A 56,189-nucleotide genomic window follows, 5' to 3' on the forward strand; every position below is an offset into this window, starting at 1 on the left:
ATCACTGCGGTGCTGAATGCGTTCGAGATCGACGCGCCGAACATGCCGATCAACGATCTCGACGGGCTGATGCACGCGCCGCTCGCCGCGCTGCGCGACATCCTGCTGCTCAGGCGCCAGCCGTATCTCGCGTCGGTGCTGCCGATGTACACCTTCTTCGCGCTGCTCGTGCCGCTCGCGCTGCCCATCGCGCGCAGCCGAGGATGGTGGCTGCTCGTCGCCGCGAGCGCCGCGACGTGGCTCGGCGCGCGCGAGATCGCCGCCTATCTGCCGACCGTCGACGGCGTGCCATGGGACTTCAATCCGTTCGCGTGGCAATTCCTGTTCGTGCTCGGCATCGTCGCGCGCTGCCAGCCGATCTATCCGGTGCTCGCGAAACGGCCGGTCGGCTGGTTCGCGACCGCGGCCGCGCTCGCCGTCGTCGCGGCCGGCGCGTACTACCGGCTGCGCATCGAGCCGTTCCCGACCGATCCGTCGATCAAGCAGAATCTCGGCGCGCTGCGGCTCGCGAACTTCATCGCGATCGCGTGGCTCGCCGCGAAGCTCATCCATCTCGGCTGGATGCACCGGATCGCGCGGGCCATGCCGTGGATCGGCACGATCGGCCGGCAGGGCCTGCTGTGCTTCGTCGCCGGGACAGGCATCTCGCTGCTCGTCGATTCGCTGCTGTACACGGCGACGGACGGCTATCTGGACGTGCGGCTCGGCCTCGTCGCCGACGCGGCCGCGGTCGGCCTGCTGTACGTCGTCGCGAAGCTCTACGCGCCGCTCGTCGCGCGGGCGTCCGACTTCGTCCGGCAAGCGCGGCTGCTGCGGCCGCAGCGGCCTTTCCGATTGCCGCTGCGCCGCCCGAAACGCTGAAAATCCGCGTACGGCTGTCATTCGCTGCTGCTAGCATATCCGCGCTCATATCCATTACGCCGTCATGCGCCGATTCGCCCTGCCTCTCGTCGCGCTGCTCGCCGCCGCGCTCACCGTCGCCGCGCGCGCGGCCCCCGCCAGCAGCATCGTCACCCGCACGTTCCGCTCGACCGCGCTGCACCGCGACTGGTCGTACACCGTCTATCTGCCCGCCGGCTACAACCCGGAAGGCGCGCGCTACCCCGTGCTGTACCTGCTGCACGGCAACGCCGGCAACGCGAACGACTGGATCACGCAGGGCCGCCTGCAGCTCACCGCCGACGCGATGATCGAGCGCCGCGACATTCCGCCCGTCGTGATCGTGATGCCGCAAGGCGGCACCGACTGGTACGTCGATCGCAAGGAAAAGATGCAGAGCGCGTTTCTCGACGATCTGATTCCCGATGTCGAAACGCATTACGCGGTGTCGAACCAGCGCGCGGGGCGGGCGATCGGCGGCGTGTCGATGGGCGGCTACGGCGCGCTGCGCTTCGCGTTCCTCGAGCCGGAGCGCTTCTGCGGCGCGATGCTGCTGAGCCCCGCGATCTACGCGAACGAGCCGCCCGCGGGTTCCGCCGCGCGCTATGTCGGCGTGTTCGGCGACCGGCAGTTCGACCCGAAGGTCTGGCACGAGCTCAACTATCCGGCGCTGTGGCGCAGCTACTTCGCGCAGCCGCTGCGGCTGCGGATGTTCATCGCCGCGGGCGACGACGACCTGTCGATCCAGGCAGAATCGAGCGCCCTCTACACGAGCCTGCGGCGCGCGCAGAATCCCGCGGCGCTGCGGATCGTCGACGGCGCGCACACGTGGGACGTGTGGCGCCGCCTGATCGGCCCCGCGCTCAAGTACACGCTCGAGTGCGTGAAATGAACTCGCGTGCGACGCGGCACGCGGCAAGGTCCCACGCCGCGCAGCCGACGCTCTTGAAGAACACGGGCAAGCCCGACGCGGGCCCGTCCGATGCGGTCGACGCGGACGCCGAAGCGCGCGTTGCCGCCGGCGCGCGCAGCGCGTCGGCGAGCGAGCGCACGCGCGCCCAGTCGACGCCCGCGACGATCAGGTCGCCCGCCTCATGGCGCGCGCCCGCCGGATCGTCGACATAGAGCGCGCTGCCCGCGATCGTCCGCGCGCCGACCTCGGCCGCTTCCGGCGTGAACGCACCGACGCCGACGACGAGCCGCCCGGCCCGCGCCTCCTCGTCATACACGGGCGTCGCGCTCGTCGTCGACGTGATGATCGCGTCGAGCGCATCGGGCAGCGCGTCGCCGCCGAGCGGCTCGAGCGTCGGCAACACCGTCCGCAGACGTTCGCAGAACGCCGCCGCCTGCGCGGCCGTGCGCGCCTTCACGCGCACGCGCACGCCGGGAAACAGCGCGGCGAGCGCGTCGACATGATGCGCCGCCTGCGTGCCGGTGCCGATCAGCAACACGTCGCGCGGCGCGGCGGCGAGAAACGTGCGCATCGCGAGCAGCGTGACCGCGGCGGTCCTGCGACCGGTGACGGTCGGGCCGTCGAGCGCGAAGAGCGGCGCCCCCGTCGTCGGATCGACGACGCTCACCTGCCCCTGGATCGTCGGTAAGCCGCTGCCGCGGTTGCGCGGGCATACGGTCACGAGCTTGTGAATCGCCAGATCGGGGGCCGACGCGGGCATCGACAGCATCACGCCGCCCTCGTTGAGCGGCACGACGAGCCGCGCCGGGCTCGCGATGCGGCCCGCGGCCGCGTCGAGCGCCGCCGTGCGCAACGCGTCGGTGAGCTCGGCGAAAGGCGTGACGCGCGCCGTCTGCGCCGCGTCTAAAACCGCTGTCGTCATCGTTGAGGTCCTCTTGGTCTAACGGGGGCGGCCCCGGGTTCGGGGCGACGGCGCGTCCGGGTCGCGCGGCGGATGCGTTCCCGCTGCGCTTCGTCCGCGCATTCGTGTTGCCGGCGGCGCAGGGCTGCGCGTCGTCAGTCGGTTCGACGCCGGCTCGGCGGTCCGGTCATTCGCCGGTTCCTCGGCCCGCGATCTCTACGCCTCGCGCGACATCGAGACTCGGCGACTCGGCGACTCGGCGACTCGGCGACTCGGCGACTCGGCGACTCGGCGACTCGGCGACATCAGTATCGACGATCGACGCCGATTCGCAAGCGTTCAGTCGCCGCCGCAACCGCCCGACGCCGCGACAACGTCACGCCCCGTCATCGGGCATGTCAAGCCCCAGCGCATCGATCACTTCCCGCGCGTTGCGGAACGCCTCGACAGCCGCCGGCGCGCCCGCGTACAGCGCGCTGTGCAACAGCACCTCGCGAATCTCGACGAGGGTCGCGCCGTTGTTCAGCGCGCCTCGAACATGCCCCTTGAGCTCGTGGCCACGGCCGAGCGCCGCGAGCATCGCGCACGTGCAGAGGCTGCGCGTCTTCAGGTCGATGCCGCCGCGCTGCCACGTGCTGCCCCACGCGTGCTCGTTCAGCCAGTCCTGCAACGGCCGCGAAAAGCCGTCCAGATTGCTCATCGCGCGCTCGACGAACGCGTCGCCCATCACCTGCGCCCGGCGCGCCTTGCCTTGTTCGCGGTCTCGTTCGCTCATGCCGCTCTCCTGTCCTGAAATTGAAAAAAGATCGTCGTGGATTCCGGATCGGCCCAGATGCTACACGGCTTCGATCCCCGCGCCGGCGCTTCGCGCCCGAGGTTTTCCCCCAATTGCCGCGCGAGCCGCCGTGCGCGGCGACGGGTACGCCGTCAAGCGCGCGTGCGGCAATTTCCGGATCGTCAATGAATCACATCACGAATATCCAATAGGCAAACCGGCAGCCGTCCACTAGACTTTTTCGACGCCTCGGGCTGGCGGCGCGGGCGTTCGCGGCCGCAAGCCCCGGCGACGGCCGCGCCCCCAGCCGCGAACGCGCCGCCTGTCCGCCGTCGGCGCGCTTCGGCATCGCCTTCGCGCGCACCGCGCGGTCACACGATATCGAAGTCAAAAATCAGGAGATCCGATCATGGATGATGCGCGCCGCGTGAGCTCGTTCAGTCACGAAGGATTGACTTTCGACGTCGTCGATACGGGCCCGGTCGACGGCGAGATCATCGTGCTGCTGCACGGCTGGCCGCAAACCGCGAAGTGCTGGGCACGCGTCGCGGCCCTGCTGAACGCCGACGGCTATCGGACCATCGCGCCGAACCAGCGCGGCTACTCGCCGCTCGCCCGCCCGCGCCGCGTCGCCGCTTACCGCATGCCGCATCTCGTCGGCGATGTCGTCGCGCTGATCGAGCGGCTCGGCGGCGGCCCGGTGCACGTCGTCGGGCACGACTGGGGCGCGGCCGTCGCGTGGGCGCTCGCGGGCCGGCATCCCGCCGCGGTGCGCACGCTGACGACGGTGTCGGTGCCGCACTCGGGCGCGTTCATGCGCTCGATGCTCAGCAGCGACCAGTTGTTCCGCTCGTACTACATGGGCCTCTTTCAGTTGCCGAAGCTGCCGGAGCTGTTCGTCACGCGCTGCCGCGGGCTGTTCGGGAAAATGCTGGCGGGCACGGGCATGACGCGCGACGACGTGAATGCCGTCTACGCCGACATCGTCGACGCGGGCGCGCTGACGACCTCGCTCAACTGGTATCGCGCGATCGCGCTGACGCCGCCCGGCTATCTCACTCGCAAGGTACCCGTGCCCGTTCTGCACGTCTGGGGCGCGCGGGATGCGGCGCTGTCGCGGCGCGGCGCCGAGCTCGCTCGCGAATTCGCGAGCGGGCCGTACCGGCTCGAAGTGCTGCCGCACGCGACGCACTGGATTCCCGAGCACGACGCCGAGCAACTCGCCGCGCTCGTGCGCGAATCGATCGCGGTGAAGCCGGACGCGGCGGCGCCTCCCCTCGCCGCCGCGGCAACGGCCTGATCGGCGCTTATCGGCGCGCCGCGCGCCGCGCGTCGGCCCGCCGCATCGCGCTCAGTCGGCGAGCTCGATGCCCGCGCGCTCCATCGCGCGCGTCGACTGGATCACGACGAGCGTATCGCCCGCCTCGATCCGGCATGGCGGATCTTCGTAGAACGACAGGATCTTGCCGCCGCGATCGAGCCCGACGACGAGCGCGCCCGCCACCGCATTCGACATGCAGCCGATCTCGTGCGCGGCGGCCGGCCGCTCGACGAGCGTCGCGCGGCCGCGCGTGGACAGCATGTCGTTGACGAACGGCACGATGTAGCGGCTCTCGACCGCGTCGGCGAGCAACAGCGCGCCGATCTTCGTCGACGACACGATCACGTCGGCGCCCGCCTGACGCAATTGCCGCTGATACAGGTTCTCCTGAATCCGCACGACGATCTTCGTATCCGGCGCGATGCTGCGCACCGACAGCGTAAGCAGGATCGCGGTCGGATCGTCGGTGACCGAAATGATGACCGCCTTCGCGCTGCGCACCTGCGCCTGCTGCAGCAGATCCTCGTGCGCGGGATCGCCGCAAAGGCCCGTCACGCCGAGCGCGGCTGCCGCCTCGAGCGCCTGCTCCTGCGAATCGATGACGATCAGCGTCGCGGGATCGACGCCGCTTTCGAGCAGCTCGCGCACGGCGATCGAGCCGCTCAGCCCGTAGCCGCAAATCACGATGTGATCGCGCAGGTTCTTTTGCAGGCGCTTCATGCGGTACTCCTCGATGACTCGTTGAATCACGAATTGATAAGCGGTGCCGAGAAAGATGAACCAGATGCCGATGCGGATCGGCACGATGAAGAATGCGTCGATGAGGCGTGCGCGCGCGGTGACGGGAACGATGTCGCCATAGCCGACCGTCGCGACCGTCACCATCGTGAAATAGACGAGATCGGCGATGCTCATCGGCGCGCTCTTCGTCGAATCGCGCAGGCCGTCGCGATCGAGATACAGCACGAGGAACGCGAGCGCGCACAGGCCGACGACGAGCGCGAGGCGCAACGTCAGCGTGCGCAGCGGCGACGCGGCAGGCCGCGTGAACAGCGTGCGCGAGCGCGGCGCCTTCCACTGCGTGCGTGTCCTGCGCAGGCGAAATCGCAGCGACTTGCGGTATTCGGATGGCAACGCCAATGATTTTCTCCAGAAGCCAAGCGTCGCGATTTTACGCCGCGAGACCGCTCCGCGCGCGGCGCAAGCCGCTGCCGCGTCGAGCGCGCCGCGCGCCGGCGCGGCACGGCGGCGATCGGCAGCGATCGACGACATTCGATGTTCGCCGCATCGATGATAGGGCCGCTACCGTTGCAGTTGCAGTTGTCGCTGCAATTGCCGCCATCGCCGCCACAACCATCGCCGCCCCGACCGGCCGTCGGCGCTACAGCATGCTCGCCGGCCGCCGCATCGTCCCGTCGACGAAGCGCGCCGCGCGAAACGCGGACAGATCGAGCGACGTCGTGCCGGTGTCGACCCACTCGGCGAGCAGGCGGCCGACGATCGGCCCCATCGCGAAGCCGTGCCCGCAGAACCCGGTCGCGATCGCAAGCCCGTCCGGCGCGCGCGGCGCATCGATCACCGGAATGCCGTCGGGCAGCACGTCGATCAGGCCGGCCCACGCCTCGACGATCTGCGCGTCTCGCAGCGCCGGGAAGGTCGCCTTCAGCTTCGCGAGCGCGCGCGGCGCATGGGCGGGATTCGGCTGCGGATTCGGATCGCGCGGCTCGATCGCCGGCGCGCCGCCCGCGGCGCGCGTCTTCAGATCGCGCCACGCCGCGCCGTTCAGATGAAAGCGGAATTTCTCGCGCTGCGCCCACAGCTCGGGCAAGAACAGGCTCAGCCCGCGCAGGTGGCCGAGCGTGACGTCGACATCGACCTGCATGTCGTCCGCGAGATTGATCGCGCCGTTCGCGCGCTGCCGGATGCCGAGGCCGTGCCCCCAGATCGTCGACGCGGACACGGCGGGCAGCGCGTTCGTGCGCATGCAGGTGCCGCGCACCGCCTGCTGCGGCAGCCGGATGCCGACACCGTCGAGCAGACGCAAGCTCGTCGCGCCGGCCGCGCAGATCACACGCCGCGCCTTCACGCTGCCGCGCTCGGTGACGACGCCCGTCACCGCGCCGGCCGACATGTCGATCGCGGTCACGCCGCAGCCTTCAACGAAACGCGCGCCGGCTTCGGCCGCGCGCGCGGCGAACGCCGCGGCGACGCGGCGCGGCTCGGCCTGGCCGTCGCTCGCCGTGTAGAGGCCGCCGAGCGCGGGCGCGGCGAGGCCGCTCACGTGCGCATCGATCTCGGCGCGCGCGAGCATGCGCGTATCGAGCCCGTGCGTGCGCGCGACATCCGTCCATTGCCGGAACGACGCCCACTCGTCATCGTTGCCGGCGATATAGAGACAGCCGCCCTGCCGCCACTCCAGATCGGCGCCGAGCTCGCGCTCGAGCCCCTCCCACAAGCGCATGCCGGCCATCATCAGCGGCACCTCCGCGGCTTCGCGGCCCTGCTGACGCACGAAGCCCCATGCGCGCGTCGACTGTTGTCCCGCTATGCGCGATTTGTCGAACACGACCGCCTTTATCCCGCGCAACCCGAGATAATAGGCGGCGGCGCACCCCATGATGCCCGCGCCGGCGATGACGACGTCGGCTTGCGCGGGAAACGGCTCGCCTGCGTGCGTGAGTGTCTTGTACAACGGATAGGTGGTAGTCATGTCGGAAGTTTCGACGAAAACGCCATCGGCGAAAACCCGTCACAGTAACGTGGCGAAACACCTTTCACAGAAAAACGCACACTGGTGCGCAGGACGAACTTTGTTTTGCGGTAAAGTTATCTTTCTACGCGTGGCCGGTCGGCTCGCTTCATCCGACGGCATCCAGTGATGCCGTACCGTGCGCCATCAGGCGCTCCGTCCTGAATCATTCGATCCGATCCGTTCCCGCAGTATGGCTAACGAAGCAATCACCACGGATTCCCTTGCGGTCGCCGAGCGCGTGCGCGAGCTGATGACCCGCCACGGCATCGGCAAGCGTCAGCAGACGACCGAGCTTTGTCGAATTCTCGACCTGAGCTTCTCGCAAGGGCATCGCAAGCTGCGCGGCAGCAGTCCCTGGACGCTCGCGCAAATCAAGAAAGTCGCCGAAGCGTACGGCGAACCTGCCGCGCAGCTGTTCGGCGCGCAGGCGCTCGACCCCGGCATGGTCGGCGCATGCGCGCGCGACGCGGTGCTGTATGCGGGCATCGCCGAGATTCCGTGCACCGCATGGATCGGCGGGCTCCTCGACGCCGGCGCGCGCCCCGAGTTCGTCGCGTACGAACAGCAGGGCCGCTGGCGCGTGCTGCGCCATACCGGCGTGCTCTACCAGAACGCGTACGACGTTCACAAGATCGAGATCTACCCGCGCCGCGCGGAAAGCGACAGGCTGCTCGTCGCGGTCATCGACGCCGACAGCGTGAGCGCCGACGAAGTCTGCCGCTATCTCGACGAGCAGGGGTTCGTGACGGCGCGCTTCGCCAGCGTCGACGCGTTCGTCGAGGCGCTGCAGGGCCAGGCATTCGACGCGGTCGTCACCGAGTGGATGTTCGACGGCCGCAACGCCGCCGACGCGATCCAGGCCGTGCGCGCGTCAGACAATCCGGGCGCGCCGATCTTCGTGCTGACGGGCGACCTGCTGACGGGCCGCGCGAGCGAAGCGGAAATCAGCGAAGTGATCCGCGTCTACGACGTTGTCTGCTACGAGAAACCCGCCCGCATGGCGATCCTGAGCGCCGATCTCGCGAAGCGTCTGTCGCACGCGTGACGGCGAAAGCGCGCGGCCCGCGCGCCGCGGCCCGCAGCTCTCGCGCATGCCGCGGCGGCCGCCGCGGCACCGAATTTTGAGATTGCGCCCCCCTGTCGAAATCGCGACCTTCGTTCGACATCACCACGCCCGTTGTCGACGCATCTCACGCCGCGCCCCGCGGGCGAGCGCGTATGCGGCCCACTTTCTCTTTCCACGTCGCCCGACGTTCGCCCCGCCTGCGACATGCCGCGTCGATCCGCGCGCCTCGCGCGTCGCCGCACGTGTCGGCGTCGCGGCCCGGAGAGCGTGCGCCTGCGTACAATAGCCGGCGATCCTTGTCCATCGAACGCACCGCCAGGACCCGACATGGCCCGCATCATTCCCGACGACTGGAAGAACCTTGCCGCCACGGGCGCGGCCGAGCGCGAACGCGAAACGCTCGCGACGCTGGAGCGGACGCTGCCCGACGCGTACACGGTCTATCACGGCGTGCACTGGACGCGCGCGGACCAGAATTTCTCGGTATTCGGCGAAGCCAGCTTCGTGATCGTGAGCCCGGCCGGGCGCGTGCTCGTGATCGAACAGAAGGCGGGCTTCCTGCGCGAGACGCCGAAGGGGCTCGTCAAGGTCTATCTGCAAACCGAGCGCAACGTATCGATCCAGCTCGCGCGCACGCTCGAGAACCTGCATCGCCGGCTCACCACCGTGCTCGGCGCGGGCGCGTACGGCGTCGAGGAGCTGCTGTACTGCCCGGACTACACGGTGAAGAATCCGGCGATCGCGGGCGTCGCGCCCGCGCGGATCGTCGACGCGACGTGCAGGCACGCGCTCGCCGCGCGCATCGTCGAAACGCTGCCCGCCGACGAGCCGCCCTTTGCGAGCGCGGCGAAGATCCATCATTTCCTCGCGGACGAGCTGTCGCTGACGCCTGACACGAGCGCGCTCGTCGGCCAGGCGGACACGCTCGTCACGCGGCTCGCGGGCGGCCTCGCGGCCTGGGCGCGCCGGCTTGCATTCGCGCCGTTCCGGCTGCGCGTGATCGCGACCGCGGGCTCCGGCAAGACGCAGCTCGCCGTGCAGGCGATGCGCGACGCGCTCTCGGCCGGCAAACGCGTGCTGTACGTGTGCTTCAACCGGCCGCTCGCCGATCACGTCGCGCGGATCGCGCCCGAAGGCGCGAAGATCGCGAACTACCATCAGCTCTGCGACTGGATCGCGCGCGACGGCGGCCACGCCCCCGACTTCGGCGCGCGCGACGCGTTCGCGCAGCTCGAGGCGCGCTTCGCGCAAACACCGATCGCCGAGCGCTGGCGGTTCGACACGCTGATCGTCGACGAAGGCCAGGACTTTCAGCCGTCGTGGGCGGACGCGCTCGAGCGGCTCGTCGCGCCCAACGGCGCATGGTGGTGGCTGGAAGATCCGCTGCAGAACCTCTACATGCGCGAGCGCGTCCCGCTTGCCGGCTGGGTGACGCTCAAGGAGACGACCAACTACCGCAGCCCGCGCGACATCCTCGACTACGTGCGCGAGGTCGTTGGCAGCGTCGAGCCGCTCGCGGCCGAGCTCGTGTCGGGCAGCCCGTTCGGCGGATCGGACATCTCGATTTCCGCGTACGACGACGCGCAAGCGGAATCGGCCGCGCAAGCCTGCATCGACGCGACGAAGCGCGCGGTCACGCACGCGCTCGCGCTCGGCTTTCGCAAGCAGGACATCACGGTGCTCTCGTTCAGGGGGCGCGAGGGCTCGGCGCTCACGGCGCTCGACCAGCTCGGGCCGCACCGCGTGAAGAGCTTCACCGGCAAATACGATCTGTTCGGGAACCCGGAATACCGGGAAGGCGACGTGCTGCTCGACTCGATCTATCGCTTCAAGGGGCAGGCGGCGCCGTGCGTGATCCTGACCGAGGTCGACTTCGACACGTTCGACGAGCGGGCGGCGCGCAAGCTGTTCGTCGGCGCGACGCGCGCGACGATGAAGCTGATCGTCGTCGCGTCGCGGCGCGCGGCGCGGCGGATCGTACCTTCCGCTTGAGGGAGCGGCCGCGGCGAACGTCGGCGAAGCGCAACGCGCAAACGGCGCGAGCGTGGCGCGCCGGCCGGGAATCGCGCGCGCCCGGCGTCCGCGCGCGCCGCACGACGGCCGGCTGCGGCCCGCCCGTCAGGCGACGACGCGGAACGCGCCGACCGTGCGGCGCAGCCCGTCCGCCTGCTCCTCGAGCGACGCGGCGGCCGCCGCCGCCTGCTCGACGAGCGCCGCGTTCTGCTGCGACACCTGATCCATTTGCGACACGGCGCGGTTGACCTGCTCGATGCCGTCGCGCTGCTCGTTCGACGCGGCCGATATCTCGGTCATGATGCCCGTCACGCGAGCGATCGCGCGCTGGATCTCCTGCATCGTGTCGCCCGCCGAGCCGACGAGCCGCGAGCCCGTCGCGACCCGCTCGACCGATTCGCCGATCAGCGCCTTGATCTCCTTGGCCGCCGACGCGGAGCGCTGCGCGAGCGTGCGCACCTCGCCCGCGACGACCGCGAAGCCGCGGCCCTGCTCGCCCGCGCGCGCCGCCTCGACGGCCGCGTTCAGCGCGAGAATGTTGGTCTGGAACGCGATCCCTTCGATCGTGCCGATGATGTCGGCCACCTTCTGCGAGCTCTGGTCGATCTCGGCCATCGTGCCCACCACCTCGCCGACGACGGTCGCGCCCTTCGTCGCGATGTCGGTCGCGCTATCGGCGCAGTTCTGCGCTTCGCGCGCGTTGTCCGCGTTCTGCTTCACCGTCGCGGTCAATTGCTCCATGCTCGCCGCCGTCTGCTGCAGCGCGGCCGCCTGCTCCTCCGTGCGCTGCGACAGATCGGTGTTGCCGGCCGCGATCTGGCGGGTCGCGGTCGCGATCGATTCGGAGCCGTCCGTCACCTTGCGCACGGTTTCCGACAGGCTGCGCTGCATCGTCGTGAGGCCCGCGACGAGCTCGGCCATCTCGTCGTGCGACGTCCAGCGCAGTTCGCCCGTCAGATCGCCTTCCGCCAGGCGGCGCAGGTGCCCGAGGATGCGCACGAGCGGCTGGGTGATCGCGAAGTGCAGGCCGATCGCGCAGCCGAGGCACGCGGCGAGGCCGAACACGATCAGCCCGCCGAGCACGAGCCGCAGCCATCCGTACATCTGCTCCGCGGCGTCGTACGCGGCCTTGCCATACGCGGCGCGCGCATCGTCGAGCGCGGCCGTCGCCTTCGTCCACGCAACGGACAGCGGCGGCGCGACCGTCATCATCAGGCGATCGGCTTCGTCGTGCCGGCCGGCCTTCAGCGCTTCGATCATCGGCTTGAGCGCCTCTTCGGCGAGCGCGCGGCGCGCGGCGTTCGCCTGCTCGGCGAGCGTCTTTTCGTCGTCGCCGCGCGGCAGCGCGTCGTAGTCGCGCCAGCCGCGGTCCGATGCGGCCAGATACTGCTCCGCCTTCGCGATGGTGTTCGCGGCGTCGGGCACCTCCGGATGCAGGATCACGCGGTCGAGCGTCGTGCGCGTGATCGCGAGATTCAGGCTCGCCGACGCCAGCGCCGTCTTCGCCGCGAGTTGCCGCGTGTACGCGTCGTCGAGCGCGGCGTTCGAGTTCTGCATGCTGAAGAAGCCGATCACGCCCGTGATCGTCAACAGCGCGGCGACGAGTCCGAGCGTCGAGAAAATCCGGGTGCGAATCGAAAAGCGGGAGAAAAAAGCATTCATGACCAGAAGAGTCGCAAGTGGTAGCCGCCGTTTAGGGGACAGTCGCCGGTATTACGGCCCGACTTCCGAAAACTTGAGACGCCTCAAGCGGTGCGACGACATGCCGCGGCCCGGCGGCCAAATGCGACCGAACCCGGCCATCGCCCGCCGGTAATCAACGGAAACCCTTTTGACGAAGCAGAGATTGACTAGTCAAACGATTGTTTCTACATTCCGTCTGCCCCCGAACGACAACACGAGCCCCCATGCCCACCGACTCCTCCGCGCCGCCCGCCCACGCCGATGCCGGCCGACCGGCCGCGTCCGTGCGGCTCACGATCGCCGCGCTGCTGCTCGTGCTGCTGCTGTCCGCGCTCGACCAGACGATCGTGTCGACCGCGCTGCCGACGATCGTCGGCGACTTGGGCGGGCTCGAGAAGCTGTCCTGGGTCGTCACCGCGTACCTGCTGGCGTCGACCGTCGTGCTGCCGCTGTACGGCAAGCTCGGCGACCTGTACGGGCGCAAGATCGTGCTGCAGGCGGCGATCGTGTTGTTCGTCGCCGGTTCGGCGCTGTGCGGGCTCGCGCAGAACATGACGCAGTTGATCGTGCTGCGCGCGCTGCAGGGGCTCGGCGGCGGCGGGCTGATGGTCGTCACGATGGCGGCGATCGCCGATCTGATCCCGCCCGACGAGCGCGGCCGCTATCAGGGGATGTTCGGCGGCGTGTACGGGATCGCGACGGTGATCGGCCCGCTGCTCGGCGGGTTCCTCGTCCAGCATCTGTCGTGGCGCTGGATCTTCTACATCAACCTGCCGCTCGGCGCGCTCGCGTTCGCGGTGATCGGCGCGGCGTTCAAGCCGCACACCGCGCACGTGCGACACCGGATCGACTATGCGGGCGCCGCGTTCCTCGCCACGGCGCTCACCTGCGTCGTGCTGTTCACGAGCCAGGGCGGCACGATCCTGCCGTGGTCGTCGCCGCAGCTGTGGTTCACGCTCGCGCTCGGCCTCGTCGCGACAGCCGGATTCGTCTACGAGGAACGCCTCGCCGCCGAACCGATCATGCCGCTTGAGCTGTTCCGCCACCGCACCTTCGTGCTGTGCTGCCTGATCGGCTTCGTCGTCGGGCTCGCGCTGTTCGGCTCGGTCACGTTCCTGCCGCTCTATCTGCAGGTCGTCAAGGGCTCGACGCCGTCGGAAGCCGGCATGCAGGTGCTGCCGATGATGGGCGGCTTGCTCGCGACGTCGATCGGCAGCGGCCGCCTGATCACGAAGCTCGGCAAGTATCGCCTCTTCCCGATCGCGGGCACCTTCGTCGCCGGCGCGGCGATGCTGCTCCTCGCGACGCTGTCGCTCGACACGCCGCTGCGCGCGATGTACCTGTACATGGCGCTCCTCGGCGGCGGGCTCGGCATGGTGATGCCCGTCATCGTGCTCGCGGTGCAAAACACCGTCGAATTCCGGCATCTGGGCGTCGCGACGTCCGGCGCGACCCTCTTTCGCTCGATCGGCGGCTCGCTCGGTGTCGCCGCGTTCGGCGCGCTGTTCTCGAACGGGCTGCACGCGCGGCTCGCCGCAGCGCTGCCGCCCGATACGGAACTGCCGCCGTCGCTCGGGCCATCGGCCGTGCGCCAGTTGCCGGACGCGGTGCGCAACGCGTATCTGCATGCGTTCGCAAGCTCGCTGCACACGGTGTATCTGTGCGCGGCGGCGGTGATCGCGATCGCCTTCGCGCTCGCGTGGTTCGTCGAAGACGCGCCGCTCAGGAAACGCGCGTAACCGGCGTCAACGCGCGGGGCCGCCGCGCGCGCGTGGCGCCCCGGGCGGTCACTTCGCACCCCGCTTGCACGGCTGCGGGAAGAACTTCAGCTCGGCGCCGACGCGCAGCGCATACACGATGTTGTCGTCGTCGAGGAACGCGACGCGCGCGCCCTGCGGCACGTCGCACGGCGACTTCTCGTACATTTCGAGCAGATAGACCGACTCCTCGGTCGTCGACGTCATGAAGCGGTCGTAATCGCCGAGCATCCGTTTCGCGAAGAACGTGACGACGCCGGCAAAAATGAAGAAGCTGACGAAGCGGAAGATTCCGGTGATCACCGGATACTCGCCGTCGCCCTGTTTCACCAGCCTGGCCGAGAAGAACGCCTTCGCCTTCGCATCCATCACGACGAAGAAAATGCCGTAGATCGGCAGGAACAGCACGGATGCCGTGTACAGCACCATCAGAATCAACAGCGCGATGAACGGGATCGACAGGATCGCGACGAAGATTTCCGTATGAGGAAATTTCGACGGATCGAGGCCCGCTACCGCGTTGATCCGCTGATTCGCGAGCGCGATCGCAAAATTGGTGAGGCCCGTGAACGCGAGCAGCAGCAGGCCCTTTCCGATGTGCGTCGCGTAGATCCGCTTGTAGAGCGTCAGCGCGTCGTAGACCATGCCGGCGAACCAGAAGGCGAGCGCGAGCATCGCCAGGCCGACGAAATTCCACGCGTGGTGCAGCGGATAGGTGACGCCGTACAGCAGCAATGCGAGCGCGCAGTTCAGATAGAGCTTTTGCGCGGTATCGAGCTTCCCGTAATGGGCCTGAAGCGATGTATGCGCCCTGTGCAGGCGCGGCATTCGCACGCTGGGCGGCGGGGCCGTTCGAGCAGGTTCGGCGGTGGACGAAAACGCCGTCGATCGTGCCGGGTCGGCCAGATCGTCCGATGCCGAAACGGGTTCGGACGGGGTCGCGCCTCGAGGTTGCGACGCAGGCGATCGATCGAGTTGCACCGAATCGCTTGACGCGGCATTCGTCGCAACCCGCGCGGTTGCGATGTCGTCATTCGAACGCTTCACGTCGCGCTGCGCCTGCGCTGTGCACGATGCGGATTTCGCTTCGCGCGCGCCTGCGGATGTGCGACGCGCATCGGTTTTCCTTCGAGATTCCGGCGGCCCGGCATTGGCTTTGTCCATCGAGTTTTCGATTGCTCAACTCGCCAAAATCGTCGCGAGCATTTTTTCATGACGTTCGCCCATCGGGCGGCGGCGTCTCTTTTCATCACGCGGCGCCGCGCGTCGAAGCGCGCCGCCGATCATGCAATCGCCGAAGGCATTGGAAGACGTCGCGCCCCACGTTCGATCAAATGCGATTCCCGGCCGTCGCGGCGACATCGCAATTCGATCGCGATGCATCCAGACACATGCGTTGCGTTGCCCGCCGCGCTCGACGATCGGCTCCGCGCTTTGCGGACATTTTTGAACGCGCGCATAGTAAGCATTTCACCATTCCCGCCCTGTTTTTGCGATGAAAATCACCGACGCCCCCGCCCATTCCTCCATCGTCCGCGACGCCACCGAGCACGATCTCGAAGCAATCCGGTCGATCTATGCGCATCATGTGCTGACAGGCGTCGCGTCGTTCGAGGAAACACCGCCGTCGGCCGACGATCTGCGCGCACGGCGCGAAGCGGTGCTGCGGCACGGCCTGCCGTATCTCGTCGCCGAATTGGACGGCGTCGTCGCGGGCTACGCGTACGCGACGCCATATCGGCCGCGCAGCGCGTACCGCTACACGCTAGAGGAATCGATCTACGTGAACGATGCCTGCCGCGGCCGCGGCATCGGCCGCGTGCTGCTCGCCGTGCTGATCGCGCGTTGCGAGGCGGGGCCGTGGCGGCAGATGATCGCGGTGATCGCGGACGGCGGGCGCGGCGGCTCGACGTCGCTGCATCGCGCGCTCGGCTTCGAGCCGGTCGGCACGCTGCGCGGCGTGGGTTTCAAGCACGGCCGCTGGATCGACACCGCGCTGATGCAGCGCGCGCTCGGAGACGGCGCACGAAAGCCGCCCTCGGACACCGACGCCTCGCACTGAAGCGCGCGGTCGCGCTAAAATCGTTGCATGCCGAAATCGAACTCAACTACTCCCGCCGACGTCACTCCGGACACAGCGACGTCGAACGAATATACGGTCGACGAGCTCGCGCGCGTGTCGGACACGACGGTGCGCAACGTACGCGCATATCAGGATCGCGGCCTGCTCGCGCCGCCTCGCAAACGCGGCCGCGTCGGCATCTACGACGACACGCACGTCGCGCGCCTGAAGGTCATCAATCACCTGCTCGCGCGCGGCTACACGCTGTCGAACATCCAGGATCTGATCAAGGCGATCGACGACGGTCACGACCTGCGCTCGATCCTCGGGCTCGAAAACGCGATCGGCGGACGCTGGTCGAACGAGCGCCCGCAAACTTTCTCGCTCGCGCAACTGATCCAGATGTTCGGCCCGCAAACGCCCGCGTCGCTCGGGCGCGTCGCGGAGCTCGGCCTGCTCGAGCGGCGCGGCGTGTCGTTCGTCGCGAAGAGCCCGGCGCTCATCGAGGCCGCGGCCGCGATGGTCCGCGAGGGCATTCCCGCGCGCGAGCTGCTCGACGCGATCAGCATCACGCGTCCGTATTTCGACGCGATCGCACGCGTGCTCGTCGAGCTCGTCGTGCGCCGACTCGATCGCTATGACGAGGGCTCGCTGCCGCCGCCTACCGACGTACCGGCGCTCGTCGATGCGATCTGGCGCCTGCGCCCGCTGTCGTCCGTGTTCGTCGAAGGCGAAATGAACCGGGCGCTCGAAGCGGCGTCGAGCGCGTACCTGGGCGGCCGCGTCGCGACGATCCTCGACAAGAAGCTGAGCTCACAGGCCGCGCGCGACGGCGCGCCCGAGCTCGCACGAACCGCAGCGAAAGGCGCGCCGAAAAAACGCTAGACGCAAGCGCGTCATATCGATATCGGCAATGCTTGGTTCGCGCGGGCGCTCGCCCGTGCGACGATTTCCCGACTCGGGCGGCCTGCGCGCCGCCCACTTCGTTCAACGTCGTGGAGATTGCCGATGATTCGCGTTGCCCGCTGGATACCCCGAACCGTCGCCGTCGCGCTCGCGTCGTCGCTCGTCGCCGCCGCTGCGTTCGCGCAGGATAGCGCGGGCGACAAGGTGCTGCGCGTCGGCTATCAGAAAGCGGGGCTGCTCGCCGTCGTCAAGGCGCAGGGCGCGCTCGAAACGCGCGTGAAGCCGCTCGGCTACACGGTCAAATGGTTCGAGTTCCCGGCCGGCCCGCAACTGCTCGAAGCGCTGAACGCGAACAGCATCGATATCGGCTATACGGGCGCGCCGCCTGCGGTGTTCGCGCAGGCGAGCGGCGTGCGCTTCGTCTATGTCGGCGCGGAGCCGCCGTCGCCGCACAACGAGGCCATCGTCGTGAAAGCCGATTCGCCGCTCAAGGCCGTCGCCGATTTGCGGGGCAAGAAAGTCGCGCTGCAGAAAGGCTCGAGCGCGAACTATCTGTTGCTCGAGGCGCTGCGCAAGGCCGGCGTGCGTTACGACGAGATCCGTCCGGTCTACCTGCCGCCCGCCGACGCGCGCGCCGCATTCGAGCGCGGCGCCGTCGACGCGTGGGTCGTCTGGGATCCGTACTACGCGGCCGCGCAGCAGGCGCTGAAGGCGCGCACGCTCGCCGACTATGCCGGCCTTCCCGCCGCACACAACTTCTACGAAGCGACGCGCGATTTTGCGACCCGTCATCCGGACGTCGTCGGCGCGGTATTGCAGCAGTTGCGCGAGACAGGCCAGTGGGTCAACGCGCATCCCGCCGAAACCGCCGCGCTGATCGCGCCGAAGGTCGGTCTCGACCGGGCGCTCGTCGAAACCTGGGTCAAGCGCGTGCCGTACGGCACGACACCGCTCGACGCCAGGATCGTCGCGTCGCAGCAGGGCGTCGCCGACGCGTTTCACGCGGCGAAGCTGATCCCGCGGAAGCTCAACGTCGCCGACAACGTCTGGGCCGACCGGAACGCCGCCGCCGCGCTCGCCGCAAAGTAGGCGCGGCACGACGCCCGCGGCCCGGTTAGAAGGGTTCGTCTGTCCCCGATAACGCGTTCTTGCCGATAATGAACGGCCGCGCGGACGCCGTGCGTCGCCCGCGACGCCACGCCGCCCGCGCCCGATCACGCGCCGCGCGCGAGGAGGAGACGCCCGCCCATGTTGTCCCATCTGCCCCCGCGCGTGCGCGGTCTCTGGCTCGCGGCCGCGCTCGCCGCGCTGCTCTACGGCTTGTCGCTCGGCCACGCGCCCTATCCCGGCCAGCCGGCCGCCAAGGCGGCGCTCGGCGCCCTGCTGCTCGCCGCGGCACTGCGGCATCCGCCCACGCGCGAGCGCGTGTGGCTCGGCGCGGCGCTCGCCGCATCGGCGCTCGGCGACGTGCTCCTCGCGCTTGCCTCATGGCCGCCGTCGTTCATCGCCGGCCTCGGCGCGTTCCTGCTCGCCCATCTCGCCTATTGCGCGCTGTTCGCCCCGTGGCGTGCCGCGCCGCGCGGCGCGCGCGCGGTCGCGCTCGCCGCGCTGTGGATCGCCGCTCCCGCGCTCTACGCGGCGTTCTTTCCCCATCTCGCCGCGCTCGCAGCGCCCGTCGCCGTCTATGTCGCCGTGCTCGCCGTGATGGCGAGCCTCGCGCTCTGCGCGCACACACCAGGGCCGCAGATCGCGGCCGGCGCGCTCGTGTTCGTCGCGTCCGATGCGCTGATCGGCATCGATCGTTTTCTCGGCGCGTTCGCCGGCGTCGATTATTTCATCTGGTTTCTTTATGCGATCGCGCAATTGACCATTGCGTTCGGCGTGCTGCAACGCAAATCGAAATAATCGAAATCGCGCCGTCATCCTCCAACTGCTGACGATGACGGCGAATTTTGCGACGCACCATTCCAATTCCGTCTCCCACCGCGCTTTGCGCCCCACTGCCCCGTCCGGCGGGCGTCGGCATCCGTTGAATCCCGCGCTTAGAGGGCTATGTCTACCCGGCTTGCGGTTTTGGCTTTCACGAACTATGGTTACATCCATCAATGTAACAGTAAAAAATGAGCCTAAATGGAGACGCTCGGATGAACGCGCGCAACATGTCTTTCGGTCCGCTCGACAGCACAAACCGGGAAGAAACTCTTGATATCGCCATCATCGGCACGGGCTTTTCCGGGCTCGGCATGGCGATTCGCCTCCGGCAAACCGGCAACCAGGACTTCGCGGTGTTCGAAAAGGCCAACTCGGTCGGCGGCACCTGGCGCGACAACCACTACCCCGGTTGCGCGTGCGACGTCCAGTCGCATGTCTATTCGTTCTCGTTCGCGCCGAATCCGCGCTGGACGCGCATGTTCGCGCCGCAGCCGGAAATCCGCGCGTACATGGAAGACTGCGTGCAGCGCTTCAACGTCGGCTCGCATCTGCGCTTCAATCATGAGCTCGTCAACGCGACCTACGACGAAACCGCGCACCGCTGGCGCCTGACGTTCGCGAACGGCAAGCGCGTGTGCGCACGCGTGCTCGTGTCCGGCATGGGCGGCCTGTCGCGCGCCGCGTATCCGAACATCCCCGGCATCGAGACGTTCAAGGGCGAAGCGTTCCACTCACAGCACTGGAATCACGATTATTCGCTCGAAGGCAAGCGCGTCGCCGTGATCGGCACGGGCGCGAGCGCGATCCAGTTCGTCCCGCAAATTGCGCCGCGCGTCGCGAACCTCGCGCTGTTCCAGCGCACGCCGCCGTGGATCATGCCGAAGCCGGACCGCCCGGTCCGCGGCATCGAGCAATGGCTGTTCCGCAACCTGCCGTTCACGCAGAAGCTGATGCGCGCGGGCCTGTACTGGATGCTCGAATCGCGCGTGCTCGGGTTCGCCGTGCATCCTTCGACGATGAAGCTCGTGCAGAAGCTCGCGCTGCGCCATATCGACAGGCAGATCTCCGAGCCGGAGCTGCGCGCCGCGGTAACGCCCGACTACACGATCGGCTGCAAGCGGATCCTGATGTCGAACGACTACTACCCGGCGCTCACGCGCAAGAACGTCGACGTGATCACAACCGGCATCGAGCGGATCGAGGAAGACGCCGTCGTCACGACGGACGGCAAACGCCATGAAGTCGATTGCCTGATCTACGGCACGGGCTTCCAGATCAACAACCCGTTCCCGCGCGGCACGATCGTCGGCCGCGGCGGCGTCGACGTGGTCGACGCATGGCGCGACGGCCTGCACGCGTACCTCGGCGCGACGGTGCCCGGCTATCCGAACTGGTTCATCCTGATGGGACCGAACACGGGCCTCGGCCACAACTCGATGGTGTACATGATCGAATCGCAGATCGAATACGTGCTCGGCGCGCTGAAGGCGATGCGTACGGAGCGTGCCGAGGCGATCGAAGTGCGACCGCTCGTCGAGCTCGAATACAACAATCGCATCCAGAACAAGCTCAAGGGCACGGTCTGGTCGACGGGCGGCTGCAGCAGCTGGTATCTCGATCCGCGCACCGGCAAGAACACGACGCTGTGGCCGACCTTCACGTGGCGCTTCCGGCAGGAAACCGCTTTCTTCTCGATGGCCGACTACCACGTGTACTACGCGAATCCGCGTCAGAACGCACAGGCGGTGCCGGCGCTGCCGAACGCCGCCGCCGCGACGGCAGCCGCCGAGACGACCGCCTGAGCCCCGAACCCACACGAGCCCACGACAATGAAATCCTTCTCCAACAAAGTCGCTGCAATCACGGGCGCCGGCTCGGGCATGGGCCGCTCGCTCGCGGTGCAGCTCGCGCAACAGCATTGCCACGTCGCACTCGCGGACAAGAACGCGGTCGGCCTCGCCGAGACCGAGCGGATCGTGCGCGCGCTCGCGCCGTCGGTGCGCGTGACGACCTGCGTGCTCGACGTCGGCGACCGCGCCGCGATGCACGCATGGGCGGACGAAACGGCCGCCGCGCACGGTCGCGTGAACCTCGTGTTCAACAACGCGGGCGTCGCGCTGTCGAGCACGATCGACGGCATGGAATACAGCGATCTCGAGTGGATCGTGAACATCAACTTCTGGGGCGTCGTTCACGGCACGAAGGCGTTCCTGCCGTACCTGAAGGCCTCGGGCGACGGGCACATCGTCAACACGTCGAGCATCTTCGGGATCTTCGCGCAGCCGGGCATGAGCGGCTACAACGCGACGAAGTACGCGGTGCGCGGCTTCACCGAATCGCTGCGCCAGGAACTCGACATGATGAAGTGCGGCGTGTCGGCGACCTGCGTGCATCCGGGCGGCATCCGCACGAACATCGCGCAATCGGCGCGGCTCGCGCAGAACATGGTCGGCTTCATGGTGGAGAGCGAGCAGCAGGGCAAGGCCGATTTCGAGAAGTTCTTCATCACGACGGCCGACGAAGCGGCGCGCGTGATCCTGCACGGCGTGCGCAAGAACAAGCGCCGCGTGCTGATCGGGCGCGACGCGCGCGGCGCCGACTGGCTCGCGCGCACGCTGCCCGCCGCATATCAGCCGCTCGTCGTGCTCGCGACGAAGCTTCAGGGCGCGCGGGCGCGCCGTCGCGCAGGCCATGCGTCGCCCGGCGCCGCACCGGCCGCGGCGACGCCCGCGCACGCGACGTACAACAACGCTGGCAATCAGGGAGAGCCGTCATGACGACACCGCATATGATGCCCGTGCGGCGCGACATCCGCTTCGCGCTGCCGCCCGATCGCGCGCACGACTGGCATGTGCAGGGCGCGCCCGTCACGCACTTCATGAACGCGCTGTCGCTGCTGTTCCCGGCGGGCGAGCGCTTCTTCATGGATTCGGTGCGCAACTACCGCGATCAGATTCACGATCCCGAGCTGAAGAAGCAGGTCGCGGGCTTCATCGGCCAGGAAGCGATGCATACGCGCGAGCACATCGAGTACAACGACCTGCTGCAGTCGGCGGGCCTGCCCGCGCACAAGCTCGACAAACGGCTGTGGGCGCTGCTCGGCTGGGGCAAGAAGGTGCTGCCGCATTCGATGCAGCTCGCGATCACGATCGCGCTCGAGCATTACACCGCGATCCTCGCGAACCAGCTGCTGTCGGGCTACGAGCACCGGATCGACGGCTCGGTCGAAGGCTACAAGCAGATGTGGATGTGGCACGCGATGGAAGAGACCGAGCACAAGGCGGTATCGTACGACGTGTGGAACGCCGTGATGAAGCCGGGTGTGAAGACCTATCTGCTGCGCACCGGCACGATGCTCGCGACGACGCTGATCTTCTGGACCGTCGTGTTCGATTTCCACATGCGCCTGATGTTCGCGCACCGGATGCGCCACGGCAAGCTGAAGGGGATGTGGCGGCTCGTCAAGTATCTGTATAGCCCGAAGAACGGCGTATTCCCGAGCATCGCGCTCGAATGGCTCGACTATTTCCGGCCGGGCTTCCATCCGTGGGACCACGACAATCGCGTGTATCTGCAGGGCCTCGACGCGCTGCTCGCGAACATCGACGCCGCGAACGAGCGCTACGCCGACCAGGCCGCGCCGCGCCGCGTGCCGCTGCATTCGCCGCCCGAGCATCAGCACGCATAAGCGATCGAACGATGGCGACCGTCCGCGACACGCTGACGGTCCGCTCGGGCGACGTGCGTCTCGCCGTCTACCTGAGCGGGCCGCGCAATGCGCCGCCCGTGATCCTCGTGCACGGCTATCCCGATTCGGCGCGCGTATGGGAGCGCGTGCGCGAGCACCTCGACAAGCGATTTCGCGTGATCGCTTACGACGTGCGCGGCGCGGGCGCGTCCGATGCCCCGAAGCGGCGCGCCGACTACAAGCTGCCCGTGCTCGCGCAGGACCTGCTCGCCGTCGCCGACGCGACGTGCGGCGACCGGCCGTTTCACCTCGTCGGCCACGACTGGGGATCGATTCAATGCTGGGAAGCGGCGACCGATCCGGCGATCGAGGGCCGCCTTGCATCGTACACATCGATTTCCGGACCGTGCCTCGATCACGTGTTTCGCGCGCCTCTCAACCTGAAGCAGACGCTGAGGTCGTGGTACGTCGCGTTCTTCCACCTGCCGCTCGTGCCCGAGCTCGTGTGGCGGCTGGGCGGTGCGAAGCTGTGGCCGCTGTGGCTGCGCAAGACCGAGCGCATCGTCGTCGCCCCCGATCCGGATCAATTGCGCAACGGCCTGAACGGCCTCGAGCTCTACCGCGCGAATTTCATCGAGCGCGCCCGCCGGCCGCGCGAGCGCTATGCGCAGGCGCCGGTGCAGATCATCGTGCCCCGCTACGACCGGTACGTGACGCCCGCCCTCACCCGTGGCCTCGATCGCTGGCTCGGCGCGCATCGACGCGACGAAATCGCCGCGTCGCACTGGACGGTGATCCGCGACGCGGCGCTGATCGCCGCGCGGATCGGCCGGTTCGCGACCGCACACGAGCCGAGGCGGCAGGCGATCGCGGCCGGCGCGAAATCCGGCGGCCAGCAACGGACGGGACAGCGCGCGAATCAGCGAGCATCGGGCGGCAAGCGTCTGAAAAGCGTTTCATAGCCACGCGCGCGCCTATCCCGATCGAACTTCGCGCCGCCCGGCAAGGTCGCCTTCAGCATTTTCGCGACGACACGGATTCGGCCCGATGCGCGGCTCCGCCGGCCTCGCGCACCGAACCACCGAACCACCGAACCACCGAACCACCGAATCGCCGAACCACCGGACCGCCGATCGAAGCAGGGGCGACGCCGGTCGGGCGCTCCGCCGAGCGCATTCGAGTTGCGACCGATGCACGTCGCGCGTCCGCGCCCTTCCCGTTCACTGCTATTCGAGCGATTGCACGCCGTGCGACACCAGCCGATCGCGCAGGTAGTCGACGAACGCCCGAACCTTCGGTGACGCCACCCGTCCGCGCGGAAACAGCGCGTTGAAGTCCTGCGCCGGCCCGCTCCAGTCGCTCAATACCCGCCGCACCCGGCCGGCCTCGTGGTCCGCCGCCATGCTCTGATGCATCGCGAGCGTCAGTCCTTCGCCCGCGCATAGCGCATCGTGGATCAGCGCCGGATCGCTCGCGACGATCACCGGGTCCAGCGCGAAATACTGCGCACGTCCGCCCGGCTTGCGCAGCGGCCATGCATAGCCAACCGCGCGGCGCGCCTGATGCAAAGTCAGCGCGCGATGCGCGCCGAGCTCGCCGGGATGCTCGGGAACGCCATGCCGCATCAGGTACGACGGGCTCGCGTAGACACCGGTTGCGAAGCTGCCCAGCCGCCGCGCGACCAGATCCGAATCGGCAAGCACGCCCAGGCGCAGCGCGATGTCGATTTCGTCCGCGACCAGATCGAGCGGCACGTGCGACGCGAGGATTTCCAATCGCACGTCCGGATACGCCTGGCGAAAACCGGCCAGCAGCGGCGCGATCCATGTCGTGCCGAACGAGTACGGCAGCGTTACCCGCAGCCAGCCGCGCGGACCGCTCTGCAACTGGCTTACCGCTGCATGCGCTTCGTCGAGCTGCGCAGCCATGTTCCGGCAGTGCGAGTAGTACAGGCTGCCCGCTTCGGTCAACCCCAGGCGGCGGGTCGTCCGGTGCAGGAGCTGCACGCCCAGTTGCGCCTCGAGCGTCATCACGCGCCGGCTCACCGTCGTCTTCGGCATGCGCAACAGCCGCGCCGCGGCGGTAAAGCTGCCGGCCTGCACGACGCGCACGAAGATCAATGTGTCGTTCGGATCAGCCGCCATATCGGGCTCCACGTGGTTGGACCGGCGCCATTGTCCCATTGATGGGTCAATCGAACCCATATTTGCAGGCTAATCGGCTCCGCTTGCCGCCCGTAACATAGCCTCGCGCTTTCAGAAGCGACATACGGACATGGACACTGAGGCCCCCATCATGAAACTGAGCGAATACGCCGATTACGATGCTGTCGGACTGGCCCGGCTGATCGCGCACGGCGACGTCAGCGCGGCCGAGCTGGCTCGTACGGCCGGCGAAGCGATCGAAGCGGTCAATCCCGCCGTCAACGCGGTGGTCGAGCACTGGCCCGCCGACGCGGCGGGGCCCACGGTCGCCGCCGGCAGCGGCCCGCTCGCGGGCGTGCCGTTCCTGATCAAGGATCTGGCGCTGCCGATGGCAGGCAAGCGGATGGAGCTCGGCTCGCGGCTGGCGGCGGGACTCGTGTCGCCGTCGGATTCGATGCTGATGCGACGCTTGAGGGCGGCCGGCCTCGTGACGCTCGGCCGCACCGCCACGCCAGAGATGGCGTTCAGCACCGCCACCGAATCGGTGCAGTTCGGTGCGACGCGCAATCCGTGGAACCTCGCCCTCAGCGCGGGCGGCTCCAGCGGCGGAGCGGCCGCCGCCGTCGCCGCCGGCATCGTGCCGCTCGCGCATGCGACCGATGCGGCCGGATCGATCCGGGTGCCGGCAGCCTTCACCGGACTCTTCGGACTGAAGCCGACGCGCGGCCGTATTTCCAACGGGCCGGAGCTCGACGAAGTCTTCGCCGGGCTCGGCGTGCAAGGCGGCCTGAGCCGCACGGTGCGAGACAGCGCCGCGCTGCTCGACGCGATGCACGGCATGGCGGCGGGCGAGCCGTATCACACGAGCGCGCCGGCCCAGACGTTCCTCTCCGAGGTGGGCCGCGATCCGGGACGGCTGCGCATCGGGCTGATGCTGGAACCGTTCGACGGCGCGCGCGCCGCGCCGGCAATGACGCAAGCGACGTTGGATGCGGCCGGTCACCTGGAAATGCTGGGCCACGATATCGAACCGATAACACCTGTGCTCGGCGTGTCGTGGGAGGCGTTCGTGCTCGCCACCGCGCGGATATGGTGCGCCACGCTCGTAGGCTGGATCGACGGCGTCGCCGCCGCGACGGCCCGGCCGATCGACGGCACGACGCTGGAGCCTTCGACGCTCGCGGCATACCGTTACGGCAAGCAGGTCACCGGGCCGGACTTCGCGAGCGCGCTGGCGGTGCGCAATGCCGTGACGCGCAGCACGGCCGACTGGTTCCGGCGCGTCGACGTGCTGCTGTCGCCGACGATGCCGAATCTGCCGGAAGCGATCGGCGACTATTACGTCGGCGCGCAACGGACGGACGGCCTGCAATGGACCGAACGCCTGTTCCGTCACTCGCCGTACACGCCGGTCTTCAACGTGGCGGGGCTGCCCGCCATGTCCGTGCCGCTCTTCCACGACGAGGCGTCCGGCCTGCCGATCGGCGTGCAGTTCGGCGCCGGCTTCGCGCAGGAAGCCACGCTGCTGCGGCTCGCCGGGCAGCTCGAGCAAACCATCCCGTGGCGCCGCCGCCGGCCGGCGGTGTGGGCCGGCTCCTGCGCCGCCTGACCCGATGCGGCCGGCATCGCCTCCGTCGTTCGTCAGCCGCGCTCGCCCACGCCATAAATCAGCGAGTGATGCGCGCCCGCTGCCGCCATCACACCCGCGGCGGCGGCCAACGTCGCATTCGCCATCGGCCGCGCGACATCCCCTGCGGCGAACACGCCGGGCACCGATGTCTGTTGCCGCTCGTCGACGGCGACGTAAGGCCCTGTCGGCGCGTCGTTGAAGAGGCAGCCGAGCCGCTCGGGCAGATCGCAGGCCGGCACGGTTCGGGGCGCGATGAACAGGCCCGAGAGTTCCGCTGTTCTGCCATCGGCAAGGCGGACCGCTTCGAGCGCAGGCGCGGCGCCGACAAGCGCCGCGACCGGCGTTTGCTCGACCGCAACGCCGCGAGCCGAGAGCATCGCCAACTGGTCTCCCGTGGGAACGAACGTGCGCTGAGTAAACAGCGTGGTCGGCCCCCAATCCGATACCAGCATCGCTTGATGCACGGCCAGCTCGCTGCTCGCCAGCACGCCCATCGGGCGCCGATCCAGTTCGTAGCCGTGGCAATACGGACAATGCAGCACGCTGATGCCCCAACGCTCTTGCAAACCAGGCAGCGCAGGCAGGATGTCACGAACGCCCGTCGCCAGGATCAGGCGCTTGCCCAGCGCCTGCCGGCCGTCAGCCAGCGAAACGCGAAATCGGTCGCCGGCGGCGGCGGCAGCCGCCGCGTCGCCTTCATCGAATTGCACCGTCGGATACGCGGCGAGCTGCCGCGCAGCGGCGGCGATCATCGCGGACGGCGCCTGCCCATCCTGCCCAAGAAAGCCGTGGGACGCCCGCGCGAAGCGATTGCGCGGCTGCTTCGCATCGATCAGCAAGACATTGCGTCTGGCGCGGGCCAGTTGAAGCGCCGCCGCCTGCCCGGCGAAGCTCCCTCCGACGATGACGACATCGAAAATCATGAGCGTTGCCTCCTTATGTACTTTTCAAAGTTACGAGATAGAGCGAGGTTTGTCAAATCAAAGCACTTGCATTGTTACGTGAGCGACGGGGTGGTAGATTGCGGTCTGATTCGAAAGGAACTCAAACGATGCCGCGCGACAACCGCCTGTCCCGCATGCTCCACGTGCTGATCCACATGGATCGGCACGTCGAGCGCGCCACGTCCGACGCGATCGCGAAGATGCTCGGCACGAACCCCGTCGTCGTGCGCCGGATGATGGCCGGACTGCGAGACCAAGGCTACGTCAGATCGGAAAAAGGCCACGGCGGGGGCTGGGAGCTCGCTTGCGAACTGGACGCGATGACGCTGCTCGACGTGTATCGCGCCATCGGCCAACCGCCGTTGTTCAGCATCGGCCCCCATGCCGATCAGCCCGATTGTCTCGTCGAGAAAGCCGTCGACGCGCGCATGGCCGAAGCGCTGAACGAGGCCGAAACCCTGCTTCTCGCGCGTTTTGGTGCCATCACCGTCGGCGATCTGGCAAGGGACTTCGAAAAGAGGCTCGCCAACCACAAGGCCGGGAAACGGGGGAATTGCGCTGCGGCATAGCAACATCGCGTGCAGGCATTCAACCGACGGAATGGCTTGAACCGCGTCGCGTTGACCGAAGGTCTCCGCGTTCGGCGCTGCCCGCCCGCACCGACAGGCCGCTCCCGGGCCGCAGCGCTCAGCGCGCGTCGCTCGGCAATCGCTTGAAAAGCGCTTCGTAATCGATCACAAGTCCGTCTCGATCGACTTCCAGCCGCGCGGTGAAGCCGCTCGCGACGCTTTCGTAGCGATAGACGCGATCCGGCTCGATGCATCGATACGCCTGCTGCATGCGGCGGGCCGTCAGATCGGGAATCGATAGATAAACGACGTCGATCAGCCGCCGCTCGTCGCGCGCAAGCCCGAGGCGGCGGATCGGCAGCGTGTTCGTGTATGGGGTCGCGGCAATGTCGATGTCGATGCATCCGTCGAGCGCCGCCAGCGGCGCGTCCGCCGCGTTGCGCCAGCGGCCTTCGCCGTCAGCTCGCAACTCGAGCGTGCCGCCGCCCATCATCTTGACGATCACGTGCTTCGCGCGCCAGCGCTCGTCGCAAACGACGCGGTAGGCAAGACCGTAAGCAAGCCCGCCGGCGCGCCCGACGACCACGCTCTCGGCAACGCTGCCGCGCGCATGCCGCTCGAACGCCAGATGCTCGATTCCGTCGTGTTCGAGCGACGCCCAGCGCACTTCCCGCATCATTCCGCTCCTCCGTCCTCATTCGATTCCGACCGTCATGCACGCGGGCGCGGCCGCCGCACGCATGCGACCGTCGGCGCGGGAATCTCGCGCCGCGCCAGGCGCAGCCGGCCGCGAGCGGTTCGCGGCGCTCCACACGGCACCGCGCGGCCCCGCTGCATTGGCGCGCGCACCGGCTCAGCCTGCTTCGAAACTCCGCCGAGCGCATCGGGTGCCGCCCCGCTCTCGACGCACGCACCGATGCCACGTCAGGTCGTTGCGCCGCCGTCGCGCCGCCCGGCGGCCGCCGCAGTTTCGTCGGCGCGCGCCGCTGCCCGCGCGTACAGCGCCGCCGCGTCGAATCCGCTCAGGTCGACACCGAGGCGCTCGCACACGCATGCTGCCCACGCGTCGGCATCCGTCAGCCGGATCGTTTGCGCCGCGCCGTCCGCCGTTCGCAGCGTCAGCGCATCGTTGTAGAGCAGCGCGCGCGCGTCCGGCAGGATTCGGCACACGATCAAATCGTGCGTGAAGAACGAATCGGGATGCCGCGACGTGTACCAGTTCGCCACCTCGTAATCCACCCATTCCACAGGCTTCAGCGAAAAGCGATACAGCGGATGCCAGCCGTTCGCCGTGTCGCACTCGATCTCGAGCTCGCCCGCGACAGGCGCGTCGACGACGCGAAACGTGCCGTGCGGCGTCGGTTGCTCGACGTTCGGGTCGTGGCGCAGCGGCGCTGTCGGCGTCGTCGAGCCGAAGCCGACATCGGCAAACCACGTATCGCCGTCCAGATCGATCCGCAGCAGCATGTGCGTCTGCGGCGTCGATTGTTCCGGCGAACGCTGCCAGCGCACGCGTGCGATCAGCGGCGTCACGCGAAAGCCGAGCTGCACGAGCACCGTGTAGAAAAGCTTGTTCTGCTCGAAGCAGTAGCCGCCGCGACGCTGCCCGATCAGCTTGCCGACGACCGATTCGAGATCGAGCGCGACGCGCGCGCCGGTGAACGGATCGAGGTTTTCGAATGGAATCGACTGAGGATGCAGCAGCTGCAGTTGACGAAGGACGTCGAGCGTCGGCTCCGCGGCACCGCGATAACCGATGCGGGCGAAATAACGGGAAAGATCGACTGCGTCGCGCATAAGGGCAAACGGATGGTGGCGGAACGCCACCATAGCATTACGCGGATAACCCCATCCGATGCAAGGAAAAGCGCGCGCCGGCGAACGCGGCGGCACGCGCACCGACGAAATGCACTACGGCAGCAGCTTGAGCGCCGAGGATGCGACGGACGGCACCGAAATTCCATGGCTCATCGCGTACTGCACGGCGGCGCTGAGCGTGCCGCCGATCGACTGGATCTGGCTCGGCGCATTCTGCGCGATGTACGACACCGCCTTCAGATTGTTCGGGTCGAGTCCCGACTGCAACAGCGAAGCCGGATTCGATGCGCCCAGATCTCCGAGCCCCGACTGCAATTGAGAATACTGCGTAATGCCTTCGCCGAGCGACGCGAGACCCCGCGTGAACGCCGCCTTATCGACGCCGGCGCCCGATGCGCCACCGCTTGAGCCGCCCGTGCCGCCCGACGCGAAAGCCTGCGTCAGCGCCTGAGCGACCGATTGTTGCGCGCCGCCGACCTGCGACAGCGCACCGGGCGTCGGCACGCTCGTGCCGCCGTTGGTCAGCAGACCCGCTGCGTGCTGCGCCTGCCCGGCCGCGCCTGCGAGCCCCATCGCCGAAGCGAGGCTCGCCTGCCCCGCGAGCACCTGCTGGTTCGCGCCGACATATGACTGCAGCACCTGCGACATGCCGGCCGCACCTGACGCGCTCGCCTGCTGCGACGCGCCGCCGCCCAGCAGCGATGCGCCGAGGCTTTGCAGATCGACCTGCGCGAACGCGGCGCCGCTCGCCAATGCGGCGCTTGCACAACAGACGAGCGTGGCCCGCTTGACGAAGCGATTGATCGTTTTCATCGACTCTCCCTGTGAATGCTGGCGTGCGGAATTGTCGAGGCGAGCAGGCGGCGAATGCAATCACGGATACATATCGAAACGTATTGGCCGGCTCGGTTGCGGATACGCGCATGGGGCAATGCGATCGGCGGGCCGGTTGGGCCGGATGGGTTGGTTGGTCGAGCCGGACGGTACGGCAGCCCCGCTTCCCCTGACTGCCGTGAAGCGAACGGCTTTGGCGAAAGCGACGATCGCGGCCGGTCATATGCGCGCCGCAGCTGCGGCGCTTCCGTTCGCATCTCGCAGCCGCCCGCCCGACGAAAACCCGGCCGCCCATTTCCTTCGAAGACCTGATCGAATGCAACAGAACAGCCTTTCATCATTCGTTAAATCGGGCATTGAAAAAACATCAATCGACGAATTGACCATTCGCGTCAAATTACCTAGGTTAACCACGTCGACACTTTAAAATTTTTATTATGGATACCTCAACAATCGACGCCGGCGTGATCGCCGAAAAGCTCGCCAACGAGATCTCGCCCCATCCGCCTCAGTGGGTCATCGATCTATATGCGGCAACGCTCGTGCCCAAGCATGGCTTCGCCAGAACGGGCGACGAAATCAAGCAGGCGCAAAAGGAGTTCTTCGAATCCAGACAGGCGATCATCGCGGCACTATCGACGTATCGATCCCGCTCCGCTTGACTCGAACCGAAACCGAAGCCAAACGGCCGTGATCGATCGACTTCGGTTGACGGTGCGCTGCCGTCAACCGAAGCCGATTTCGGGTGTCCGACGGACATCGCGCGTTCGCATTCGGGCATGCGGCAAGCCCGGCGCGCCGTGCACCGGCCGCGCCGACGTCGCCGCGCCCCGCGCGAGCCGACGTCGCCGCGTCAGCCGCCTGCCGCGATGCCGGACCGGCGAAACGCGTTGTCGAGATCGGCGATCAGATCCTCCTCGTGCTCGAGCCCGATCGACACGCGAATCAACCCTTCCGACACGCCCGCCGCCTTGCGCGCCGCCTCGGGCACGCCGGAGTGCGTGGTCGACGCCGGATGGCAAATCAACGATTCGGTGCCGCCGAGGCTCACCGCGGACTTGAACAGATGCAGCGCATTGATGAACCGGAATGCTTCGGCGCGACCGCCACTCAGCACGAACGCGAACGTCGAGCCGGCGCCGGTGCATTGCCGCTTGTACACGGCCTGATAAGCATCGTCGACGATCAGCTCCGGGTGGTATACATCGACCTTCTGATACGGATTCGCCGCGAGCCACTTCGCGACCGCCGACGCGGTGCGCGCCGCCTGCTTCATCCGCAGCACGACCGTCTCCATCGAGCGGATCAGCATCCACGACGAATGCGGATCGAGTTGCGAGCCGAACGCGCTGCGCACCGCGCGGACCTTCGCGACGAGATCCCGGCGCCCCGTGACGCCGCCCGCGACGAGGTCGCTATGGCCGCCCACGTACTTGGTCAGCGAATACACCGACATGTCGACGCCGTGCTCGCTCGGCTTCTGGAAGATCGGCCCGAGCAGCGTGTTGTCGCACACCGAAATCGGGCGATAGCCGTGACGCGCTTCGAACGCGTCGAGCGCGCGGCGCATGCCGTCGAGATCGATCAGCGCGTTCGTCGGATTCGCCGGCGTCTCGACATAGCAGAGCCGCACGGGGCCCTGCTGCGCGGCGGCTTCGAGCGCCGCGCCGATCGACTGCGGCGACAGTCCGTTGTCGATCGGATGCGCGCCGACGCCCCAGTCGCGCAGATATTTCGCGATCAGCGTTTCCGTGCCGCCATACAGCGGCACCGATTGCACGAGTTGATCGCCGGGCCGCAGGAATGCGAGAAAGATCGCGCTGATCGCCGACATTCCGCTCGACGTGACGACCGCCGCATCGGAGCCGTCAAGCAGCGCGAGGCGATCCTCGACGATCTCGAGATTCGGATGATTGAAGCGACTGTAGACGAGGCCCGCCGCCTCGCCTTGCGGGAGCGGCTTGCGGCCCGACACGACGTCGAAGAAATCGGCGCCGTCCTCCGCCGAGCGGAATGCGAACGTCGACGTGAGGAACACCGGAGGCTTCACCGCGCCTTCGGACAAAAACGGATCGAATCCGTACGACATCATCTGCGTTTCCGGATGCAGCGGACGGCCGTCGATGTCCTTCTTGTGATAGCTCGAATACGTCATGTGGTGGCTCCTTGGCACAGTGGATGCGATTCGTCCCGCCGGCATGCGACAAGCCGCGCGGCGCCGATCGCCAATCGACTCAGTGTAAGAAAGCTAGCAGGAAATATGCTTTCCATTTCATTCCTGCGCCCCCCTATAATCAAAAAAATCTTTCCTCTTTTATTCCTTCCATAAAAAGGCGATCGGCATGAAGCTCGACGATACAGATCTGAAGATTCTGAAGATCCTGCAGGAGAACGGGCGCCTGAGCAACGCGGAGCTGGCCGATCGCGTCGCGCTGTCGGCGGCGCCGTGCTGGAAGCGCCTGCGCCGGCTCGAAGCCGACGGCTTCATCTCGGGCTATCAGGCGATCCTCGATCGGCGCGCGCTCGGCTACGAGATCGTCGCGTTCGTCAACATCTCTCTCGACAGCCACACGGAGAAAACCTGCCGCGCGTTCGAGGCGGGCGTGATGGCGATGCCGGAGGTGGTCGCGTGCCACAACACGACCGGCCAGCACGACTATCTCGTGCAAATCGTCGCGAAGAATTTCGATACGTTCTCGAGTTTCGTGTTGAATCGGCTCCGGTCGCTGCCGGGCGTGAAGGAACTGCTCAGCACGATTTCGATGCGCGAATTGAAATCGACAAGCCGGCTGCCCGCGGGAGAACTGCGGATCGCGAAGTGAGTCTCATCGATCGCGACTATCAAACCGCATCAATTATTTTGCATGTCGAAACAATAACTCGGCGCTGCCCGGCCGCACCGTGCATGTACTCGCCTGCACGCCTATTCGATACGCGCGCCGGATAATGCGGGCGGACGCGCACTCACCCAATCGCGCTCCTTCTCGTATGCATGCGCGAGTTGCAGCACGGCGAAATCGTCGCGCGGCCGGCCGATCAGTTGCATGCCCATCGGCAACCCCACCACGTTGAACCCGACCGGCACGCTGATCACGGGGCAGCCGGCGAGCGTCCACGGCACGACCGTTTCCATCCAGCGATGATAGGTGTCCATCGCACGCCCGGCGATCGTCCGCGGCCAGCGAAGGTCGACGTCGAACGGAAAGACCTGCGCGGTCGGCGCCGCAATGTAGTCGTAGCGCTCGAAGAACGTCGCGAGCGCCTGATACCACGCGCTGCGCGCCGCGCTCGCCTCGTAGATATCGACCGCGCCGAGCGCGAACAGGCCCTCCACTTCGTAGACCGCCTCCGGCTTCAGCAGCGCGCGCCGCGACGGCTCGCGATAATGCATCAGCAGACTCCCGCCGGAGAGGAGATGGCGGTGCGCGAGCCACGTCTGCCAGATTCGCTCGGGGGAAAATGCCGGCAGCGCCGCGTCGACGTCGCAGCCGATCGCGCGCAACGCGTCGAAGCTCGCCTCGCACAGCTCGAGCACACCCGCCTCCATGGCGAGATACCCGTTCCAGTCGCCGACCCATGCGATTCGCTTGCCTCGCAAGTCGGCATCGAGCGACTGCGCGAAGCGCTGCGGGTCCTCGGCGAGCGACAGCGGATCGCGCCGGTCATAGCCCGCCTGAATCGCGAGCAGTTGCGCGACGTCGACGACCGTGCGCCCCATCGGCCCTTCGGTGCCGAGTTGCTGGACGAACACGTCGATGCTCGGCCAGCGCGGCACGCACCCTTGCGACGGTCGAAATCCGTAGACGTTGCAGAACGCGGCCGGATTGCGCAGCGAGCCGCCGAAGTCGCTTCCGTCGGCGACAGGCAGCATCCGCGCCGCGAGCGCGGCCGCCGCGCCGCCGCTGCTGCCGCCCGCGCTCTTCGTCAGATCGTACGGATTGCGCGTCGCGCCGTAGACCTCGTTGAACGTGTGCGAGCCCAACCCGAACTCGGGCGTGTTCGTCTTGCCGATGAACACCGCGCCCGCCGCGCGCATCCGCTCGACGACGATCGCGTCCACCGACGGCGTCATCGTGCGAAAGATCGGCGAACCGAGCGTCGTCACGATGCCCTTCGTCATCGCAAGATCCTTCGGCGCCTGCGGCATGCCGTGCAGCCAGCCCGCATACTCGCCGCGCGCGAGCGCCGCATCCTTCTGCGCAGCCTCGGCAAGCAGCACGTCCGGTTCGCGCAGCGCGACGATCGCGTTGACGTCGCCGTTCACGCGTTCGATGTGCGTGAGATACGCACGCATCGTCTCGACGCACGACACGTCCTTGCGCCGGATTGCCGCGGCGAGCGCATGCGCCGGCATGCCCACGAGCGGATCGGACGGCATGGACGGCGAGCGGGGCGATGGAGAAATGCGTTCGGACATGCGTGGCTCCGTGTGAACCGGCGGCAAAACGGCCTGCGGTGCGCCGGCGCGGCGCTGCGCCGCGGGTGGCAGGAATGTCGACGATTATATAAACGCCGCGGTTCGCGCTGCGTCGCCACCCCGGCTACCGCGGCCGCACGCCGAACCTGCCGCGCCGCAACAAGTCAAGGACGCGATTTGGATACCGCGTCAACCGGCGCGCCGCACCCGCCATCTCAGCGCCGCAATGCACGTGGCGATGCGTGGCGACGGCCCCACGCCGCAGCACTCGATCGAGCCGTGCACCGTACATCGGCGCCGGCATCCCGGCGCGAAGCACCCGAACGATCCGAATCGGTTGCCAATCGACCCGTCCCTTTATGCGCATAAACTTATATTTCTTATATTTTTTATAAGGCGAGCGCGGGATGAGTGTTTACGACATTTTTATGCCGCCCCCGAATTTCTTTAGACCATGCCGACGCGGGCGCGACTAGCCTACCGTCATTGCGTTACCGAACAGGTTTTCTCATGCTCAAACTCCTGGTTCCCGTCGGTCATTCGCAGCGTTCGCTGCAGGCCGTGCGGCACGCCGCCTTCCTGTATCACGAGCGATGCGCATCCGAAGTCGTGCTCGTCAACGTGCAGCCCCCGCTCGAATCCACCCGCCTCGAGGCCTTCCACTCGCTCGCGAAGCTCCGTCAGATCGAGCGCGATTTTTCGGAAGGCGAACTCGCCCAAGCCATCGGCATCCTCAAGGACGCCAACGTCAAATATTCGGTCTCGATGAAAGTCGGCCCGATCGCCGACACGATCGCCGCATGCGCGACCGAGAACGGCTGCGACGAGATTGTCGTCGTCGCCCCGCGCCGCGACCCCGTCCACGCGCTCGCCCACTTCTTCCATCGCAGCATTCTCGATCGCCTCGTGCGCATCGCGAGCGTGCCCGTCACCGCCGTCCGCTGAATCGCGCAGCGACTTGCCACGATTCGGCGGACGGGCCGGCTCGCACATCGAACGGCCGTCTGTCACGCCGACGCGTCCGCACAAAACGCACATCGGCGCCACGATGGGCGCCGATGCGTACCGATACATGCCGACGTTGCGGTCTCGGGCCGGCTCGCGCCGGCCCGCCGCGAGACTACCGCCGCTCGCCGGCCACGTCGATCCTGACGCGCCGGTCCGGCGCGAGGCATGCGATCGCCTCGGCCGAATGCCCGTCGGGACAGCCGTTGCTCACCGGATCGGCCTTGCCGAGCCCCTGCGCGACGATCAGATTCCCGGGCAGGCCGCGCGTCGTCAAATATTCGCGAATCGCCTCGGCCCGCGCGAGCGACAGTTGACGGTTGTACGTGTTCGTGCCGAGCCGGTCGGTATAGCCCGTGACCCGTACCGAGCGGATGTGCTGGTATTGCTGCTCCAGCGTGGCCGCGATCCGGTCCAGCTCCGCGCGCCCGGCCGGCAGCAGGTCGCGCAGCGCCGATTTGTCGAACGGGAACAGCAACTGGTAATCGAGTGTGAACTGCTTCACGTCATCGCGCGGCGCCGTCTGCACGGCGGGCGCCGGCTTCGGGCCGTCGGCGAGCGCCTTGCACGCCGAATCTTTCCAGTACGTCGACTTCACGCGATAGCGATCGTCATACTGGATCTGGTACTGGCACGTCACGACGTCGCTCGCCCCCGGGCCCGTGCGGAAATTGAACACGTAGTTCCACACGTGCACGCCGATGATGCCTTCGCTGAAATGCGGCTCGCCGATCAGCGCATAGACCTGGTTCTTGTCGAGACCGGGCCCGATCTGGCGCAGATTCTCGGCATTCACGAACGTGCCTTCCTTCAGCCACGCGCTGTCGCGCGCCGGGAAGCCGACCGAGCCGTCCGGTGCGGTCTTCGGCGCCATCCCGCATCCCGCCAGCAGCGCCCCGAAGATCCCGGCGGCCGCCACATATTTCGATATCCTGTTCATTTTCATATTGGATTCCTTATCGTCCCCACGGACGGCCGTACGCCGGCCGCCGTACGCCACTCGCGTCACCACTGATAGCCTGCCCCGAGCACCGCGCCCGTGCCGCCGCGCGTGCTGGTCGTGAGCGAGCCCTTGTACAGCCACTTGCCGTTCTCGGAAATCGTCGATACACCGAGCGCGAAGCCTTGCTGCCCTTGCCACGTCGAGCCCGCGATCGCGACCATGCTCTTGCCCGGCGCGGTCGGCTGCGGCAAGCCTGCCACCGCCATCGCCGCCGCCACGCCGCCGTTCATCTCGCGCCGCAGATGGTCGACCTTCTGATCCGTGTACTGATTCGCCTGGCCGACCGCATTGCCGATGCCGCTGTTCAACTGGTTCACGTTCACCGCATCGGTGCCGTTCACGCCCGGCGCGACATTCGAGATCGTCCGCTCGTTGCCGACCGAGCCGACCGACACCGTATTCGGCGCGCTCGCGACCGAATTGGCGCCGAGCGCGACCGAGTTGTTGCCGGACGCCGACGCGCCGTCGCCGATCGCGACGCTGTTCGCGCCGGACGCGACGCTGCCGCTGCCCGCGGCGGTCGAGCCGATGCCGCTCGCCACGGGCGGCGTGTAGGTCGACGGATTGCCCGTGATCCACTGGCCCGACACGTTCTGCCCGGTGTTGTTTCCATTGCCCCCGTTGCTGCCCGAGTTCGAGCCGTTCGTGATGTTCTGGATCGACTGGTTCAGCTGCGCGATCGCGCCTTGCAGCTGGCCGACGTTCACCGCGTCCGTCGCCTGCGTGCCCGCCGCGACGTTGGTGATCTGGCGCAGCGATCCTTCGAGGCCGACCGATACCGCGCCGAATGCGGTCGTGAAGCTGCCGCCCGTGATCGGATCGGTGTACGTGCCGGCCGCGCGATTCGCCACCGACCCGGCGCCGAGCGCGACGCCGCCCGCGGTGTTGACCGATGCGTTCGCGCCGAGCGCGAGCGATCGTCCGCCCGTCGCCTGCGCGCCGCTGCCGAGCGCGACGTCGCCCGAGACCGCCGGATTGCCGCTCACGCCCGCCGTCGCGTTCGTGCCTTCGGCGATCGAATCGTTGCCGTAGGCGAGCGCGGCCGGCCCGACTGCGACGCTGTCAGTGCCCGCCGCCGTCGAATCGGGCAAGGTCGAATTCGCGTGGAAGTACTTGATCCCGCCGCCGTTCACCGCGTTGTCGATCGTGCTCGCGACCGCATACAGCTGGCTGCCGTTGACGGCGTCCGTCGACGTCGGCGTGATGCGCCCCGCCGCGACGTTCGTGATCTGGCGCTCGGCACCGGGTGCGCCGACGCTGACGACGCTCGTCGGATTCGCCCCTGCGAAGCCGGACAGGGTCAGCTGGCCGCCCGACGTCGTCGTGATCGTCGCGCTGCTGGTCGGGTTCGCCGCCGCAACCGTCGTACCGTTGCCAAGCGCGACCGAACCGTCGAGACCCGAGCCGATCGTCACGTTGCTGCCGAGCACGAACGCATTGTTCGCGTTGATCGTGTTGTTGTTGCCGAACGAATACGAACCCGTGCCCGTGACCGTCGACGGATCGCCGAACGCACCGGCGTTCGCGCCCGACACGACGTTGCCCGTGCCGATGCTGATCGACTGGCTGCCCGTTGCCTGCGCGCCGGAACCAATCGCGACGGCGTTGATGCCGCTTGCGCTCGCATAGCCGGACAGCGCGGTCGCGTTATTGACGCTCGTCGCGCCGCCGATCGCCACCGCGCCTTGCGCGGTCGCCTCGGCGCCGCCGCCGACCGCGACGGCGCCCGCACCCGACGCCTTCGAATACGAGCCCAGCGCGTTCGCGTAATACGCGGACGACGCGGCGCCTTCGCCCAGCGCCACGGCGCCGCTCGCCGTCGCGCTCGTGTAGCCGCCGAACGCATTCGGCGCGGACACGTGCAGCGGATCGCTGTTGTCACCCTGCGCGATCGAGTTAGCGCCGATCGCGATCGTGCCGATGTCTTCGCGGCCGGGGATCGATTGCCCCATGTCCTTCAGCGCCTGCGCGTTCGTGCCGATCGCGATGCTGAAGTCCGGCAGCGCCCGTGCGCTCGCACCGAATGCATTGCTGCCGTCGCCGGCTGCTTCCGCATAGGCGCCGAGCGCGGTGCCGATGCGCCCCTTCGCGGTCGCGTGATCGCCGTAGGCGGAGCTGCCCTCGCCGTTCGCATACGCGTAGTTGCCGACCGCCGTTCCGTACAGCAGCGCGCCCGCGCTGAAGGCCGGGTTGTAGAACGCCCACGAGCCGGTATTGCCGCCGGGGCCGGCATAGGCGTTAAAGCCCGCCGCATAGCTGACCTGCGCCACCGCGTCGGCCGCGATCCCGCCCATCGCCGCGCTCACCGCAAGCGACATCAGGCCGAGCTTCGCCCATGACGGGCGCGACCGGCCCGAGGCCGCATGACGCGCGGCGACGCCGGACGCCGCCGTGACGACTCGCGTCGTCGGACCCTTGCCATTCGATCCGGCAAATTCGGAAACCGCAATCAATTGGCCTCGCACCCGACTCCAGACAACATTGTAGATTTTGTTCACTCAATATCCCCTGTGAATTCAATTCGCACGGGCCGTCAGCAGGGTCATTTCCGAATGCGAAGTCCGCAGGACATCGCCGCCGAATACGAAATCATGCATCGCGATTAACTGTCAAAACCATTTATACGATTTCCCCAGCATCAATCGCAAACCCCGATCACGCCTCGCAGGCAGGGATATTAATAACTTTCCACTCCGTCAAACTTCAAATACTCAAAAACAGTAATCCATCGAACACTGCGGAAAGAATGTGAAAAGTGTAATCCAGCGAACATTACGCAAAGATTCGCACAATCCAATTCCGATTCACCAGTAAATGTTTTAAACCGGCCATTAATAAATCCCGAAAATACGACTTAGCGAATCCACGCGGAGGAGCGCCCGCGGCCGGCCGACGCCGAACCGCCGGATGCATCGGCGGACGCAACCGATGCATCTTTTCCGCCGCATTCCAAATGCACGCGCATAAAAAAACGGCCCGGAATATCCGGGCCGTTTCTGCCGCGCCACCGAACGTTGCGAAAATGCCGCGCTATGCCTCGAGTTTCTCGAGCACCTGCCCTTTTGTCTCGATGCCGACGAAATGCACGGTCAGCGCGGCAATGAGCGGCACCGCCGCGAGCAAATAGAACGCCGGGCTCAGATCGCCGCCGACGATCGCGTGCGGCACCACCATCGGCGCGACGAACGACGCAAGCTTCAGCCACGCGCTGCCGAGCCCGCAGCCGGCCGCGCGAATGCTCGTCGGATACTGCTCGGGCGTGTACACGTAGGACGTGATGAAGCCCGACGCCATCAGGCCGAGCGCGAACGAGCAGAACGTCGCGACGACGTACACCGACGACGCGTGATAGATCCCCGCGAACACGAGCGACAGCGCGCAGAGCACGAACGACCACACGATCACCGGCTTTCGGCCGACCGCGTCGACGGCAAGCGCCGAAACGAGCGAGCCCACGACGCCCATCACCGAGCCGATCACCGCGAGATTCAGCGCGAGCTGCAGCGGCGCGTGATAGAAGTCCTTGTAGATCGTCGGCAGCCAGGTCGAGAGCCCGTACTGGATGAACCCGCACGTGGCCCACAGCGTCGCGACCGCGAGCGTGCGCTTCAGATACGCGGGCCCGAACAGGTCGATCATGCGGCGCTTCGGATGGCTGCGCACGAGTGCGTCGAATTCGCTCGCGTGCGCGACGGGCGGCAGCGGGCCTTTCACCGAGGATTCGAACACGTGCAACGCGCGCCCCGCGTCATCGAGCCGCCCGCGCGACGCGAGCCAGCGCGGCGATTCCGGCACGAGCCGCACGAGCACGAGCGCGAGCAAGAGCGGCATTCCGCCGATGAAGTACATCACCTCCCAGCCGAAGCGCGGCACGAGCCATGCGCCGAGCGCCATCGACGCGAGCAGGCCGATCGGAAACACGATCTCGTACAGCAGCACGAAGCGCCCGCGCCCGTGCGCGCGCGTGATTTCGTTGATGTAAGTCGCGGCGACCGGCAACTCGCCGCCAAGGCCAAGCCCCTGAACGATCCGCAGCAACACGAATGCTTCGAATGTCGAAGCGAATCCGCACGCAATGCTCGTCACGCCGATCACGGCCGAACTCCACGCGATCGCGCGCACGCGGCCGTGCTTTTCCGCGAGCGCCGGAAACAGGAACGCGCCGAGCAACTGCCCGATCGCGCCGGAGGCGATCAGCATCCCGACCTGATTCGGCGACAGCCCCCATTTGTGGATCAGCAGCGGCAGCGTCGCCGCGATCGTGATCACGTCGAAGCCGTCGAAGAAGGTCGCGGTGCCGATCAGCACGCGCGCGCGGATCTGCATCGCGTTCGCGGGCAGCCGCTCGAGGCGTGCGATGATCGCTCCGGGTGTCGCGGCGCCCGCCGCCGCGGCGGCCGCGGGCGAGCCCGCGATCGCGGTTTCCAGTGTGCTCATGCGTGTGTTCTCCTCCATGTAGTCGTTCTCGTGGTCAGGCAAGCGCCCTTGTCGTATCCGCCAGCGCGGCGACGTCGATCGCGCGCCCTTGATTCATCCATTTGCGCGCGAGCTTCAGCTCGCGCGCCGAGTTGATCGCGATCACGCCGCGCAGCGCGCCGTGCGTTACGAAGAACAGCGTCGCGCGTTTGGCCGCGATGTCGCCGCGAACGACGAGTTGCGCGTCCGCGGGCAGATCGCCGAGGATCTGCAGGTTCACGTCGTATTGATCGGACCAGAACCACGGAATCTCCGCATACGGCGCACGCACGCCCAGCACTGCCTTCGCAGCCGCAATCGCCTGGTTCTGCGCGTTCGCCCACGATTCGAGCCGCACGCGGCGCTTGAGCCATGCGTTCGGATGGTTCGCGACGTCGCCGCACGCGAAGATCGCCGGATCGCTCGTCGCCCCGTATTCGTCGACGACGATGCCGTCGTCGACGTGCAAGCCCGCTTCGGTCGCGAGCGACGTGTTGAGCGCGAGACCGATCCCCGCGACCGCGAAGTCGGCGTCGACGGCGGTGCCGTCGGCAAGCGTCGCGCGCACGCGGTTCGCGTCGGCGGGATGCGCGCCGAGCGACGCGAGCGACGCGTTCAGCCGTATGTCGACGCCGTTCGCGCGGTGCAATTCGAGCAGGAAGTCGGACACCGCGCCCGGCACCGAACGCGCGCAAAGGCGCGGCGCGCCCTCGACGACGACCGCGTCGACGCCGAGCTTGCGCGCGGTCGCCGCCACTTCGAGCCCGATCCAGCCGCCGCCGATCACAAGCACGCGGCGGCTCGCGCGCAGCCGCTCGCCGAGCGCAACCGCTTCATCGAGCGTGCGCAGATAGTGAAGACGAGGCGTTGCGACGATCGCATCCGGCAGACGTCGCGGCGCGCCGCCGGTCGCGATCACGAGCCTGTCGTATTCGATCTCGCGGCCCGACGCGGCGCGCACGACGCGCCGCGCGCGATCGATCGACACCGCGCGCTCCGGCTGCCACGCTTCGACGCCGAGCGCGCCGAATTCGTCGGGCTGCACGACGCGCACGGTCGAGATGTCGGCCTCGCCCGCGAGCACCGCCTTCGACAGCGGCGGCCGCTCGTACGGCAGATGCGCTTCGTCCGCGATCATCACGATGCGTCCGGCAAAGCCCTCGCCGCGCAATGTCTTCATCACCCAGCCCGCCGCCTGCCCGCCGCCGATCACGACGACGGTGCGCGGCGCGGCGCTCGCATCGGCACTCGCTTGCTCAGTCATCTTTGCGCTCCGTCATGAACCTGCCCTCCGGCGCCTGCGCGTTCTTTTGCCTGCGCGTGTTGCCGTCGAGACCGCCGTCGATCGCCCACTCGGCGAACACGGTCGGGCCCGGCTCGAACTCGCGCGGCTGCCATGCGGGCGTCAGCATGTCCTCGTCCGCGTAATACTCGATGAGGCCGCCCGCCGGATTGCGGAAATACCAGAAGTACGCGGACGACACCGGATGCCGCCCCGGCCCGAGCTGCGTCTGCCAACCGCAACGGCTCACGTGCATCCCGCCGCCGAACACTTCGTGGATGTCGCGCACCGTGAACGCGACGTGGTTCAGGCCGCGCTTGGCCGTAGGCAGCGCGAGCAGGAACAGGTCGTGATGGCCGCCGTGCGGCGCGCAGCGCATGAACGCGCCGCGGCCCGGATAGCGATCCGACGTCTCGAAGCCGAGCAGTTCGTGATAGAACGCCTCCTGCTCGGCGAGCCGGTTCGTGAAGAACACGACATGGCCGACCTCGATCGGCTCCGCGCGCTCGTAGATCGCGGCGGGTTGGTCGACGCGCAGCGTTTCGCCCCACACGTTCGGCAGCGAGCCCTTCACGTCGATCGCGCGCTTGCGCGTGACCTCGATGCGGATCGCCATGCCGTTCGGATCGATGCAGCCGATCGCGTCGTCGGTCTCGTAGTGGCCCGGCTGGCCGGCGAGCCTGCCGCGCAGCGCGTCGAGCTCCGCCTTCGCGCCGACGCCCCACGTGACCTCGCGCAGCGTCGGGCCCGCCTCGAAAGCGGGCGGCAGAGACGGATCGCGTGCGTCGACGACGCGCACCGTGCAACCGTTCATCGTCTCGAAGCGCACGTGCGCTTCGTCGCGCGCGACCTCTTTCAAGCCCCAGTCCGCAAAGAAACGGCGGCACGTCGCGAGATCGGTCACGCCGTAGGTAATCTGTTCGATGCCGAGAATGCTCATGCGATGCTCCTCTCCGTCAGTTCGCCCACGGCAGCGGCGAATCGTTCAAGCCCCAGTAGAGGCTCTTCTGCTGCATGTACTCGCGAATCCCGAGGCTGCCTTTCTCGCGCCCCATCCCGCTTTCCTTCCAGCCCGAAAACGGCGTCGAGATCGAGAACTGCTTGTACGTATTGATCCACACGGTGCCCGCGTCGAGCGCGCGCGCGACGCGCCATGCGCGCTTGTAGTCGCGCGTCCAGATGCCGGCCGCGAGCCCGAATACGCTGTCGTTCGCCTCGGCGACGAGCGCCGCCTCATCGTCGAACGGCAGCGCAACGAGCACCGGCCCGAAAATTTCTTCCCGGCAAATCCGCGCGCGGTTCGACAGGCCGTCGAGAATCGTCGGCAGGTAGAAGAAACCCGCGTCGCGGCCCTCGCCCGTCGGCCGCTCGCCGCCGCACAGCACGCGTGCGCCTTCGTCGCGGCCGAGCGCGACGTAACGCTCGACCGTGTCGCGATGCTGCGCGGTGATGAGCGGGCCCATCTGCGTGCGCTCGCTCGCCGGATCGCCGACGCGCAGCTTGCGCGCCGCGTCGACGAGGCGCGCGACGAACGCGTCGTAGATCGAGCGCTGGACGAACAGGCGCGAGCCCGCGATGCACGATTCGCCCGACGAGCTGAAGATGCCGTACAGCACGCCGTTGACCGCGTGGTCGAGATCGGCGTCGCCGAACACGATCGTCGGCGACTTGCCGCCCAGCTCGAGCGACAGCGGCATCAGCTTCTCGGCCGCGAGCCGCGCGATCCCGCGGCCCACTTCGGTGCCGCCCGTGAACGACACCTTCTTCACGAGCGGATCGCGCACGAGCGCGTCGCCGATCACCGAGCCCTTGCCCGGCAGCACCGAGATCACGCCGCGCGGCACGCCCGCCTGCTCGCAGAGGCGCGCGAGCGCGAGCGACGCGAGCGGCGTCACCTCGGCCGGCTTCAGCACGACCGCGTTGCCGGCCGCGAGCGCGGGGCCGAGCTTCTGCGCATCGGACGCGATCGGCGAATTCCACGGCGTGATCGCCGCGACGACACCGAGCGGCTCGTGCACGCTCATCGACAGATAGTCGCCGCGCGACGGCGTCAGCGCCTCGTCGAGCGTCTCCGCGCACGCGGCGAAATAGCGGAAGGTATTCGCCGCGCTCGCGACGAGCGCGCGCGTCTCGTTGATCGGCTTGCCGTTGTCGCGCCGCTGCAGTTGCGCGAGCGCCTCGCGATTCGCGTGAATCAGATCGGCGACGCGGTACAGCACGCCCGCGCGCTGATGCGGCTTCAAGCCCGACCAGTTCGCTCGGCGCCACGCGGCGTCGGCCGCCTCGACCGCCTCGCGCGTGTCGGCCGCGTCGGCCATGTGGATCTCCGTGTTGAGCGAGCCGTCGGCCGGATAGAAGTTCGGCGTCGTCGCGCCGCGGCCGCGCCGCCACTCGCCGCCGATCAGAATGTCGCCCGACGGCACCAGGGAAGAATCGAATGCAGTCATGATGATGGGTGTCCTAACCGTTCAGATCACGCAGTGCGACGCGCGGTTGCGCAGCGCGCGGATCGCGCTGAACGCCGTCAGCGCGGACGTTTTCGGGTTATCCGGCAGCGGCTTGCCGCTCATCTCGATCGACATCTCGCCGAACGCGCCGCGCGCGACGACCCGGTGCACGTTGCGCGTGACGGCCGGATCGGCGATCAGGCGCACTTTCGTCGCATCCAGCCCGACGCCCGCAAGCGCGACCGTCGCCGCGACGTTCGCGTTCTTCGGATAGAGCCGCGCCGCATCGCGCGCGCTGCCTTCGAAGATCGTCTGCTCGGCCGTCATCGCGCGCAGATCGCAGAGCGCCTCGGCCGGCGTGCCGAGCCAGCCGAGCGGCGGCTTGCGGCCGATGTACTGCACTTCGTCGAGGCCGCCCTGCTTCGCGGCCGCGAGCGCGTCGACGCCGCCGATCGCGCCCGACAGCAGCGTGAGCGTCGCGCCGCCTTCGTCGGCCGCTTCCGACAGCGCGTCGAGCAGCGCGAGGTCGGACAGCGCGCCGATCGACGCGACCGCGCAATCGGTGCCCGCCCTCAGGAGCGGCACCACGTGGTCGACGAGCGCGCCATGCCCCGCGCACTCGAGCGCGAACTGCGGACGGTATGCGAGCGCGTCGACCGACGACACGACGTCGACGCGCTCGCCGAGCGCGCCGCGCACCGCATCGCATTGGTGCTCGGGCACGATCACGTGTGCGACGCGCAGCGCGGCGTCGTGCTCGACCGCGCGATAGACGGCCGCGCCGATCGCGCCGAAGCCGATCATCGCGACGTCGACGGGAGCGTGAGCGTTACGCATACTGACGCTCCGCGGGCGTGTCCTTCTTGACGGGCGGCCCCGCGAACGCGGCCGCGAACGAACCGACCGACAACATGTCGACCTCGACGAGCACCGGGCCTTCGTGCGCGAGCCCCTCGCGAACGATGCGCTCCGCGTCGTCGAGCGACGTGATCCGGTGATGCGCGAGCTTCAGGCTCGCGCAGAACTGCGCGAAATCCGGCTGATGCAGATCGACGTAGCAGCGGCGGCCGCCGTACTGCGCGTCCTGGATGTTGCGGATCACGCCGTAGCACTGGTCGTTCATCAGCACGATCATCACGTTCGCGTTTTCCTGCACGGCGGTCGCGAGCTCGCCGACGTTGACCATCAGGCCGCCGTCGCCGACGAGGCACACAGTCTTCGCCGCCGCGCCGGCGAGCGCCGCGCCGATCGCCATCTGCATCCCCTGCCCGATCCCGCCGCCCAGCGCATGCACGCCCGCGCGCGGCTCGAAGATCCTGAGCAGGCGGTTGCCCCACGTGCTGTTCGAGATCGTCACGTCGCGCACCCAGTTGTAGTCGCGGCCAAGCGCCTGCTGCAGCGTGTCGACGAGGCGCTTGTACGGGCCGAGCCCCTTGCCGACTTCGGCGACGGCCGCCTCCCGCGCGGCCGCGAGATCGTCGGCGAAGCGCGGATCGACGGCGAGCTTGCCTTCGAGCCGGTCGGCGAGCTCGGCGAGCACGCGCTTCGCATCGCCGTGCACGAACAGATCGTTGCGATAGCCGCGGTTGTCGGCGAGCGCGTCGGCATCGACGCGGAACAGCGGGCTCGGCAGCGCGAGCTTGTACTTCAGCGTCTCGTTGCCGCGCAGCCGCGAACCCACCACGACGAGCGCGTCGCACGTCTTGTAGAAGCGCTCGACGGCCGCGTGCACGTTGAATGCGCCGAGCGTCGCCGGATGATCCTCGGGCAGCACGCCGCGCCCCTGTACGCTCGTGACGACGCCGAAGCCGAGCGCGACGAGCCGCTCGACTTCCGCGCGCGCGTGCCGCGCGCCGCCGCCGAGCCACAGCAGCGGCCGGCGCGCGTTCGCGAGACGCTCGGCGAGCTGCGCGACGCGCGCGCTATCGTGCTCGCGCACCGCGACGTGCGGCGGCGCGAGGTCGTCCGGCCACTCGATCTCGGCCGCCTGGATGTCGATCGGAATCTCGACCGACACGGGGCCGCTCGGTGCGGTCATCGCGACACGCACCGCCTCGCGGATCGTCGGCAGCACGGTTTCGACCGTGCGCACGCGATACGCGGCCTTCGAGATCGCGTTGAGCATCGACAGTTGATCCGGCGCTTCGTGGATGTACGCGAGATCCTGATCGAGATAAGGCGTCTCGATCTGCCCGGTGATGTGCACGAGCGCGGTGCCGGCCGTCAGCGCCTCGACCATCGCGCCCGCCGCGTTGCCCGCCGCGGTGCCCGTGCTCGTGAACGCGACGCCGAGCCCGCCCGACACGCGCGCGAGGCCGTCTGCCATGTTGACGGCGCCCGCCTCGCCGCGCGCGCCGACGTAGCGGATCTTGCCGCGGGTATGGATCGCGTCGAGGATCGGCATGTTGTGAATCGAGATCACGCCGAAGGCGGTTTTCACGCCGCATTGTTCGAGGAAGGCGGCAATCAGCTCGCCGACCGTGGTCGTGGTTTTGTTAGACATGGCGTGCAAAGCCTCCTGATACGTCGATATGGCTGCCCGTCGTGTACGACGACAGATTCGTTGCTAGATAAAAGAGCGCCCACGCGGCCTCGCCGGGCCGGCCGAAACGCGCAAGCGGAATGTTCTTCTTCGCGGCGAGCGCGGCCGTCCACGCTTCCCACGATTCGCCCGGTGCGGCCTGCGCGTCGTAACGCCGCCGCCACTGTCCCGATTCGACGATGCCGATCAGGATCGAGTTGACGCGGATGCGCTCGGGCGCAAGCTCGTTCGCGAGCGATTTGACGAGGCTCAGCACGCCCGCGCGCGCCGACGACGTCGCGACCATGTGCGGCTCCGGCTGCAGCGCGAGCAGCGAGTTCACGCAGGTAATCGTCGGCGCGACCGACGCGCGCAGCAGCGGCAGGAACGCGCGCGTCGGACGGACGACGCTGAAGTACTTCAGTTCGAGCTCGTCGCGCCACGCGTCGTCCGTCGTGTCCGCGAACGTCGACACGCGCCCCTGGCCCGCGTTGTTGACGAGCATGTCGGCGCCGCCGAAGCGCTCGGCGACAGCCTGCGCGAACGCATTCACGTCGGCCTCGTCGAGCACGTCGCAGCGCGCGGCGAGCACGCGCTCGCGCGGAAACTGCTGCGCGAGCCGCGCTTGCGCGCTCGCGAGCCGCTCGTCGCTGCGGCCGCATATCGCGACCGACGCGCCCGCGCGCAAGAAAAGCTCGGCGCTCGCGTAGCCGATTCCGGACGAGCCGCCCGTCACCACCGCGACCTGCCCGCTCAAATCGATCTGGATCATCGCAATCCCAATGCCTTCAAGTAGGTGTTTTCGTCGTCGGACCGGTAATTGAGCCGCCGAGACAGCTCGGCCGCCGCACGCACGACCTTGTCGATCAGCCCGTCGGCGACGAGCGACGCATCGATCTCCGGCCTCGGCACCGTCACCGTGACGACTGCGACGATCCGGCTCGCCTCGTTGCGCACGGGCGCCGTGACGACCGAGATGTCGCGCTCGAACGCCGAGTTGCCGATGCCGTAGCCGCGGCGCGCGTCGGCACGGATCACGTCGAACAGCGCATCGACGGTCTCGGGCGTCGCCTTCGTCACGCGTTCGAGCGCCCGCTCCGGATACAGCGTGCGCAACTCCGCGAGCGTCAGGTCGCCCATCAGCACGTGGCCGTGCGTCGTCGCGTGCGCGGGCAGGCGCGTGCCGACGTTCACCCGCACCGAGCCGAACGCGTGCCCCGCGTTTTGCGCCTTTGCGACGAACACGACATCGCGGCCGTCGCGGATCACGATGTGCGCAGTGAAGCCTGTCGCGTCGCGCAAGCCCTCGATCACCGGCAAACCGAGATCGGTCAGCTCGAGCGAGCTCAGGTATTCGAAGCCGAGGCGCAGCACCGCGACGCCGAGGCGATAGTTGCGATCCTTGTCCGCGCGCTCGAGAAAGCCCAGCGATTCGAGCGTCTGCAGCAGACGGAACACCGTCGTGCGCGGAATGCCGAGCCGCTTCGACAGCTCCGGCGCGCCGAGCACTGGCTCGCGCGGCGAGAACTCGGCGAGGATCCGCAGCCCGCGCTCGAGCCCAGGCACGACGTAGTTCGAATCGTTACGCGCGTCGTCGGCGTCCTTCAGCAGCGGCTCGCTCATGCCGCACCTCGCGATCCGTCGCATTGACGGCAAAATGCGTCGATCAACGCGTTGTATGCATCCGGCGCTTCGACATAGCCGGCATGGCCCGCGCGCGGGATCACCTGCAACCCGGCGCCCGCTGCCCGCGCGATCCGCTCGCACGCGGCGGGCGGCGTGATCGTATCGTCGGCGCCGACCGCGACCGCGACGCGGCCGCGATAATGCGCGAGATCGGACGCGAGGTCCGCGTTCGCGAGCAGGTGCGTCGCCTGCGCATAGCCGGCGGGCACGATGCGCGCCATGTTCCAGCGCACCCACGCGCGCGCGGCGTCGCTCGCCTGCGCGGACAGCATGTTTGCGCTGCGCTCGGCGGCGAGCCCTTGCGGGCCGAGCGACGCGAGCAGCGCGAGGCGGCTGTCGCGCCGCTCGGCCCGCACGTCGGCGGGTGCGCCGCCGTAGCCGCCCGCCGGAGAAATCAGCAGCAATCCCGAAAGACGCTCGCCCGCTTGCCGCGCGAACGCGCCGGCGACGATCGCGCCGAGCGAATGGCCGACGAGCACGCAGCGTTCGATCCGCAGCGCGTCGAGCCACGCGGCGAGCGACGCCGCGTAGTCGGATGCGACAGGCGAATCGGCCGCGACGCGCGACGAGACGCCATAGCCCGGCGCGTCCCACGCGAGCGCGCGACGCGTCGCGCCGAGCGCATCGAGTTGACGCACCCACGACGCCGCACCCGATCCGATCCCGTGCAGCAACACGACGGGATCGCGCCCGGCATGCGCTGCGTACGCTGCGCCCGCTTCGCGATAGCCGATCGTACGCGCGCCGCCTGCGGCCGCGCGCCGCTCGGCAAAGCGTTCGAGCAGCGCGGCGAACGGCGTCGCGCTCGCATCGGTAGTCGTCGTGGAGATTGCGCTCATCGTCGTCGCCCGTGCATCAGCGCTTGATCTTCGCGAGCGGCGAATCCGGCGGATACGTCGGCGTGATCGGCTTCGGCGAGCCGAGCATCACGCACATCAGCGCGTCTTCCTCGCCGACGTTGATTTCGGTCCGATAGACGCCGGGCGGCACCGAGATCAGGTCGCGTTCGCCGAGCACCGCTTCCCACGTCTCGCCGTCGCGCTCGCAGATCACCTTCATCTTGCCGCGCAGCACGAAGAAGATCTCCTCGACGTCGATATGAATGTGGCTCGGGCCGACGTTGCCGGCCGGAATCACCATCGTCGAAAACGTGAAGCCGCCCGCGGGCACCGTGTTCGCGTCCTTCGCGACGCCCGTGCCGCCCGTGCCCACGTAGCGCATTTGCGCACGGCGGTATTTCGGATCGAAATCGGCCTGGAATTTCAGCGCGTCCCAGTCGTAACGGCGCGTCTCGAAGCGCGCGACGCGCCCGTCCATCCATTCGGCGAAGCTCTCGCCCGCCGGCTGGTCCCACGATTTACGCTCGATATCGGCGTCCGCCATCGTCATCTCCTTCAAGAGTGCTAAGTGCTAACAATCGATCAATGCATCACGAAGCCGCCGTTCACGGGCAGCAGTTGCCCCGTGACGAAGCGTGCGGCGTCGGACAGCAGGAACAGCGCCGGCCCGGTCACGTCGGCCGGCGTTTGCGCGCGCGGCAGCGCGCGGCCCTGCAGGTAATACTGGTGGCGTTCGGCGGGCACGTAGGCGGTCGCCTCGACTTCGGTCAGGCCCGGCGCGATCGCGTTGACCGTCACGCCCTGCTCGCCGAACTCGCGCGCGAGCGCGTGCGTCATCGCGATCACCGCGCCCTTGCTCGCGACATAGGCGAGCAGCTTCGGCGCGCCCCACAACGCGGTGTCGGACGCGAGATTCACGATCGCGCCGCGCCCCGAGCGCACGAGATGCGGCAGCGCCGCGTTGCACGCGAGCCAGACGCCGCGCACGTTGACGTTCATCACCGAGTCCCACATGCCGATCGAAAGCTCGGCCGCGCGCTTGCCGCCCGAATTCGTGATCGCCGCGTTATTGACGAGGCCGTCGATGCCGCCGAGCACGCGTGCGCCTTCGTCGACGAAGGCGGCGACGCTTGCCGGCTCCGCGAGGTCGAGCGCGACGAAATGCGCGTCGTGGCCCGCATCGCGCAAACGCTGCGCGAGCGCGCGGCCTTGCGCGTCGAGCACGTCGCCGAACGCGACCTTCGCGCCCGCCGCGACGAGCGCCTCGACGAACGCCGCGCCGAGCCCGCGCGCACCGCCCGTGACGAGCACGCGGCGGCCCGCGAGCGCGATCGCCTGCATGGGCGCGCTCATGCGCGCTCCGCCGCGTCGGCCTGCGCCGCGCGATGCGCGTCGAGCGCGGCGAGATGCTCTTGCGCGCGCTGGCGCAGCATCCGCCGCACGCGCGTGATGCCGACGTCGTGCTGATACAGGTACTCGTGGTCGCGCGCATTCGGCGCCATGCTCTCGAGCACGTAGCGGTCTTGCTCGAGCACCGCCCAGTGCAGCCCTTCGAGGCGGTTGCGATACAGGAAGCGCCACACGTCGCGCTGCCAGCCGGCGACCTTGCGGGTGCGCCAGAAATAGACCTGGCAGTGATCGTCGTCGATCGGCGTCGCAAAGCCGACGATGCCGAAGCTGCCGCCCGGGCCGAACTTGCGCTGATACGGAATCGCGAGGCGCAGCCAGAGGCAGCCCGTCTCGCCGAGCTCGACCCAGTCGAAGTTCACGTCGCGCTGGTTGACCTTCTCGAACATCAGGCCCGTCTCGGTCTTGCGCACGCGCATGTCGGCCTGCTTGTCGCCTTCGGCCATCGAATGCGACGTCGCGTGCAGATACGCGCCGTGCATCGGGTCCATCACGTTGTCGATCGCATACTGGTAATTGCAGGTCCAGTTCGACACGCAGACGAACTGCGCATACCCGGGCGCGACGAGCTCGTCGGGCAGCACGAGCGGCGCGGGCTCGCGATGCGCGTCGTCGCCGAACCACAGGAAGATCGCGCCGGCACGCTCCTCGACCGGGTACGACCTCACGCACGCCTGCCCTTCGAGCGGACAGTTCGACACGGCCGGCACCTTCGTCACGGTGCCGCCGCCGTTCACCTCGACGCCGTGATACCAGCACGCGACACGATCGCCGAGATTCCAGCCGAGCGACAGGCGCGCGCCGCGGTGCGGGCAGCGATCCTCCAGCGCATGCACGTTGCCTTCCCGATCGCGCCACAGCACGATCTGTTCGGACAACCGAGTGATGCCGACGGGCGCGCTCGACACCTGCCAGCTCGGCGCGACGGGATACCAGTAGTTGCGGATGCCGCGGTCGAGATACGCGCGCACCGGATCGGCGCCGGGATTCGTTTGGTCGGAAGACGTCATCTGTTTGCTCCGGAAGCGTTTGAGGGCGGCTGCGTCATTCGGCGAGCGCGGCGAGTTCCGCGCAGAAGCGCTCGGCGGTCCACTCCGCGCCGTCGGGCGCGCGAAAGCCGAGGCGGTTCAGGCCCGCGACGACGTCGGCAAGCTCGGTCGCTCCACCTTCGAACACGCGCTCGAGCGCGTCGCCGAGATCGTTCTCGTACTGCGTCGGCTCGGCCTTGCGCGTCTGCCACACCAGATTCGGCATCTGCCCGGGGATCTCGATCTGCCCCTTGCCCGCGACGTTGTTCGGCTGCGGCGCACGCCACGGCGTGAGGAAAGGGTTGAAGTTCACGGTCGTCTCGTTCATGTCATTCCACCTTGATCTGGATTTCCTCGCCGGCGAGCCGCACCGCGTACGTCTTCAGCGCGCGCCCGCCCGGCCCTTTCAGGCACTGGCCGGTCTTGATGTCGAACACGGCCTCGTGCAACGGGCACTCGACCGTGCCGTCGTCGACGAAGCCTTGCGTGAGAAGCGCATACGCATGCGGACAGACGTTCTCGAGCGCGTACACGTCGTCGCCGACTCGATAGATCCCGATCTCGACGCCATCGGTGCGCTTGAACTCGATCGGCGAATCCTCGGACAACGCGCCGGCGTGTCCGGCGCAAACCCATTGTTCAGACATCTCACACCCTTCCTTCAAGTCGATCCGCTTATTTGTTCCAAATACGGAACATCAGTTTATGGATGGTGATTATAGGAGCACCGTTCGAAGATCAAAATAAAAAGCCGCGACTCCTAGGGAAAATACCGAGACGGTGTTTCCGCCCGATGCCCGGCAACCCAGACGGAACGGGCACGGAACGGAAATTTCGGGTTTTCCCTCGTCCTTTCAAAGCCTTGGCGACATGCCTTCGGACAAATCGCGGGCCCCGCCTCGATTCGAAAATTTATTTTGTTCCCGCTGATTTCCGCCCCTATACTCCATTCCACCAAAGGCACATAGTTCCATATATGGAACGCAAGAAGGCCAAAAATTCAGCCGTGGGAACGCGCGTGGCCGACCGTTTCGCGCGCGGCCACCGCCCGCGTCATTTGGAGCAAAGGTCAGGAGATCAGATGGTCAAGCAAGCGGTAGCAGCACTACTCGGCGCGGGCGCCGTCGCCGGCGCATGGGCGCAGAGCAGCGTCACGCTGTACGGCAGCCTCGACGCCGGCGTCGCATACGTGAACAACGTCGGCGGTGGCGCGAAGTGGTCGATGATTCAGGGCAATACGCAGCCCGACCGGTGGGGATTGAAGGGCACCGAGGATCTGGGCGGCGGCCTGAAGACGATCTTCCAGCTCGAGAACGGCTTTTATACGAACAACGGCCAGATGGCCGCGGCGGGCACGATGTGGAACCGCCAGGCATTCGTCGGCCTGAACTCCGACAAGCTCGGCACGCTGACGCTCGGCCATCAGACGCCGTTCAACTTCGACTGGCTCGACCCGCTGTCGACCGCGTTCCTCGCGCAGAGCTGGTACGCGTTCCACCCGGGCAACCTCGACCAGCTCGCGGACACGAGCACCGTGCCGTTCAACAACTCAGTCAAGTACCGAACGCCGACCTTCGCGGGCTTCACCGCAGGCGCGATGCTCGGCTTCGGCAACACGACGAACTTCTCGACCGGCCGGACGATGAGCTTCGGCGTCAATTACGCGAACGGCCCGTTCAAGGCGGCCGCCGTCTACTCGAACGAGCACGACCAGGCGTTCTCGATGGCGACCGTCGGCGGCATCGCCGGGCCGGGCGGCACGTTCCAGGGCATGCCCGTCGCGAGCTATGTCGCGAAGAAGGCGCAGAACATGGGCGCGGGCCTGTCGTACCGCTTCGGCCCGCTGCTCGTGCACGGCCTCTACACGCGTGTGAAGCTGCAGGCGAACGACCACTCGGATACGTTCCAGAGCTACGACGCCGGCGCGAACTACCAGAGCTCGCCGTTCAACGTGATCGCGGGCGGCGCGGCGAGCTCGACGCTCGCCGGCCGCCGCTGGACGCAGTTCGAGCTCGGCGACACGTATTCGCTGTCCAAGCGCACACAGGTCTATGCGAACGTGTTGTACGAGCATGCGAGCGGCAATGCGAAGGCGGCGTTCTTCACGGCGGGCGCGTCGAGCACGGCGAACCAGGTGATCTTTCTGACGGGGATTCACCACTCGTTCTGAGCGCGGCGTCGCGCGGCGCGCGTGCGGCGCCTCGCGCCATGTAGCGCGTGGCGTGACGTGGCGTGACGTGGCGTGGCGTGGCGTGGCGTGACGTGGCGTGGCGTGACGGGCGGCGCGGCGCCTCCCGCCCAAGGCCGCGACAACGCGCGCGAATGCGAAAAAGCCTCCGCTACCGCGAAGGCTTTTTCTTTTATGCGTGAGCGAATGAAATGGACTGACCCGCCGGCCGACCAACCGATGCGCGACACACCGCTAATGAGCGCATCGCACGCCGCCCGCGCCTATCGAAACGATCAGGACGCCGTCAAAACAGCGCGACCTTGTGCCGCGCATGCGCGACGGTCGGATCGCTGTCGAGCGGCCGATAGTTCAGCCGCTGCGACAGATCGACGGCCGCGCCGCACACGAGCTCGACGAGCCGTTCCTTTTCGTCGGCGGAGCCGATCTCCGAGCGCGGCACCGTCGCGGTGATCGCCGCGACGATCGAGCCCGAATGGTCGCGCACCGGCGCCGTCACCGCCGAAATCCCGCTCTCGAACGCCCCTTCGCTGAGCGCGTAGCCGAGACGCGCGTAATGGCGCACGCGCTCGTACAGTTCGTCGACGGTCGCGGGCGTGTGCTCGGTGAACGCCTCGAGGCGCTTCTCCGGATAGAGCTGGCGCATCGCGTCGCGCGTGAGGTCGCCCATCAGCACGTGGCCGTGCACGGTCGCGTGCGCGGGCAGCCGCGTGCCCACATGCACCTTCACCGAGCCGAACATCGGCGCGTTGCTCTGCGCCTTCGCGACGAACACGACGTCGCGACGATCGCGGATCAGCAGATGCGTCGACAGTCCGGCCACATCGCGCAGGCGCTCGAGCACCGGCGTGCCGAGATCGGTCAATTCGAGCGAATTCAGATATTCGAAGCCGAGACGCAGCACGCCGACGCCGAGCCGGAAATGGCGGTCGCCGTTCGCGCGCTCGATGAAGCCGAGCGCTTCGAGCGTCTGCAACAGGCGGAACGTCGTCGTGCGCGGGATGCCGATGCGCTTGGACAGCTCGGGGGCGCTCAGCACCGGCTCGCGCGCCGAAAACTCGGACAGGATGCGCAGCCCGCGCTCGAGCCCGGGGACGAGATACGACGACGCGCCGCCCGCGGCTTCGTCGTCGGCCGCATCAGGCGCGGCGAGCGCACCGGCCGGCGCGTGGCTCGGCGTGCCCGATGCGGCGTCGGCGGCGTGCTTGCCTGCGGCTGTCGTAGTGGTTTTGGCCATGTCGGCTGCAATGGACGGAAAGAAACCGAATCATAACGCGAAGGCCGCGCGGCTTCGACGCGCGAACGCGGCCCGCCTTCATCCGCG

General features: G+C 67.9%; 54 protein-coding genes (2 of these 54 only partly in view). 23 read left to right on the forward strand and 31 right to left on the reverse strand.

Annotated elements, in window-relative coordinates; translation table 11 throughout:
- Both BTH_RS07455 and BTH_RS07460 read left to right on the forward strand, forming a co-directional pair.
- Positions 1–861: the 3' portion of an OpgC domain-containing protein gene (locus tag BTH_RS07455; protein WP_025370307.1), read on the forward strand. Its footprint begins 294 nt before the window's first position; only the last 861 of its 1,155 coding nucleotides appear in the window; the start codon falls outside the window, past its left edge; its stop codon occupies positions 859–861.
- Between the two features lie 64 nt (positions 862–925).
- Positions 926–1,771 (forward strand): alpha/beta hydrolase, encoded by an 846-nt coding sequence (locus tag BTH_RS07460; RefSeq protein ID WP_009897253.1) that lies wholly within the window; start codon positions 926–928, stop codon positions 1,769–1,771.
- Here the strand turns inward: BTH_RS07460 and BTH_RS07465 are convergent.
- The gene (locus BTH_RS07465) at positions 1,743–2,714 is read right to left on the reverse strand and encodes a delta(1)-pyrroline-2-carboxylate reductase family protein (RefSeq protein ID WP_009897255.1); all 972 of its coding nucleotides are present in this window, start codon (positions 2,712–2,714) and stop codon (positions 1,743–1,745) included. The two genes, BTH_RS07460 and BTH_RS07465, sit on opposite strands and share 29 nt — an antisense overlap.
- Before the next feature lie 355 nt (positions 2,715–3,069).
- A complete protein-coding gene (locus BTH_RS07470) occupies positions 3,070–3,468 on the reverse strand; it encodes a carboxymuconolactone decarboxylase family protein (protein ID WP_009897256.1) in 399 nt (132 codons plus the stop codon).
- 409 nt (positions 3,469–3,877) lie between these two features.
- Here BTH_RS07470 and BTH_RS07475 point away from each other — a divergent pair, with 409 nt between their 5' ends.
- Entirely contained in the window at positions 3,878–4,768 is an 891-nt protein-coding gene (locus tag BTH_RS07475; RefSeq protein WP_009897261.1) for an alpha/beta fold hydrolase, read from the forward strand.
- Positions 4,769–4,819: 51 nt separating this feature from the next.
- Here the strand turns inward: BTH_RS07475 and BTH_RS07480 are convergent, their stop codons facing one another.
- Positions 4,820–5,929: a potassium channel family protein gene (locus tag BTH_RS07480; protein WP_025370308.1), complete on the reverse strand. Its 1,110-nt coding sequence runs from the start codon at positions 5,927–5,929 to the stop codon at positions 4,820–4,822.
- Between the two features lie 241 nt (positions 5,930–6,170).
- Positions 6,171–7,499: an NAD(P)/FAD-dependent oxidoreductase gene (locus BTH_RS07485; RefSeq protein ID WP_009897264.1), complete on the reverse strand. Its 1,329-nt coding sequence runs from the start codon at positions 7,497–7,499 to the stop codon at positions 6,171–6,173.
- Between the two features lie 232 nt (positions 7,500–7,731).
- On the opposite strand from BTH_RS07485, the gene BTH_RS07490 reads away from it, so the two are divergent.
- Together BTH_RS07490 and BTH_RS07495 are read left to right on the forward strand one after the other, a co-directional pair.
- A complete protein-coding gene (locus tag BTH_RS07490; protein WP_009897266.1) occupies positions 7,732–8,586 on the forward strand; it encodes a helix-turn-helix domain-containing protein in 855 nt (284 codons plus the stop codon).
- A gap of 348 nt (positions 8,587–8,934) precedes the next feature.
- Positions 8,935–10,599, forward strand: a complete 1,665-nt coding sequence (locus BTH_RS07495) for an ATP-binding domain-containing protein (RefSeq protein ID WP_009897268.1) — start codon at positions 8,935–8,937, stop codon at positions 10,597–10,599.
- A 126-nt stretch (positions 10,600–10,725) separates the two neighbouring features.
- Here the strand turns inward: BTH_RS07495 and BTH_RS07500 are convergent, their stop codons facing one another.
- On the reverse strand, positions 10,726–12,282 hold the full coding sequence (locus BTH_RS07500) for a methyl-accepting chemotaxis protein (protein WP_009897270.1): 1,557 nt from the start codon (positions 12,280–12,282) through the stop codon (positions 10,726–10,728).
- Between the two features lie 245 nt (positions 12,283–12,527).
- On the opposite strand from BTH_RS07500, the gene BTH_RS07505 reads away from it, so the two are divergent.
- Complete coding sequence (locus tag BTH_RS07505; RefSeq protein WP_009897272.1) at positions 12,528–14,042, forward strand: MDR family MFS transporter; 1,515 nt, start codon at positions 12,528–12,530, stop codon at positions 14,040–14,042.
- Between the two features lie 48 nt (positions 14,043–14,090).
- Here the strand turns inward: BTH_RS07505 and BTH_RS07510 are convergent, their stop codons facing one another.
- Complete coding sequence (locus BTH_RS07510; RefSeq protein WP_223297158.1) at positions 14,091–15,041, reverse strand: hypothetical protein; 951 nt, start codon at positions 15,039–15,041, stop codon at positions 14,091–14,093.
- Between BTH_RS07510 and BTH_RS35005 the strand changes: the two genes are divergently transcribed.
- The 9 genes from BTH_RS35005 to BTH_RS07550 all read left to right on the forward strand — a co-directional run bounded on the left by BTH_RS35005 (position 14,929) and on the right by BTH_RS07550 (position 23,610).
- Complete coding sequence (locus tag BTH_RS35005; protein ID WP_154660032.1) at positions 14,929–15,276, forward strand: hypothetical protein; 348 nt, start codon at positions 14,929–14,931, stop codon at positions 15,274–15,276. The two genes, BTH_RS07510 and BTH_RS35005, sit on opposite strands and share 113 nt — an antisense overlap.
- Positions 15,277–15,555: 279 nt before the next feature.
- A complete protein-coding gene (locus BTH_RS07515; RefSeq protein WP_009897275.1) occupies positions 15,556–16,122 on the forward strand; it encodes a GNAT family N-acetyltransferase in 567 nt (188 codons plus the stop codon).
- 27 nt (positions 16,123–16,149) lie between these two features.
- Positions 16,150–17,007 (forward strand): MerR family transcriptional regulator, encoded by an 858-nt coding sequence (locus tag BTH_RS07520; protein WP_009897276.1) that lies wholly within the window; start codon positions 16,150–16,152, stop codon positions 17,005–17,007.
- A 123-nt stretch (positions 17,008–17,130) separates the two neighbouring features.
- Entirely contained in the window at positions 17,131–18,117 is a 987-nt protein-coding gene (locus BTH_RS07525) for a sulfonate ABC transporter substrate-binding protein (protein WP_009897278.1), read from the forward strand.
- A 159-nt stretch (positions 18,118–18,276) separates the two neighbouring features.
- Entirely contained in the window at positions 18,277–18,933 is a 657-nt protein-coding gene (locus BTH_RS07530) for a lysoplasmalogenase (protein WP_009907735.1), read from the forward strand.
- A gap of 239 nt (positions 18,934–19,172) precedes the next feature.
- Positions 19,173–20,762: a flavin-containing monooxygenase gene (locus BTH_RS07535; protein WP_009897282.1), complete on the forward strand. Its 1,590-nt coding sequence runs from the start codon at positions 19,173–19,175 to the stop codon at positions 20,760–20,762.
- A gap of 27 nt (positions 20,763–20,789) precedes the next feature.
- Positions 20,790–21,737 (forward strand): SDR family NAD(P)-dependent oxidoreductase, encoded by a 948-nt coding sequence (locus BTH_RS07540; RefSeq protein ID WP_009897283.1) that lies wholly within the window; start codon positions 20,790–20,792, stop codon positions 21,735–21,737.
- Positions 21,734–22,648: a metal-dependent hydrolase gene (locus tag BTH_RS07545; protein ID WP_009897284.1), complete on the forward strand. Its 915-nt coding sequence runs from the start codon at positions 21,734–21,736 to the stop codon at positions 22,646–22,648. The genes BTH_RS07540 and BTH_RS07545 overlap by 4 nt, the downstream gene beginning before the upstream one ends.
- 11 nt (positions 22,649–22,659) lie before the next feature.
- On the forward strand, positions 22,660–23,610 hold the full coding sequence (locus tag BTH_RS07550) for an alpha/beta fold hydrolase (RefSeq protein WP_009897285.1): 951 nt from the start codon (positions 22,660–22,662) through the stop codon (positions 23,608–23,610).
- A 264-nt stretch (positions 23,611–23,874) separates the two neighbouring features.
- On the opposite strand, the gene BTH_RS07555 is transcribed toward BTH_RS07550, so the two are convergent.
- Complete coding sequence (locus BTH_RS07555) at positions 23,875–24,792, reverse strand: LysR family transcriptional regulator (protein WP_009897286.1); 918 nt, start codon at positions 24,790–24,792, stop codon at positions 23,875–23,877.
- 151 nt (positions 24,793–24,943) lie between these two features.
- Here BTH_RS07555 and BTH_RS07560 point away from each other — a divergent pair, with 151 nt between their 5' ends.
- Positions 24,944–26,401, forward strand: a complete 1,458-nt coding sequence (locus BTH_RS07560; protein WP_009897287.1) for an amidase — start codon at positions 24,944–24,946, stop codon at positions 26,399–26,401.
- 32 nt (positions 26,402–26,433) lie between these two features.
- Here BTH_RS07560 and BTH_RS07565 read toward each other — a convergent pair whose 3' ends face one another.
- A complete protein-coding gene (locus BTH_RS07565; RefSeq protein ID WP_009897289.1) occupies positions 26,434–27,345 on the reverse strand; it encodes an NAD(P)/FAD-dependent oxidoreductase in 912 nt (303 codons plus the stop codon).
- 128 nt (positions 27,346–27,473) lie between these two features.
- On the opposite strand from BTH_RS07565, the gene BTH_RS07570 reads away from it, so the two are divergent.
- Positions 27,474–27,935 (forward strand): Rrf2 family transcriptional regulator, encoded by a 462-nt coding sequence (locus BTH_RS07570; RefSeq protein WP_009897290.1) that lies wholly within the window; start codon positions 27,474–27,476, stop codon positions 27,933–27,935.
- Positions 27,936–28,053: 118 nt separating this feature from the next.
- Here the strand turns inward: BTH_RS07570 and BTH_RS07575 are convergent, their stop codons facing one another.
- From BTH_RS07575 to BTH_RS07585, 3 genes are all read right to left on the reverse strand, one after another.
- Positions 28,054–28,611: a putative glycolipid-binding domain-containing protein gene (locus tag BTH_RS07575; protein ID WP_011401286.1), complete on the reverse strand. Its 558-nt coding sequence runs from the start codon at positions 28,609–28,611 to the stop codon at positions 28,054–28,056.
- A gap of 248 nt (positions 28,612–28,859) precedes the next feature.
- On the reverse strand, positions 28,860–29,732 hold the full coding sequence (locus BTH_RS07580; RefSeq protein WP_009897293.1) for an arylamine N-acetyltransferase family protein: 873 nt from the start codon (positions 29,730–29,732) through the stop codon (positions 28,860–28,862).
- 114 nt (positions 29,733–29,846) lie between these two features.
- Positions 29,847–30,566 carry a hypothetical protein gene (locus BTH_RS07585; RefSeq protein ID WP_009897295.1) on the reverse strand — a complete coding sequence of 240 codons (720 nt, stop codon included), beginning with the start codon at positions 30,564–30,566 and terminating at the stop codon, positions 29,847–29,849.
- A gap of 154 nt (positions 30,567–30,720) precedes the next feature.
- Here BTH_RS07585 and BTH_RS34360 point away from each other — a divergent pair, with 154 nt between their 5' ends.
- Both BTH_RS34360 and BTH_RS07590 read left to right on the forward strand, forming a co-directional pair.
- A complete protein-coding gene (locus BTH_RS34360; protein WP_154660033.1) occupies positions 30,721–31,014 on the forward strand; it encodes a hypothetical protein in 294 nt (97 codons plus the stop codon).
- 10 nt (positions 31,015–31,024) lie between these two features.
- Complete coding sequence (locus BTH_RS07590) at positions 31,025–31,249, forward strand: hypothetical protein (RefSeq protein WP_011401289.1); 225 nt, start codon at positions 31,025–31,027, stop codon at positions 31,247–31,249.
- A gap of 191 nt (positions 31,250–31,440) precedes the next feature.
- Here the strand turns inward: BTH_RS07590 and BTH_RS07595 are convergent, their stop codons facing one another.
- Complete coding sequence (locus BTH_RS07595) at positions 31,441–32,742, reverse strand: cystathionine gamma-synthase family protein (RefSeq protein ID WP_009897298.1); 1,302 nt, start codon at positions 32,740–32,742, stop codon at positions 31,441–31,443.
- Between BTH_RS07595 and BTH_RS35585 the strand changes: the two genes are divergently transcribed.
- Positions 32,722–32,916, forward strand: coding sequence for a hypothetical protein (locus BTH_RS35585; RefSeq protein WP_009907738.1), 195 nt, complete (start codon positions 32,722–32,724; stop codon positions 32,914–32,916). The two genes, BTH_RS07595 and BTH_RS35585, sit on opposite strands and share 21 nt — an antisense overlap.
- A 13-nt stretch (positions 32,917–32,929) precedes the next feature.
- A complete protein-coding gene (locus tag BTH_RS07600) occupies positions 32,930–33,409 on the forward strand; it encodes an Lrp/AsnC family transcriptional regulator (RefSeq protein WP_009897299.1) in 480 nt (159 codons plus the stop codon).
- 101 nt (positions 33,410–33,510) lie between these two features.
- Here BTH_RS07600 and BTH_RS07605 read toward each other — a convergent pair whose 3' ends face one another.
- Entirely contained in the window at positions 33,511–34,965 is a 1,455-nt protein-coding gene (locus BTH_RS07605) for an amidase (protein WP_009897300.1), read from the reverse strand.
- Positions 34,966–35,514: 549 nt separating this feature from the next.
- On the opposite strand from BTH_RS07605, the gene BTH_RS07610 reads away from it, so the two are divergent.
- The gene (locus BTH_RS07610; RefSeq protein WP_009897302.1) at positions 35,515–35,949 is read left to right on the forward strand and encodes a universal stress protein; all 435 of its coding nucleotides are present in this window, start codon (positions 35,515–35,517) and stop codon (positions 35,947–35,949) included.
- Between the two features lie 175 nt (positions 35,950–36,124).
- On the opposite strand, the gene BTH_RS07615 is transcribed toward BTH_RS07610, so the two are convergent.
- The 16 genes from BTH_RS07615 to BTH_RS07690 all read right to left on the reverse strand — a co-directional run bounded on the left by BTH_RS07615 (position 36,125) and on the right by BTH_RS07690 (position 53,324).
- Positions 36,125–36,955: an OmpA family protein gene (locus BTH_RS07615; protein WP_025369847.1), complete on the reverse strand. Its 831-nt coding sequence runs from the start codon at positions 36,953–36,955 to the stop codon at positions 36,125–36,127.
- A gap of 59 nt (positions 36,956–37,014) precedes the next feature.
- Positions 37,015–39,477: a YadA family autotransporter adhesin gene (locus tag BTH_RS07620; protein ID WP_025988605.1), complete on the reverse strand. Its 2,463-nt coding sequence runs from the start codon at positions 39,475–39,477 to the stop codon at positions 37,015–37,017.
- A 565-nt stretch (positions 39,478–40,042) separates the two neighbouring features.
- Positions 40,043–41,449: an MFS transporter gene (locus BTH_RS07625; protein ID WP_009897307.1), complete on the reverse strand. Its 1,407-nt coding sequence runs from the start codon at positions 41,447–41,449 to the stop codon at positions 40,043–40,045.
- Between the two features lie 34 nt (positions 41,450–41,483).
- The gene (locus tag BTH_RS07630; RefSeq protein ID WP_009897309.1) at positions 41,484–42,731 is read right to left on the reverse strand and encodes an NAD(P)/FAD-dependent oxidoreductase; all 1,248 of its coding nucleotides are present in this window, start codon (positions 42,729–42,731) and stop codon (positions 41,484–41,486) included.
- Complete coding sequence (locus tag BTH_RS07635) at positions 42,724–43,689, reverse strand: VOC family protein (RefSeq protein ID WP_009897311.1); 966 nt, start codon at positions 43,687–43,689, stop codon at positions 42,724–42,726. The genes BTH_RS07630 and BTH_RS07635 overlap by 8 nt, the downstream gene beginning before the upstream one ends.
- A 16-nt stretch (positions 43,690–43,705) precedes the next feature.
- Positions 43,706–45,196, reverse strand: coding sequence for an aldehyde dehydrogenase (locus BTH_RS07640; RefSeq protein ID WP_009897313.1), 1,491 nt, complete (start codon positions 45,194–45,196; stop codon positions 43,706–43,708).
- 21 nt (positions 45,197–45,217) lie between these two features.
- Positions 45,218–46,033, reverse strand: a complete 816-nt coding sequence (locus tag BTH_RS07645; protein WP_009897315.1) for an aspartate dehydrogenase — start codon at positions 46,031–46,033, stop codon at positions 45,218–45,220.
- Positions 46,026–47,699, reverse strand: a complete 1,674-nt coding sequence (locus BTH_RS07650) for a thiamine pyrophosphate-binding protein (RefSeq protein ID WP_009897317.1) — start codon at positions 47,697–47,699, stop codon at positions 46,026–46,028. Before BTH_RS07650 ends, BTH_RS07645 begins: the two co-directional genes overlap by 8 nt.
- Positions 47,692–48,489: an SDR family oxidoreductase gene (locus BTH_RS07655; RefSeq protein ID WP_009897318.1), complete on the reverse strand. Its 798-nt coding sequence runs from the start codon at positions 48,487–48,489 to the stop codon at positions 47,692–47,694. The genes BTH_RS07650 and BTH_RS07655 overlap by 8 nt, the downstream gene beginning before the upstream one ends.
- Positions 48,486–49,340 carry an IclR family transcriptional regulator gene (locus BTH_RS07660; RefSeq protein ID WP_009897321.1) on the reverse strand — a complete coding sequence of 285 codons (855 nt, stop codon included), beginning with the start codon at positions 49,338–49,340 and terminating at the stop codon, positions 48,486–48,488. The genes BTH_RS07655 and BTH_RS07660 overlap by 4 nt, the downstream gene beginning before the upstream one ends.
- Positions 49,337–50,242 carry an alpha/beta fold hydrolase gene (locus BTH_RS07665; protein ID WP_009900384.1) on the reverse strand — a complete coding sequence of 302 codons (906 nt, stop codon included), beginning with the start codon at positions 50,240–50,242 and terminating at the stop codon, positions 49,337–49,339. The genes BTH_RS07660 and BTH_RS07665 overlap by 4 nt, the downstream gene beginning before the upstream one ends.
- Positions 50,243–50,258: 16 nt before the next feature.
- The gene (locus tag BTH_RS07670) at positions 50,259–50,786 is read right to left on the reverse strand and encodes a cupin domain-containing protein (RefSeq protein WP_009897327.1); all 528 of its coding nucleotides are present in this window, start codon (positions 50,784–50,786) and stop codon (positions 50,259–50,261) included.
- 38 nt (positions 50,787–50,824) lie between these two features.
- Positions 50,825–51,595 carry an SDR family oxidoreductase gene (locus tag BTH_RS07675; protein WP_009897331.1) on the reverse strand — a complete coding sequence of 257 codons (771 nt, stop codon included), beginning with the start codon at positions 51,593–51,595 and terminating at the stop codon, positions 50,825–50,827.
- Positions 51,592–52,659: an aromatic ring-hydroxylating oxygenase subunit alpha gene (locus BTH_RS07680; protein WP_009897333.1), complete on the reverse strand. Its 1,068-nt coding sequence runs from the start codon at positions 52,657–52,659 to the stop codon at positions 51,592–51,594. Before BTH_RS07680 ends, BTH_RS07675 begins: the two co-directional genes overlap by 4 nt.
- Positions 52,660–52,693: 34 nt before the next feature.
- Positions 52,694–53,005, reverse strand: a complete 312-nt coding sequence (locus tag BTH_RS07685; protein WP_009897334.1) for a recombinase-like helix-turn-helix domain-containing protein — start codon at positions 53,003–53,005, stop codon at positions 52,694–52,696.
- Between the two features lies 1 nt (position 53,006).
- Positions 53,007–53,324 carry a non-heme iron oxygenase ferredoxin subunit gene (locus BTH_RS07690; RefSeq protein WP_009897336.1) on the reverse strand — a complete coding sequence of 106 codons (318 nt, stop codon included), beginning with the start codon at positions 53,322–53,324 and terminating at the stop codon, positions 53,007–53,009.
- Positions 53,325–53,758: 434 nt separating this feature from the next.
- Between BTH_RS07690 and BTH_RS07695 the strand changes: the two genes are divergently transcribed.
- The gene (locus tag BTH_RS07695) at positions 53,759–54,847 is read left to right on the forward strand and encodes a porin (protein ID WP_009897338.1); all 1,089 of its coding nucleotides are present in this window, start codon (positions 53,759–53,761) and stop codon (positions 54,845–54,847) included.
- A gap of 304 nt (positions 54,848–55,151) precedes the next feature.
- Here the strand turns inward: BTH_RS07695 and BTH_RS07700 are convergent, their stop codons facing one another.
- Together BTH_RS07700 and BTH_RS07705 are read right to left on the reverse strand one after the other, a co-directional pair.
- Positions 55,152–56,102 (reverse strand): IclR family transcriptional regulator, encoded by a 951-nt coding sequence (locus BTH_RS07700; protein ID WP_009897340.1) that lies wholly within the window; start codon positions 56,100–56,102, stop codon positions 55,152–55,154.
- A gap of 78 nt (positions 56,103–56,180) precedes the next feature.
- Positions 56,181–56,189: the end of an alpha-ketoglutarate-dependent dioxygenase AlkB family protein gene (locus tag BTH_RS07705; protein WP_009897342.1), read on the reverse strand. 618 nt of this gene lie beyond the right edge of the window; only the last 9 of its 627 coding nucleotides appear in the window; its start codon lies beyond the right edge, outside the window; it ends in the stop codon at positions 56,181–56,183.

Source organism: Burkholderia thailandensis E264 (genome assembly GCF_000012365.1).
In the GTDB taxonomy this organism is placed as follows: domain Bacteria; phylum Pseudomonadota; class Gammaproteobacteria; order Burkholderiales; family Burkholderiaceae; genus Burkholderia; species Burkholderia thailandensis.

Bases quoted from the DNA above. Each gene is read 5' to 3' on its own strand.
- BTH_RS07460 (WP_009897253.1), top strand. From the start codon at position 926: ATGCGCCGATTCGCCCTGCCTCTCGTCGCGCTGCTCGCCGCCGCGCTC.
- BTH_RS07465 (WP_009897255.1), bottom strand. From the start codon at position 2,714: ATGACGACAGCGGTTTTAGACGCGGCGCAGACGGCGCGCGTCACGCCT.
- BTH_RS07470 (WP_009897256.1), bottom strand. From the start codon at position 3,468: ATGAGCGAACGAGACCGCGAACAAGGCAAGGCGCGCCGGGCGCAGGTG.
- BTH_RS07475 (WP_009897261.1), top strand. From the start codon at position 3,878: ATGGATGATGCGCGCCGCGTGAGCTCGTTCAGTCACGAAGGATTGACT.
- BTH_RS07485 (WP_009897264.1), bottom strand. From the start codon at position 7,499: ATGACTACCACCTATCCGTTGTACAAGACACTCACGCACGCAGGCGAG.
- BTH_RS07490 (WP_009897266.1), top strand. From the start codon at position 7,732: ATGGCTAACGAAGCAATCACCACGGATTCCCTTGCGGTCGCCGAGCGC.
- BTH_RS07495 (WP_009897268.1), top strand. From the start codon at position 8,935: ATGGCCCGCATCATTCCCGACGACTGGAAGAACCTTGCCGCCACGGGC.
- BTH_RS07500 (WP_009897270.1), bottom strand. From the start codon at position 12,282: ATGAATGCTTTTTTCTCCCGCTTTTCGATTCGCACCCGGATTTTCTCG.
- BTH_RS07505 (WP_009897272.1), top strand. From the start codon at position 12,528: ATGCCCACCGACTCCTCCGCGCCGCCCGCCCACGCCGATGCCGGCCGA.
- BTH_RS07515 (WP_009897275.1), top strand. From the start codon at position 15,556: ATGAAAATCACCGACGCCCCCGCCCATTCCTCCATCGTCCGCGACGCC.
- BTH_RS07520 (WP_009897276.1), top strand. From the start codon at position 16,150: ATGCCGAAATCGAACTCAACTACTCCCGCCGACGTCACTCCGGACACA.
- BTH_RS07525 (WP_009897278.1), top strand. From the start codon at position 17,131: ATGATTCGCGTTGCCCGCTGGATACCCCGAACCGTCGCCGTCGCGCTC.
- BTH_RS07530 (WP_009907735.1), top strand. From the start codon at position 18,277: ATGTTGTCCCATCTGCCCCCGCGCGTGCGCGGTCTCTGGCTCGCGGCC.
- BTH_RS07535 (WP_009897282.1), top strand. From the start codon at position 19,173: ATGAACGCGCGCAACATGTCTTTCGGTCCGCTCGACAGCACAAACCGG.
- BTH_RS07540 (WP_009897283.1), top strand. From the start codon at position 20,790: ATGAAATCCTTCTCCAACAAAGTCGCTGCAATCACGGGCGCCGGCTCG.
- BTH_RS07545 (WP_009897284.1), top strand. From the start codon at position 21,734: ATGACGACACCGCATATGATGCCCGTGCGGCGCGACATCCGCTTCGCG.
- BTH_RS07550 (WP_009897285.1), top strand. From the start codon at position 22,660: ATGGCGACCGTCCGCGACACGCTGACGGTCCGCTCGGGCGACGTGCGT.
- BTH_RS07555 (WP_009897286.1), bottom strand. From the start codon at position 24,792: ATGGCGGCTGATCCGAACGACACATTGATCTTCGTGCGCGTCGTGCAG.
- BTH_RS07560 (WP_009897287.1), top strand. From the start codon at position 24,944: ATGAAACTGAGCGAATACGCCGATTACGATGCTGTCGGACTGGCCCGG.
- BTH_RS07565 (WP_009897289.1), bottom strand. From the start codon at position 27,345: ATGATTTTCGATGTCGTCATCGTCGGAGGGAGCTTCGCCGGGCAGGCG.
- BTH_RS07570 (WP_009897290.1), top strand. From the start codon at position 27,474: ATGCCGCGCGACAACCGCCTGTCCCGCATGCTCCACGTGCTGATCCAC.
- BTH_RS07575 (WP_011401286.1), bottom strand. From the start codon at position 28,611: ATGCGGGAAGTGCGCTGGGCGTCGCTCGAACACGACGGAATCGAGCAT.
- BTH_RS07580 (WP_009897293.1), bottom strand. From the start codon at position 29,732: ATGCGCGACGCAGTCGATCTTTCCCGTTATTTCGCCCGCATCGGTTAT.
- BTH_RS07585 (WP_009897295.1), bottom strand. From the start codon at position 30,566: ATGAAAACGATCAATCGCTTCGTCAAGCGGGCCACGCTCGTCTGTTGT.
- BTH_RS07590 (WP_011401289.1), top strand. From the start codon at position 31,025: ATGGATACCTCAACAATCGACGCCGGCGTGATCGCCGAAAAGCTCGCC.
- BTH_RS07595 (WP_009897298.1), bottom strand. From the start codon at position 32,742: ATGACGTATTCGAGCTATCACAAGAAGGACATCGACGGCCGTCCGCTG.
- BTH_RS07600 (WP_009897299.1), top strand. From the start codon at position 32,930: ATGAAGCTCGACGATACAGATCTGAAGATTCTGAAGATCCTGCAGGAG.
- BTH_RS07605 (WP_009897300.1), bottom strand. From the start codon at position 34,965: ATGCCGTCCGATCCGCTCGTGGGCATGCCGGCGCATGCGCTCGCCGCG.
- BTH_RS07610 (WP_009897302.1), top strand. From the start codon at position 35,515: ATGCTCAAACTCCTGGTTCCCGTCGGTCATTCGCAGCGTTCGCTGCAG.
- BTH_RS07615 (WP_025369847.1), bottom strand. From the start codon at position 36,955: ATGAAAATGAACAGGATATCGAAATATGTGGCGGCCGCCGGGATCTTC.
- BTH_RS07625 (WP_009897307.1), bottom strand. From the start codon at position 41,449: ATGAGCACACTGGAAACCGCGATCGCGGGCTCGCCCGCGGCCGCCGCG.
- BTH_RS07630 (WP_009897309.1), bottom strand. From the start codon at position 42,731: ATGACTGAGCAAGCGAGTGCCGATGCGAGCGCCGCGCCGCGCACCGTC.
- BTH_RS07635 (WP_009897311.1), bottom strand. From the start codon at position 43,689: ATGAGCATTCTCGGCATCGAACAGATTACCTACGGCGTGACCGATCTC.
- BTH_RS07640 (WP_009897313.1), bottom strand. From the start codon at position 45,196: ATGACTGCATTCGATTCTTCCCTGGTGCCGTCGGGCGACATTCTGATC.
- BTH_RS07645 (WP_009897315.1), bottom strand. From the start codon at position 46,033: ATGCGTAACGCTCACGCTCCCGTCGACGTCGCGATGATCGGCTTCGGC.
- BTH_RS07650 (WP_009897317.1), bottom strand. From the start codon at position 47,699: ATGTCTAACAAAACCACGACCACGGTCGGCGAGCTGATTGCCGCCTTC.
- BTH_RS07655 (WP_009897318.1), bottom strand. From the start codon at position 48,489: ATGATCCAGATCGATTTGAGCGGGCAGGTCGCGGTGGTGACGGGCGGC.
- BTH_RS07660 (WP_009897321.1), bottom strand. From the start codon at position 49,340: ATGAGCGAGCCGCTGCTGAAGGACGCCGACGACGCGCGTAACGATTCG.
- BTH_RS07665 (WP_009900384.1), bottom strand. From the start codon at position 50,242: ATGAGCGCAATCTCCACGACGACTACCGATGCGAGCGCGACGCCGTTC.
- BTH_RS07670 (WP_009897327.1), bottom strand. From the start codon at position 50,786: ATGGCGGACGCCGATATCGAGCGTAAATCGTGGGACCAGCCGGCGGGC.
- BTH_RS07675 (WP_009897331.1), bottom strand. From the start codon at position 51,595: ATGAGCGCGCCCATGCAGGCGATCGCGCTCGCGGGCCGCCGCGTGCTC.
- BTH_RS07680 (WP_009897333.1), bottom strand. From the start codon at position 52,659: ATGACGTCTTCCGACCAAACGAATCCCGGCGCCGATCCGGTGCGCGCG.
- BTH_RS07685 (WP_009897334.1), bottom strand. From the start codon at position 53,005: ATGAACGAGACGACCGTGAACTTCAACCCTTTCCTCACGCCGTGGCGT.
- BTH_RS07690 (WP_009897336.1), bottom strand. From the start codon at position 53,324: ATGTCTGAACAATGGGTTTGCGCCGGACACGCCGGCGCGTTGTCCGAG.
- BTH_RS07695 (WP_009897338.1), top strand. From the start codon at position 53,759: ATGGTCAAGCAAGCGGTAGCAGCACTACTCGGCGCGGGCGCCGTCGCC.
- BTH_RS07700 (WP_009897340.1), bottom strand. From the start codon at position 56,102: ATGGCCAAAACCACTACGACAGCCGCAGGCAAGCACGCCGCCGACGCC.